Origin of the sequence: Nocardioides zeicaulis, assembly GCF_042432345.1 — a bacterium.
Classification (GTDB): domain Bacteria; phylum Actinomycetota; class Actinomycetes; order Propionibacteriales; family Nocardioidaceae; genus Nocardioides; species Nocardioides zeicaulis.
Window position 1 is genome coordinate 2,834,060 of the sequence record NZ_JBHLXH010000001.1, and the last position, 55,360, is coordinate 2,889,419.

55 protein-coding genes and 1 pseudogene (1 of these 56 only partly in view) are annotated in these 55,360 nt (G+C 72.5%); 35 read left to right on the forward strand and 21 right to left on the reverse strand.

Going from position 1 to position 55,360, the window contains the following annotated elements:
• The 7 genes from ACFFJG_RS13895 to ACFFJG_RS13925 form a co-directional block, all read left to right on the forward strand.
• Nucleotides 1-781 (forward strand): XdhC family protein (locus ACFFJG_RS13895; RefSeq protein WP_378519316.1); only part of this gene is annotated, 781 nt, incomplete at its 5' end.
• 96 nt (nucleotides 782-877) lie between these two features.
• Nucleotides 878-2,101, forward strand: coding sequence for a transcriptional regulator (locus tag ACFFJG_RS13900; protein WP_378519317.1), 1,224 nt, complete (start codon nucleotides 878-880; stop codon nucleotides 2,099-2,101).
• 115 nt (nucleotides 2,102-2,216) lie between these two features.
• Nucleotides 2,217-3,278 carry a ScyD/ScyE family protein gene (locus tag ACFFJG_RS13905; RefSeq protein ID WP_378519318.1) on the forward strand — a complete coding sequence of 354 codons (1,062 nt, stop codon included), beginning with the start codon at nucleotides 2,217-2,219 and terminating at the stop codon, nucleotides 3,276-3,278.
• Between the two features lie 149 nt (nucleotides 3,279-3,427).
• Nucleotides 3,428-3,901, forward strand: a complete 474-nt coding sequence (locus tag ACFFJG_RS13910; RefSeq protein ID WP_378519319.1) for a (2Fe-2S)-binding protein — start codon at nucleotides 3,428-3,430, stop codon at nucleotides 3,899-3,901.
• Nucleotides 3,898-6,366: a xanthine dehydrogenase family protein molybdopterin-binding subunit gene (locus tag ACFFJG_RS13915; RefSeq protein WP_378519320.1), complete on the forward strand. Its 2,469-nt coding sequence runs from the start codon at nucleotides 3,898-3,900 to the stop codon at nucleotides 6,364-6,366. The genes ACFFJG_RS13910 and ACFFJG_RS13915 overlap by 4 nt, the downstream gene beginning before the upstream one ends.
• Entirely contained in the window at nucleotides 6,363-7,211 is an 849-nt protein-coding gene (locus ACFFJG_RS13920) for an FAD binding domain-containing protein (protein ID WP_378519321.1), read from the forward strand. The genes ACFFJG_RS13915 and ACFFJG_RS13920 overlap by 4 nt, the downstream gene beginning before the upstream one ends.
• A 2-nt stretch (nucleotides 7,212-7,213) precedes the next feature.
• On the forward strand, nucleotides 7,214-7,948 hold the full coding sequence (locus ACFFJG_RS13925; protein WP_378519322.1) for an SRPBCC family protein: 735 nt from the start codon (nucleotides 7,214-7,216) through the stop codon (nucleotides 7,946-7,948).
• A 15-nt stretch (nucleotides 7,949-7,963) separates the two neighbouring features.
• Here ACFFJG_RS13925 and ACFFJG_RS13930 read toward each other — a convergent pair whose 3' ends face one another.
• Nucleotides 7,964-8,587, reverse strand: a complete 624-nt coding sequence (locus ACFFJG_RS13930; protein WP_378519323.1) for an alpha-ketoglutarate-dependent dioxygenase AlkB — start codon at nucleotides 8,585-8,587, stop codon at nucleotides 7,964-7,966.
• Between the two features lie 118 nt (nucleotides 8,588-8,705).
• Here ACFFJG_RS13930 and ACFFJG_RS13935 point away from each other — a divergent pair, with 118 nt between their 5' ends.
• Nucleotides 8,706-9,428, forward strand: coding sequence for a GntR family transcriptional regulator (locus ACFFJG_RS13935; RefSeq protein ID WP_378519324.1), 723 nt, complete (start codon nucleotides 8,706-8,708; stop codon nucleotides 9,426-9,428).
• 42 nt (nucleotides 9,429-9,470) lie between these two features.
• Here the strand turns inward: ACFFJG_RS13935 and ACFFJG_RS13940 are convergent, their stop codons facing one another.
• Entirely contained in the window at nucleotides 9,471-10,076 is a 606-nt protein-coding gene (locus ACFFJG_RS13940) for an HD domain-containing protein (protein WP_378519325.1), read from the reverse strand.
• The gene (locus ACFFJG_RS13945) at nucleotides 10,073-10,936 is read right to left on the reverse strand and encodes an oxygenase MpaB family protein (RefSeq protein ID WP_378519326.1); all 864 of its coding nucleotides are present in this window, start codon (nucleotides 10,934-10,936) and stop codon (nucleotides 10,073-10,075) included. Before ACFFJG_RS13945 ends, ACFFJG_RS13940 begins: the two co-directional genes overlap by 4 nt.
• Before the next feature lie 93 nt (nucleotides 10,937-11,029).
• Here ACFFJG_RS13945 and ACFFJG_RS13950 point away from each other — a divergent pair, with 93 nt between their 5' ends.
• Both ACFFJG_RS13950 and ACFFJG_RS13955 read left to right on the forward strand, forming a co-directional pair.
• Nucleotides 11,030-11,491 carry a MerR family transcriptional regulator gene (locus ACFFJG_RS13950; RefSeq protein WP_378519327.1) on the forward strand — a complete coding sequence of 154 codons (462 nt, stop codon included), beginning with the start codon at nucleotides 11,030-11,032 and terminating at the stop codon, nucleotides 11,489-11,491.
• 55 nt (nucleotides 11,492-11,546) lie between these two features.
• Nucleotides 11,547-12,588: pseudogene (locus tag ACFFJG_RS13955) on the forward strand (NAD(P)-dependent alcohol dehydrogenase).
• 138 nt (nucleotides 12,589-12,726) lie between these two features.
• Here the strand turns inward: ACFFJG_RS13955 and ACFFJG_RS13960 are convergent.
• The 3 genes from ACFFJG_RS13960 to ACFFJG_RS13970 are packed head-to-tail and all read right to left on the reverse strand — an operon-like array spanning nucleotide 12,727 to nucleotide 17,238.
• The gene (locus ACFFJG_RS13960; protein ID WP_378519328.1) at nucleotides 12,727-14,373 is read right to left on the reverse strand and encodes a DNA repair helicase XPB; all 1,647 of its coding nucleotides are present in this window, start codon (nucleotides 14,371-14,373) and stop codon (nucleotides 12,727-12,729) included.
• On the reverse strand, nucleotides 14,370-14,936 hold the full coding sequence (locus tag ACFFJG_RS13965) for a CGNR zinc finger domain-containing protein (protein ID WP_378519329.1): 567 nt from the start codon (nucleotides 14,934-14,936) through the stop codon (nucleotides 14,370-14,372). Before ACFFJG_RS13965 ends, ACFFJG_RS13960 begins: the two co-directional genes overlap by 4 nt.
• 34 nt (nucleotides 14,937-14,970) lie before the next feature.
• Nucleotides 14,971-17,238, reverse strand: coding sequence for a helicase-associated domain-containing protein (locus ACFFJG_RS13970; protein WP_378519330.1), 2,268 nt, complete (start codon nucleotides 17,236-17,238; stop codon nucleotides 14,971-14,973).
• Nucleotides 17,239-17,310: 72 nt separating this feature from the next.
• On the opposite strand from ACFFJG_RS13970, the gene ACFFJG_RS13975 reads away from it, so the two are divergent.
• Genes ACFFJG_RS13975 through ACFFJG_RS13985 form a run of 3 tightly spaced genes read left to right on the forward strand, consistent with a single transcriptional unit; the run spans nucleotide 17,311 to nucleotide 20,500 of the window.
• Nucleotides 17,311-18,126 (forward strand): PP2C family protein-serine/threonine phosphatase, encoded by an 816-nt coding sequence (locus ACFFJG_RS13975; protein WP_378519331.1) that lies wholly within the window; start codon nucleotides 17,311-17,313, stop codon nucleotides 18,124-18,126.
• Nucleotides 18,123-19,256 carry an FHA domain-containing protein gene (locus ACFFJG_RS13980; protein ID WP_378519332.1) on the forward strand — a complete coding sequence of 378 codons (1,134 nt, stop codon included), beginning with the start codon at nucleotides 18,123-18,125 and terminating at the stop codon, nucleotides 19,254-19,256. Before ACFFJG_RS13975 ends, ACFFJG_RS13980 begins: the two co-directional genes overlap by 4 nt.
• An 11-nt stretch (nucleotides 19,257-19,267) precedes the next feature.
• On the forward strand, nucleotides 19,268-20,500 hold the full coding sequence (locus ACFFJG_RS13985; RefSeq protein WP_378519333.1) for an RDD family protein: 1,233 nt from the start codon (nucleotides 19,268-19,270) through the stop codon (nucleotides 20,498-20,500).
• A 9-nt stretch (nucleotides 20,501-20,509) separates the two neighbouring features.
• Here the strand turns inward: ACFFJG_RS13985 and ACFFJG_RS13990 are convergent, their stop codons facing one another.
• Entirely contained in the window at nucleotides 20,510-22,627 is a 2,118-nt protein-coding gene (locus ACFFJG_RS13990; RefSeq protein WP_378519334.1) for a S8 family serine peptidase, read from the reverse strand.
• 221 nt (nucleotides 22,628-22,848) lie between these two features.
• Between ACFFJG_RS13990 and ACFFJG_RS13995 the strand changes: the two genes are divergently transcribed.
• Complete coding sequence (locus tag ACFFJG_RS13995; protein WP_378519335.1) at nucleotides 22,849-23,241, forward strand: cold-shock protein; 393 nt, start codon at nucleotides 22,849-22,851, stop codon at nucleotides 23,239-23,241.
• Nucleotides 23,242-23,260: 19 nt separating this feature from the next.
• On the opposite strand, the gene ACFFJG_RS14000 is transcribed toward ACFFJG_RS13995, so the two are convergent.
• Nucleotides 23,261-24,715: an MFS transporter gene (locus tag ACFFJG_RS14000; RefSeq protein ID WP_378519336.1), complete on the reverse strand. Its 1,455-nt coding sequence runs from the start codon at nucleotides 24,713-24,715 to the stop codon at nucleotides 23,261-23,263.
• A gap of 97 nt (nucleotides 24,716-24,812) precedes the next feature.
• Between ACFFJG_RS14000 and ACFFJG_RS14005 the strand changes: the two genes are divergently transcribed.
• Complete coding sequence (locus tag ACFFJG_RS14005) at nucleotides 24,813-25,607, forward strand: DUF3027 domain-containing protein (protein ID WP_378519337.1); 795 nt, start codon at nucleotides 24,813-24,815, stop codon at nucleotides 25,605-25,607.
• Between the two features lie 6 nt (nucleotides 25,608-25,613).
• On the opposite strand, the gene ACFFJG_RS14010 is transcribed toward ACFFJG_RS14005, so the two are convergent.
• Nucleotides 25,614-26,213 carry a class I SAM-dependent methyltransferase gene (locus tag ACFFJG_RS14010; protein WP_378519338.1) on the reverse strand — a complete coding sequence of 200 codons (600 nt, stop codon included), beginning with the start codon at nucleotides 26,211-26,213 and terminating at the stop codon, nucleotides 25,614-25,616.
• The gene (locus ACFFJG_RS14015) at nucleotides 26,210-26,497 is read right to left on the reverse strand and encodes a DUF2530 domain-containing protein (RefSeq protein WP_378519339.1); all 288 of its coding nucleotides are present in this window, start codon (nucleotides 26,495-26,497) and stop codon (nucleotides 26,210-26,212) included. The genes ACFFJG_RS14010 and ACFFJG_RS14015 overlap by 4 nt, the downstream gene beginning before the upstream one ends.
• A 69-nt stretch (nucleotides 26,498-26,566) precedes the next feature.
• Between ACFFJG_RS14015 and ACFFJG_RS14020 the strand changes: the two genes are divergently transcribed.
• From ACFFJG_RS14020 to ACFFJG_RS14055, 8 genes are all read left to right on the forward strand, one after another.
• Entirely contained in the window at nucleotides 26,567-28,054 is a 1,488-nt protein-coding gene (locus tag ACFFJG_RS14020; RefSeq protein WP_378519340.1) for an NCS2 family permease, read from the forward strand.
• 132 nt (nucleotides 28,055-28,186) lie between these two features.
• A complete protein-coding gene (locus ACFFJG_RS14025; RefSeq protein ID WP_378519341.1) occupies nucleotides 28,187-28,630 on the forward strand; it encodes a MarR family winged helix-turn-helix transcriptional regulator in 444 nt (147 codons plus the stop codon).
• 86 nt (nucleotides 28,631-28,716) lie between these two features.
• Nucleotides 28,717-29,934 (forward strand): MFS transporter, encoded by a 1,218-nt coding sequence (locus tag ACFFJG_RS14030; protein WP_378519342.1) that lies wholly within the window; start codon nucleotides 28,717-28,719, stop codon nucleotides 29,932-29,934.
• 189 nt (nucleotides 29,935-30,123) lie between these two features.
• Entirely contained in the window at nucleotides 30,124-30,495 is a 372-nt protein-coding gene (gene rpsL, locus ACFFJG_RS14035; RefSeq protein ID WP_056906817.1) for a 30S ribosomal protein S12, read from the forward strand.
• Complete coding sequence (rpsG, locus tag ACFFJG_RS14040; RefSeq protein WP_090969237.1) at nucleotides 30,495-30,965, forward strand: 30S ribosomal protein S7; 471 nt, start codon at nucleotides 30,495-30,497, stop codon at nucleotides 30,963-30,965. Before rpsL ends, rpsG begins: the two co-directional genes overlap by 1 nt.
• Nucleotides 30,966-31,039: 74 nt before the next feature.
• Entirely contained in the window at nucleotides 31,040-33,157 is a 2,118-nt protein-coding gene (fusA, locus tag ACFFJG_RS14045) for an elongation factor G (RefSeq protein WP_378519343.1), read from the forward strand.
• A 93-nt stretch (nucleotides 33,158-33,250) separates the two neighbouring features.
• Nucleotides 33,251-34,444 carry an elongation factor Tu gene (gene tuf / locus ACFFJG_RS14050; protein ID WP_121141621.1) on the forward strand — a complete coding sequence of 398 codons (1,194 nt, stop codon included), beginning with the start codon at nucleotides 33,251-33,253 and terminating at the stop codon, nucleotides 34,442-34,444.
• Nucleotides 34,445-34,543: 99 nt separating this feature from the next.
• A complete protein-coding gene (locus ACFFJG_RS14055; protein ID WP_378519344.1) occupies nucleotides 34,544-35,125 on the forward strand; it encodes a mismatch-specific DNA-glycosylase in 582 nt (193 codons plus the stop codon).
• Between the two features lie 22 nt (nucleotides 35,126-35,147).
• Here ACFFJG_RS14055 and ACFFJG_RS14060 read toward each other — a convergent pair whose 3' ends face one another.
• The 10 genes from ACFFJG_RS14060 to ACFFJG_RS14105 are packed head-to-tail and all read right to left on the reverse strand — an operon-like array spanning nucleotide 35,148 to nucleotide 46,708.
• The gene (locus ACFFJG_RS14060; RefSeq protein WP_378519345.1) at nucleotides 35,148-35,576 is read right to left on the reverse strand and encodes a hypothetical protein; all 429 of its coding nucleotides are present in this window, start codon (nucleotides 35,574-35,576) and stop codon (nucleotides 35,148-35,150) included.
• 44 nt (nucleotides 35,577-35,620) lie between these two features.
• Entirely contained in the window at nucleotides 35,621-36,994 is a 1,374-nt protein-coding gene (locus tag ACFFJG_RS14065; protein ID WP_378519346.1) for a transaminase, read from the reverse strand.
• Nucleotides 36,991-38,448 (reverse strand): NAD-dependent succinate-semialdehyde dehydrogenase, encoded by a 1,458-nt coding sequence (locus ACFFJG_RS14070; protein WP_378519347.1) that lies wholly within the window; start codon nucleotides 38,446-38,448, stop codon nucleotides 36,991-36,993. The genes ACFFJG_RS14065 and ACFFJG_RS14070 overlap by 4 nt, the downstream gene beginning before the upstream one ends.
• Nucleotides 38,448-39,800 (reverse strand): 4-aminobutyrate--2-oxoglutarate transaminase, encoded by a 1,353-nt coding sequence (gene gabT / locus ACFFJG_RS14075; protein WP_378519348.1) that lies wholly within the window; start codon nucleotides 39,798-39,800, stop codon nucleotides 38,448-38,450. Before gabT ends, ACFFJG_RS14070 begins: the two co-directional genes overlap by 1 nt.
• Nucleotides 39,797-41,083 (reverse strand): saccharopine dehydrogenase family protein, encoded by a 1,287-nt coding sequence (locus ACFFJG_RS14080; RefSeq protein WP_378519349.1) that lies wholly within the window; start codon nucleotides 41,081-41,083, stop codon nucleotides 39,797-39,799. Before ACFFJG_RS14080 ends, gabT begins: the two co-directional genes overlap by 4 nt.
• A 7-nt stretch (nucleotides 41,084-41,090) precedes the next feature.
• Entirely contained in the window at nucleotides 41,091-41,948 is an 858-nt protein-coding gene (locus tag ACFFJG_RS14085) for an ABC transporter permease (protein ID WP_378519350.1), read from the reverse strand.
• A gap of 1 nt (nucleotide 41,949) precedes the next feature.
• Entirely contained in the window at nucleotides 41,950-42,870 is a 921-nt protein-coding gene (locus ACFFJG_RS14090; RefSeq protein ID WP_378519351.1) for an ABC transporter permease, read from the reverse strand.
• Nucleotides 42,867-43,964 carry an ABC transporter ATP-binding protein gene (locus tag ACFFJG_RS14095; RefSeq protein ID WP_378519352.1) on the reverse strand — a complete coding sequence of 366 codons (1,098 nt, stop codon included), beginning with the start codon at nucleotides 43,962-43,964 and terminating at the stop codon, nucleotides 42,867-42,869. The genes ACFFJG_RS14090 and ACFFJG_RS14095 overlap by 4 nt, the downstream gene beginning before the upstream one ends.
• Before the next feature lies 1 nt (nucleotide 43,965).
• Nucleotides 43,966-45,222 (reverse strand): ABC transporter substrate-binding protein, encoded by a 1,257-nt coding sequence (locus tag ACFFJG_RS14100; RefSeq protein WP_378519353.1) that lies wholly within the window; start codon nucleotides 45,220-45,222, stop codon nucleotides 43,966-43,968.
• Between the two features lie 40 nt (nucleotides 45,223-45,262).
• Nucleotides 45,263-46,708 carry a gamma-aminobutyraldehyde dehydrogenase gene (locus tag ACFFJG_RS14105; RefSeq protein WP_378519354.1) on the reverse strand — a complete coding sequence of 482 codons (1,446 nt, stop codon included), beginning with the start codon at nucleotides 46,706-46,708 and terminating at the stop codon, nucleotides 45,263-45,265.
• Between the two features lie 207 nt (nucleotides 46,709-46,915).
• Between ACFFJG_RS14105 and ACFFJG_RS14110 the strand changes: the two genes are divergently transcribed.
• From ACFFJG_RS14110 to trmB, 3 genes are read left to right on the forward strand one after another with little or no spacing between them, the layout of a single operon-like run.
• Nucleotides 46,916-47,374 carry an Lrp/AsnC family transcriptional regulator gene (locus tag ACFFJG_RS14110; protein ID WP_378519355.1) on the forward strand — a complete coding sequence of 153 codons (459 nt, stop codon included), beginning with the start codon at nucleotides 46,916-46,918 and terminating at the stop codon, nucleotides 47,372-47,374.
• Complete coding sequence (locus ACFFJG_RS14115) at nucleotides 47,371-48,762, forward strand: aspartate aminotransferase family protein (RefSeq protein ID WP_378519356.1); 1,392 nt, start codon at nucleotides 47,371-47,373, stop codon at nucleotides 48,760-48,762. Before ACFFJG_RS14110 ends, ACFFJG_RS14115 begins: the two co-directional genes overlap by 4 nt.
• 50 nt (nucleotides 48,763-48,812) lie before the next feature.
• The gene (trmB, locus tag ACFFJG_RS14120) at nucleotides 48,813-49,538 is read left to right on the forward strand and encodes a tRNA (guanine(46)-N(7))-methyltransferase TrmB (protein WP_378519357.1); all 726 of its coding nucleotides are present in this window, start codon (nucleotides 48,813-48,815) and stop codon (nucleotides 49,536-49,538) included.
• A 4-nt stretch (nucleotides 49,539-49,542) separates the two neighbouring features.
• Here trmB and ACFFJG_RS14125 read toward each other — a convergent pair whose 3' ends face one another.
• Entirely contained in the window at nucleotides 49,543-50,259 is a 717-nt protein-coding gene (locus ACFFJG_RS14125; RefSeq protein ID WP_378519358.1) for a tetratricopeptide repeat protein, read from the reverse strand.
• 51 nt (nucleotides 50,260-50,310) lie between these two features.
• Here ACFFJG_RS14125 and ACFFJG_RS14130 point away from each other — a divergent pair, with 51 nt between their 5' ends.
• From ACFFJG_RS14130 to rpsC, 9 genes are all read left to right on the forward strand, one after another.
• Nucleotides 50,311-51,180, forward strand: a complete 870-nt coding sequence (locus ACFFJG_RS14130) for an alpha/beta hydrolase family protein (RefSeq protein WP_378519359.1) — start codon at nucleotides 50,311-50,313, stop codon at nucleotides 51,178-51,180.
• A gap of 377 nt (nucleotides 51,181-51,557) precedes the next feature.
• Complete coding sequence (gene rpsJ / locus ACFFJG_RS14135) at nucleotides 51,558-51,866, forward strand: 30S ribosomal protein S10 (protein ID WP_008360994.1); 309 nt, start codon at nucleotides 51,558-51,560, stop codon at nucleotides 51,864-51,866.
• Between the two features lie 8 nt (nucleotides 51,867-51,874).
• The gene (gene rplC, locus ACFFJG_RS14140; protein WP_378519360.1) at nucleotides 51,875-52,537 is read left to right on the forward strand and encodes a 50S ribosomal protein L3; all 663 of its coding nucleotides are present in this window, start codon (nucleotides 51,875-51,877) and stop codon (nucleotides 52,535-52,537) included.
• Nucleotides 52,538-52,539: 2 nt separating this feature from the next.
• Complete coding sequence (gene rplD / locus ACFFJG_RS14145; RefSeq protein ID WP_378519361.1) at nucleotides 52,540-53,391, forward strand: 50S ribosomal protein L4, sunset domain variant; 852 nt, start codon at nucleotides 52,540-52,542, stop codon at nucleotides 53,389-53,391.
• Entirely contained in the window at nucleotides 53,388-53,693 is a 306-nt protein-coding gene (gene rplW, locus ACFFJG_RS14150; RefSeq protein WP_129453375.1) for a 50S ribosomal protein L23, read from the forward strand. Before rplD ends, rplW begins: the two co-directional genes overlap by 4 nt.
• 25 nt (nucleotides 53,694-53,718) lie before the next feature.
• A complete protein-coding gene (gene rplB / locus ACFFJG_RS14155) occupies nucleotides 53,719-54,555 on the forward strand; it encodes a 50S ribosomal protein L2 (RefSeq protein ID WP_378519362.1) in 837 nt (278 codons plus the stop codon).
• 5 nt (nucleotides 54,556-54,560) lie between these two features.
• Nucleotides 54,561-54,842 carry a 30S ribosomal protein S19 gene (gene rpsS, locus ACFFJG_RS14160; protein ID WP_056906592.1) on the forward strand — a complete coding sequence of 94 codons (282 nt, stop codon included), beginning with the start codon at nucleotides 54,561-54,563 and terminating at the stop codon, nucleotides 54,840-54,842.
• On the forward strand, nucleotides 54,839-55,273 hold the full coding sequence (rplV, locus tag ACFFJG_RS14165) for a 50S ribosomal protein L22 (protein WP_378519363.1): 435 nt from the start codon (nucleotides 54,839-54,841) through the stop codon (nucleotides 55,271-55,273). The genes rpsS and rplV overlap by 4 nt, the downstream gene beginning before the upstream one ends.
• A protein-coding gene (rpsC, locus tag ACFFJG_RS14170) for a 30S ribosomal protein S3 (RefSeq protein WP_121141583.1) crosses the window boundary here: on the forward strand, nucleotides 55,273-55,360 show its 5' portion. Its footprint extends 716 nt past the window's final position; 88 of the gene's 804 nt are visible here — the first part of the coding sequence; its start codon is at nucleotides 55,273-55,275; its stop codon lies off the right edge, out of view. Before rplV ends, rpsC begins: the two co-directional genes overlap by 1 nt.

The following is a 55,360-nucleotide window of genomic DNA, read 5'->3' on the forward strand; positions in this document are numbered from 1 at the left end:
GGCCGGCCGGCCGGTGGCGCTGGCCACCGTGATCGAGCACCCCGACCCCGCGTGGCGGGGCCGCCGGATGGTCGTGCGGCCCGACGCGCCCGCCCAGGGCAGCATCGGCAGCCCGCGTGCCGACGCGGCGGTCCACGACGACGCGCTCGGCCTGCTCGCCGCGGGCACCAACGCCACGCTCACCTACGGGCCCGACGGCGAGCGCCGGGGCGAGGGGATGCGCGTGTTCGTGTGGGGGTTCGCCCCGAAGCCCCGGATGCTGGTGTTCGGCGCGATCGACTTCGCCGCGGCAGTGGCCAAGGTCGGCTCGTTCCTCGGCTACCACGTCACGGTGTGCGACGCCCGGCCCGTCTTCGCCACCACCTCGCGCTTCCCCGGCGCCGACGAGGTCGTCGTCGACTGGCCCCACCGCTACCTCGCCGCCGAGGTCGAGGCGGGCCGCGTCGACCGCCGAACGGTGCTGGCCGTGCTGACCCACGACCCCAAGTTCGACGTGCCCCTGCTCGAGGTCGCGCTGCGGCTGCCCGACGACGTACGTCCGGCCTTCATCGGCGCGATGGGCTCGCGTCGCACCCACGACGAGCGGATGGACCGGCTCGTCGAGGCCGGCCTGTCCGACGACGAGCTGGCCCTGCTGTCCTCCCCGATCGGGCTCGACCTGGGGGCCCGCACGCCCGAGGAGACGGCCGTGTCGATCGCGGCCGAGATCGTCGCGCGCCAGTGGGGCGGGTCGGGCGAGCGGCTGGCCCGCACGTCGGGCCGGATCCACCACGACGACTGACCTCGGCACCGGACCAGTCCGCGCGCCCGGCGGCGGCGTCCGCCCTGTTGCGAGCGTCACACGCGGGCTAGGTTGGCCGCGACCACAGGAGCTGCCATGCCGAGCGAGGACCTGCACACCAGACGCGTCGACGCCGTGCGCGCGTGGACCCGGTTCGTCTCCGACGGCGACGACGGGGCCGACGCGGTGCGTCCGGAGATCCTGCGCAGCTGGCAGCTCTCCGGCGTCGTCTCGCCGACCGTGACGGAGGCGCCCCTCGACGACGAGGGCGACACGGCCGAGTTCTGGAACGCCTCCCCGTTGCAGACCGCCGTCGCGCGGGTGCAGGACGAGCTGCGCCGCACCGCCGAGGACGGCGACCTCGTCATCGCGATCACCGACGAGAAGACCCGCATCCTGTGGACCTACGGGGGTCGGGTGATGCGCCGCAAGGCCGAGACGGTCAACTTCGTGCCGGGCGGGCGCTGGGACGAGAGGAGCGTCGGCACCAACGCGCTCGCCATCGCCGGGCGCACCGCCAGCCCGTCGATGGTCTTCAGCGCCGAGCACTACGCCGAGGTCGTGCACAACTGGGTGTGCTGGGCCGCACCCGTCTTCGACCCGGTCACCGGTCGCTCGCTCGGCGTGATCGACCTGTCGACCACCTGGGACCGCACCCACCCCATCGGCCTCGCGACCGCCCGGGTCATGGCCCGGCTGATCGAGGGTGCGCTGCCGTCCGACCGACGCTCGGGCACCGCCGCCGAGGCGCCGTCGGAGGAGCCCGGCCTGACCCTGAGCCTGCTCGGCACGGCGGAGGTCTGGCTCGACGGCCAGCGCCTGCTGCTCAACCGCCGCCAGACCGAGATCCTCGCGCTGCTCGCGCTGCACCCCGGCGGGCTGTCGGTCGAGCACCTCCACGCGCTCCTCTACGGCGACGCGGCCGTCACGACGTCGACGCTCAAGGCGGAGGTGTCCCACCTGCGGGCCGCGCTCGCCGGCCAGCTCTCGTCGCGGCCCTACCGGCTCACGATGCCGGTCTCGACCGATGTGGAGGAGGTGCAGCGGCTGCTGCGTCGCGGCGACGTGCGGGCGGCCGTGCGGGCCTACGGCGGCGACCTCCTCCCCGGCACCGACTCCCCGGCGCTGGTCCAGATGGGCGACTACCTCGCCGTCAGCGTCCGCGAGGCGCTGCTGGCCGATCCCGACCCCGACGCGGTGCTGCGCTACAGCGACCTCGCCCCCTACGACACCGCGGTCGTCGAGGCGTGCCTGGCCGCGCTGCCCGTGCACCACCCGGTCGCCCCGCTGCTCAAGGGCAAGCTGGCCAGCGCGCGCTGACCGGCGCCACAAAGAGGGGAAATCCGTGGCCGCTCTGGCGCCCGTGCACCGGTCGGCGGATGCTCGGATGGCCGGTCGTGCCGGGGAGGGCGCGACCACGTCTCGAGGAGTACGCATGGTCATGTCACGTTCCGCGGCGGCCGCAGTGGCCGCCTCCCTGCTCGCCGGGGGCCTGCTCGCCCCTGCCCCGTCCGGGGCCGTCACCGCTCCGGACCCGACCACGGTGGCGAAGAAGCTCGTCTCGCCGCTCAGCATGGCCGTCGCCGCCGACGGCACGGCCTACGTCAGCCAGAACTTCGCCGGCCTGCTCACCGCCGTCCCGCCCGGCGGGAAGCCCAAGGTCGTCTTCGCCGCTCCGAAGAAGACCGAGGTCGGAGCCGTCTCGGTGGGCGGCGGCCTCGTCCGCTTCGCCACCACGGCGAAGAAGGACGCCCGGCTGTGGTCGATGCGTCCCGGCGGCAGCCCGGTGGAGGTCGCCGACCTCTGGAAGTACGAGCGCACGGTCAACCCCGACGCCGACCAGGCCTACGGGTTCACCGACCTCGACGCCGCCTGCCTCGCGCAGGTGCCGGCCGAGGTGCCCGCCTCCTACACCGGGATCACCGACTCGCACCCCTACGGCACCGCGGTGCGCCGCGGCACCACCTACGTCGCCGACGCGGCGGCCAACGCGATCCTCGCGGTCAGCCCGCGCGGCAAGGTCTCGACCGTCGCGGTGCTGCCGCCCGTGTCGGTGGTGATCACCGCCGAGGCCGCGGCCGCCAACCAGCTGCCCGCCTGCACCGTCGGGCACGCCTACGCCTTCGAGCCGGTGCCGACCGACGTCGAGGTGGCCAAGGGCGGCTGGCTCTACGTCAGCATGCTGCCCGGCGGCCCCGAGGACGGGAGCGCCGGCGCCAACGGCATGGTGGTGAAGGTCAAGGCCCGCACCGGCAAGGTGCGCACGGTGGCCACCGGGCTCGCCGGCGCCACGGGCGTGGCGGTGGCGCGCAACGGTGACGTCTACGTCGCCCAGCTGTTCGGCGGCCAGGTGTCGCGGGTCCGCCACGGCAGCACCACGGCCAAGCCGTGGGCGATGGTCAAGATGCCGGCCGCGGTCGAGTGGGTCGGGGGCCACGTCCTCGTCTCGGCCAACGTGCTCGCCGACACCCCGAAGGGCATGGTGCTGGCCTACTGAGCAGGGGAGGCACGCGGCGGTGCGCACCGGGGGGACAGGGCCCCTCGCGCACCGCCGCAGTGCTGTCCAGACCTCCAACCAACGACCAACCAGCGCAACCTACCGTCGGCGTCGAGTGACCCACCTCACACACGCCTTGGAGGCGCCTGATGACGAAGATCCACCTCACCGTCGACGGGGCCGCGGTCTCCGACGACGTCGAGCCGCGCATGCTGCTGGTCCAGTACCTGCGCGAGAAGCTCGGCAAGACCGGCACCGTGATCGGCTGCGACACCTCCAACTGCGGGGCGTGCACCGTGCACCTCGACGGCACCAGCGTGAAGTCGTGCAACGTGCTGGCCGTGCAGGCCGACGGCCGGACGGTGACCACGATCGAGGGTCTGGCCGACACCGCCGAGGGCGACCTCCACCCCGTGCAGGAGGCCTTCCGCGAGTGCCACGGCCTGCAGTGCGGGTTCTGCACGCCCGGGATGATCATGCAGGCCGTCGACCTGCTGGGGGAGAACCCCGACCCGACCGAGGAGGAGGTGCGGCTCGGCATGGAGGGCAACCTCTGCCGCTGCACCGGCTACCACAACATCGTCAAGAGCGTCCTCCACGCCGCCGAAGGAGCCAAGGCATGACTGCCACGCAGGACCGCCCCGCCGCCGAGATCGGCAAGGACCGCCGGCGCAAGGAGGACCAGCGGCTGATCACCGGCCGCACCCGCTGGACCGACAACATCGTGCTGCCGGGCATGCTGCACCTCGCCATGGTGCGCAGCCCGTTCGCGCACGCCACCATCACCTCCATCGACGTCGAGGAGGCGAAGGCCTCGCCCAACGTCGTGGCCGTCCTCAGCGGCAAGGACTTCGGCGAGGAGCTGGGGGCGTGCATCAACGCCTGGCCGATCACCCCCGACCAGAAGACGCCCGCGCACTCGCCGATGCCCGCCGACCGTGTCGCGTTCGCCGGCGAGGTCGTCGCGGTGGTGGTCGCCCGCAGCGCTGCCGAGGCCCGCGACGCCGCCGAGCTCGTCGACGTCGAGTACGAGGAGCAGCCGGCCGTCATCGGGATCAAGAAGGCGCTCGAGGACACCGTGCTCGCCCACCCCGACCTCGGCACCAACAAGTCGGCGCTGTGGGTCTTCGACTCCGCCGAGGCCGGCACCGGGAGCGACGTGGAGGCCGCCATCGAGCAGGCCCGCTCCGACGGCATCGTCATCGAGCGGGAGTACCGCCAGCAGCGCCTCATCCCGGCGTTCATGGAGCCGCGCAGCGTCGTGGTCGACCCCACCGGTGAGCAGATCACCATGTGGTCGGCCACCCAGATCCCGCACATCCTGCGCTTCGCGCTGGCCGCGACCACCGGCGTGCCCGAGTCGAAGATCCGGGTGATCGCTCCCGACGTCGGCGGCGGGTTCGGCGGCAAGCTGCAGACCACGCCCGAGGAGTGGATCGCCTGGGCCGTGGCTCGCCGCCTGGGCAAGCCGGTCAAGTACACCGAGACGCGCAGCGAGAGCCTGCTCGCGGCCCACCACGGCCGCGACCAGGTGCAGACGCTCACCCTGTCGGCCGACAAGGACGGCAGGGTCACCGGCTTCAAGGTGCACCTCGACGCCGACCTCGGCGCCTACATCGCGATCGTCGGCGGCGGGGTTCCGGTGCTCGGCGCGTTCATGTTCAACGCCATCTACAAGTTCCCGGCGTACCGCTTCGAGTGCCAGACGGTGCTGACCAACACCACCTTCACCGACGCCTACCGCGGGGCCGGTCGACCCGAGGCGACCTACGCCATCGAGCGGATGATGGACGAGCTCGCCGCCGAGGTCGGGGTCGACCCGCTCGAGATCCGCGAGCGCAACTGGATCACCCACGAGGAGTTCCCGTTCACGACCGTCGCCGGCCTGGAGTACGACACGGGCAACTACGAGGCGGCGACCGCCAAGGCCAAGGAGTCCTTCGGCTACGACGCCCTGCGCGCCGAGCAGCGGGAGCGCCGCGAGCGCGGCGACCGGGTGCAGCTCGGCATCGGCGTCTCGACCTTCACCGAGATGTGCGGCCTGGCGCCCAGCCGGGTCCTGGGCAGCCTCGACTACGGCGCCGGCGGGTGGGAGCACGCGGGCGTGCGGATGACCCCGCTCGGCAAGGTCGAGGTCGTCACCGGCGCCAGCGCCCACGGCCAGGGCCACGAGACGGCGTTCAGCCAGATCGTCGCCGACCGGCTCGGGGTCCCCTTCGAGGACGTCGAGGTGCTCCACGGCGACACGCAGGTCGCGCCGAAGGGCCTGGACACCTACGGCTCGCGCTCGCTCGTCGTGGGCGGGGAGGCGCTCGTCCGGGCCGTCGACAAGGTCATCGACAAGGCCAAGGTGCTCGCCGCGCACCTGCTGGAGGCCAGCGAGGACGACCTCGAGTACGCCGACGGGAAGTTCAACGTCCGCGGCACCGACCAGGGCGTGGCGATCCAGGAGCTCGCGACCGCGACGTTCGCCGGGCACAACTACCCCGAGGGCATGGAGCTCAACCTCGACGCGGACGCCACCTACGACCCGGTGAACTTCAACTACCCGCACGGCACGCACCTCTGCGCGATGGAGGTCGACACCGAGACGGGGCAGGTGAAGATGCGCAAGTACACCTGCTGCGACGACATCGGCACGATCATCAACCCGCTGATCGTCGCCGGACAGGTCCACGGCGGCCTCGTGCAGGGCATCGCGCAGGCGCTCTGGGAGGAGGCGGTGCACGACGAGTCCGGCACGCTCGTCAGCGGCTCGTTCGTCGACTACCTGCTGCCGACGGCGGCCGACACCATCTCCTTCGACGTCGTGCACACCGACGACCCGAGCATCTGCACCACCAACACGCTGGGCACCAAGGGCGTCGGGGAGGCCGGCACGATCGCCTCGACCCCGGCCGTGGTGAACGCGGTGGTCGACGCCGTGCGCCACCTCGGCGTCACCGACATCCAGATGCCGTGCACGCCCGAGCGCGTGTGGCGTGCCATCCACGCGGGGGAGCAGGACGCCCCGACGCCCGAGGCGGCGATGCCCCACTTCGACGAGTCCGAGCCCGGACCCGACAGCACGGAAGGAGCCCAGGCATGATCCCGGCACCGTTCGACTACCTCGCCCCGAGCTCGGTCGAGGAGGCGCTCGCCGCCCTCGGTGAGCACGGCGACGACGCGAAGATCCTCGCCGGCGGCCAGAGCCTGCTGCCCGTGCTGCGGATGCGGCTCAACGCCCCGGAGGTGGTGATCGACCTCGGCCGCATCTCCTCGTTGCGCGGCATCCGCGAGGAGGGCGACGCCATCGTCATCGGCGCGATGACCACCCACCACGAGGTGCGCGACCACGCGCTGGTCAAGGAGCACGCGCTGCTGCTGTCGAAGGCGGCCGCCGAGGTCGCCGACGCCCAGATCCGGCACCGGGGCACCTTCGGCGGGGCCCTGGCCCACGCCGACCCGGCCGGCGACCTGGGCGCTCCCGCGCTCGCGCTCGGCGCCGAGTTCGTCATCGCCGGTCCGGGCGGCACCCGGACGGTCGGTGCCGACGACTTCTTCGTCGACCTCTTCGAGACTGCCATCGGCGAGGACGAGATCCTCACCGAGGTGCGGATCCCCAAGCACACCGGCTGGGGCGCCCACTACGAGAAGTTCGTCCGGGTGGCCCACCAGTGGCCCATCGTGGCCGTCGCCGCGACGGTGAGGGGGTCGATCGACGAGGCCCGGATCGGGCTGACCAACATGGGCAGCACCCCGTTGCGGGCGCGTGCGACCGAGGCCGCGCTGGCCGGTGCCACCGCGACCGAGGACGGCGTACGGGAGGCGGCGCAGCAGGCGGCCGAGGGCACCAACCCGCCCTCCGACCTCAACGGTGCGGCCGACTACCGCCAGCACCTGGCGCGGGTGCTCACCGGCCGCGCGGTGCTCAAGGCAGCGGGGGTGGCGTAGGCGTGGAGCTGTCCCACCGCTTCACCGTCCCGGTCGGCGTCGAGGAGACGTGGGCCCACTTCAACGACATCGCGTCGGTCGCCGAGTGCTTCCCAGGCGCGCAGGTGAACGAGGCCGACGCCGAGTCGTTCGCCGGCTCGGTGAAGGTCAAGCTCGGGCCGATCGCGCTGCAGTACAACGGCAGCGGCACCTTCGTGGAGAAGGACGCCGAGGCGCACCGCTTCGTCGTCGACGCCAAGGGCAAGGACAAGCGCGGCAACGGCACGGCGGGGGCCAGGGTCACGGTCTCGATGAGCGGGTCGCAGACCTCCACCGACGTCTCCGTCGAGACCGACCTCGCCATCACCGGCAAGCCCGCGCAGTTCGGGCGCGGGGTGATGCAGGACGTCTCCGACAAGCTGCTGGGCCAGTTCGTCACCTGCCTCGAGCAGCGCCTGACGGCCCCGGCCGAGCCGGACACCGACGACCAGCAGGAGCTCGACGCCGTGGCGGCCGGCGCCTCGGCCGGCGTGGACGAGCCCTCGGCGGTGGCGGACGACGCCCCACCCCCGCCCGCCCAGCCGCCCCCGCCGCCGCGACCGGCCCCGCCGAAGCCCACGTCTCCCCCGCCCGCTCCGCCCGCGGAGGCGCTCGACCTCGGCAGCGCGGTGCTGCCGGTGCTGGCGCGGTCGTACTGGAAGCAGGCCGTGGCTGCCGTCGTCGGGCTCGCGCTCGTGCGCCGGCTGCTCAGGAGGTGAGGAGGCGGGTCGGGCTCAGAAGACGTGGCGCGGCCGGAACTGCACGGAGACCCGCGGCCCGGCGTGCGCGACCTTCGGCACGGCGTGCTCCCACGTGCGCTGGCACGACCCGCCCATCACCACGAGGTCGCCGTGGCCCATCGTCACCGCGATCGACGACCCCCCGCCGCGTGGGCGCAGCAGCAGCCGGCGGGGGTCGCCGACGCTGACGATGGCGACCATGGTGTCCTCGCTCCGCCCCCGGCCGATGGTGTCGCCGTGCCAGGCGACCGAGTCGCGACCGTCGCGGTAGTAGCAGCAGCCGGCGCTGACGAACGGCTCGCCGAGCTCGGGGAGGTAGTGGGCGCTCAGCCGGTCGCGGGCCTGGCCCAGGACCGGGTGGGGGAGCGGGTCGCCGTCGAGGTAGGTGTGGACCAGGCGCGGCACGTCGACCACGGAGTCGTACATCTCGCGGCGCTCCGAGCGCCACGGGACGTCGGAGACCAGCGCGGCGAGGACGGCGTCGGGCTCGGGCAGCCAGCTGCGCTGGACGTCGACCCAGGCGCCCAGCGTGAGGGTGCGACGCTCGGGCGCGAGGTCCACCGGCGCGACGGCGACGTCGGCGAAGAGGGAGCCCTGGAAGTCCGGCTGCGTGGCCATGCGGCCATCCTACGGCATCGGTCGAACGCCTGTTCGACTCTCAAGACAACCTCAATGGTTTCCCCCAGCATTCGTCAATTGAGTGACGTCCGTCCTCCGGGTGCCTAGCCTGTGAGGCATGGATCCGGTGGACCTCGTCGTCCCGCGTCAGCGGGCGTTGAAGCACGTCCAGGTCCGCGAGCACGTCCGCGGTCTCATCGAAGCCCAGCCCCCCGGCTCCGCCGCGCCGTCCGAGCGGGAGCTGGTCGCCCGCTTCGGCGTGGCCCGGATGACGGTCAGGCAGGCGCTCGACGCCCTGGTCGCGGAAGGGCTGCTCGAGCGCATCCCCGGCCGCGGCACCTTCGTCGCCCAGCCGCCCAAGACCTCGGGCCGGCTGACCTCGTTCACCGAGGAGATGCGGCGTCGCGGCATGCTGCCGGAGTCGCAGACGCTCCTGGCCCGCGTGGAGCAGGCCGGCCCCGGCGTCGCCCGCGCGCTCGACATCTCGCCCGGCGACCCGGTGCTGCACTGGCGGCGGCTGCGGCGCGCCGACCAGGACATCGTGTGCGTCGAGGACGCCTACCTCAACGAGGTGCTCCTGCCGGGCTTCCTCCAGCACGGCACGCCCACCAGCCTCTACGAGGCCCTCGCCGCCCGCGGGCTGCGCCCGACCGGTGTCGAGGACTCGATCAGCGCCGACCGCGCCAGCGCGGAGGAGGCCACGATCCTCGAGATCGCCGAGGGTGACCCGGTCCTGCGCCACGCCCGTCGCGCGGTCTCCGACGGGCGCATCGTCGAGGTCTCCCGCAGCTGCTACCGCCACGACCGCTTCACCTTCTACCTCCAGCTCGCCGACCGCTGACCCCGCGCCGCTCGCCGGCGGCGCAGGCTCAGTCGGGCAGGCTCAGTCCCGCAGCCGGGCGAGCTCGCGAGCGAGGTTCGCGCGCGCCCGTTCCTCCCAGAGCTCGCGGGCACGCCCGGTGCGGAACAGCCGCGTCCGGGCGATGAGGTCCTCGAGCACGGCGCGGCGCCCGGCCCTGAAGTCGTCGTCGCCGACGTGCGCGAAGTCGGCCCGGACCCCGGCGACGTAGGCGTCGTAGCGCTCGGGTGGCGCGGCGAGGATCGCGAGGTCGGCGTCGCTGAGTGCACCACCGTGCGTGTCGTCGTCGTCGGGTCGGTGCTCGACCGTCATCCGCACCAGGCGGGCGACCTCGGTCGCGAGCGGCCCGGTGAGGGCGCGCTCGGCCCACCGGGCGGACCTCTCCTCGTCGTCGGGGGCGCCGTCGTAGACCGCGTCGTGGAACCACGCGGCCACGGCCACCGGCGTCCGGTCGAGCGGCACGCCCGCGTCGGCCAGCTCGTCGAGCCGGTCGAGCACCTCGGTGAGGTGGAGGAGGTCGTGGTAGCCGGGACGGTCCCAGGCGACGAGCAGCTCGTCGCGCAGGTCGAGCCGGTCCGGCAGGGGCCACCGCGCGGCCAGCGCGGCGACGAGCGCCGGCCCGGAGCTCACCCGCGCTGCTCCTGCAGCTCCCGGGCCTCCTCGTGGCCCGACGCCATCGCCCAGCGGATGGTGCGGGTGGCCGCGGCACCGAGGACCCGGTTGGTGACCGGAGGCACCGGCGGCAGCCGCAGCTCGCGGCGCGCCTGCGTCGGCAGCAGCCCGATGGCCGCCGTGGCGAGCGAGAGGTACCCGGGCCGCGCGGCCACGGGCAGGTCGGGGTGCAGCAGCAGGAAGCGGATCGCCTCGCGCGCGGCCGACGTGCCCCGCAGCTCGGGACCGTAGGCGGCGATCATCCGGCGCAGCTCGTCCTCGCTCTGCGGCGGGTCGACGACGCCGAGGTGGCCCGCGGCGACCCCGGCCTGCGCGACGTACTCGTCACGCTCGGGGCCGATGAGCGGACGGTGGCCGTAGCGGTCGTGGGCGACCAGGAAGCTGTCGATCTCCGCGACGTGGACCCAGCCGAGCAGGTGCGGGTCGTTCGCGGCGTACGGCGTGCCGTCGGGCATCGTGCCGGTGACCGACTCGTGCGCTCGCTGCACGGCCCGGATCACGGCGAGCGCGTCCTGCTCGGCGCCGAACGTGGTCATCGCGATGTAGGTCGAGACCTGCGCCAGGCGCCCCCACATGTCGCCGCGGTAGCCGGAGTGGTCGGCCACCCCCTGCATCGCCGCGGGGTGCAGCGACTGCAGCATGAGCGCTCGGATCCCGCCGACGAACATCGAGGCGTCGCCGTGCACCCGCGCGATCGGCGAGTCGGGGGCGAACCACCGGGGGCCGGGCGTGCCGTGCACCCGCTCGCGGGCCTTCTGCCCGTCGGGGCCCGCCACCTTGCGGAACAGCTCGGTGCCGAGTCGCTCGCGGAGGGTCACGCCGTCGAGCGTAGCGAGCAGGACCAACGGCACGCGCCGCGTCGACCTCGGCCCTTTGACTTCGAGTACTCGAAGTTCCTAGCGTCGTACGACGTGACCACGCACGTCGAGCCCCGCAGCTACACGATCCGGGAGACCGCGGCCCTGACCGGGCTCCCGGCCAGCACGCTGCGCTACTACGAGCAGGTCGGGGTGATCTCCCCGATCAGCCGGGGTGCCAGCAGCGGCCACCGCGTCTACGCCGAGGGCGACCTCGACCAGCTGATGTCGGTGTCCTGCCTGGCCGCCACCGGCATGGGGCTCGACGACATGCGCCACTACATGGCCAACGCCCGCCGCGGCGCCGAGGCCGCGGCCGAGCAGCGCGAGCTGCTCGAGCAGCAGCGGCGGCACCTGGCGACCGAGGCGGAGCGGCTCGTCCTCCGACAGCGCTACGTCGAGCTGAAGATCACGTACTGGCAGGCCGTCGAGGACGGCGACACCGCGCGCAGCGAGGACATCTCCTCGCAGGCGCGCTCGCTCGCCGAGGAGCTGCGTGCGGTCACCGACCACTGAGACGGACCTCGGTCCGGACCCCGAAGAAGCACCTCCCAACCGAAGGAGATCCACCATGCGCGTGAACGCCTACGCCGCCCCCGCCGCCGGCAAGCCGCTCGAGCCGACCACGATCGAGCGCCGCGAGGTCGGTGCGAACGACGTGCTGATCGACATCGAGTACGCCGGCATCTGCCACTCCGACATCCACACCGTCAACGGCGACTGGGGCCCGCAGCCCTTCCCGGTCGTGCCGGGCCACGAGATCGTCGGCACCGTCACCGAGGTCGGCGCCGACGTCACCCGCCACCGGGTCGGTGACCGCGTCGGCGTCGGCTGCATGGTCGGCTCGTGCGGTGCGTGCGACAACTGCCGCAACGGCGACGAGCAGTACTGCCGCCAGGGAATGATCGGCACCTACGCCGCCACCGACCCGTGACGGCACCACCACCCAGGGCGGCTACTCCCAGAAGGTCGTCGTCGACGCCGACTACGTCCTCTCGGTCCCTGAGGGGCTGGACCCGGCGGCGGCCACCCCGCTGCTGTGCGCGGGCATCACGACCTACTCCCCGCTCAAGCACTGGAAGGCCGGCCCGGGCACGAAGGTCGCGGTCGTCGGCCTTGGCGGTCTCGGCCACATGGCCGTCAAGATCGCGCACGCCATGGGCGCCGAGGTCACCGTGCTCTCGCAGTCGTTGAAGAAGCAGGAGGACGGCCTCCGCCTCGGTGCCGACCACTACCACGCGACCAGCGACCCCGACACGTTCGAGGCGCTCGCGAGCTCGTTCGACCTGATCATCAACACCGTCAGCGCCAAGATCGACGTCAGCGCCCACCTCGGCCTCCTCGCCGTCAACGGCGCCATGGTCAACGTCGGCGCCCCGCCGGAGCCGCTCGACGTCAACGTCTTCTCGCTGCTCACCAACCGCCGCACCTTCGCCGGCTCCATGATCGGCGGCATCGCCGAGACCCAGGAGATGCTCGACTTCTGCGCCGAGCACGGCATCGTCAGCGAGATCGAGCTGATCCCCGCCGACCAGGTCAACGAGGCCTACGAGCGCGTGCTCGCCTCCGACGTGCGCTACCGCTTCGTGATCGACGCCAGCACGCTGGCCTGACACCCGCCGTCTGCCGTCCCTGCTCCACCATGGGATGTCGTCGGATGCGCACTTCCCTCACGCCGTTGCGTGGGGGAAGTGCCGCACTTCCGGACATCCCATGGTGAAGCAACAGCAACACGGCGTACGCCGTCGCGGTCAGGCGTCGGCGGGCAGGTCCCCTGCGTCGACGATGCGGTAGGCGTAGCCCTGCTCGGCGAGGAAGCGCTGGCGGTTCTGGGCGAAGTCGGCGTCGACGGTGTCGCGCGAGACCACGGTGTAGAAGTGCGCGCTGCGCCCCTCCGTCTTCGGCCGCAGCAGCCGGCCCAGGCGCTGTGCCTCCTCCTGCCGCGAGCCGAACGAGCCGCTGACCTGGATGGCCACCTCGGCCGAGGGCAGGTCGATGGAGAAGTTCGCGACCTTGCTGACCACGAGCAGCCCGATCTCGCCGGAGCGGAAGGCGTCGAAGAGGCGCTGGCGCTCCTTGACCGGCGTCTCGCCCTTGATGACCGGGGCGTCGAGCATCGCCGCGAGCTCGTCGAGCTGGTCGATGTACTGGCCGATCACGAGGGTCGGCTGGCCGGCGTGCTGGTCCACCAGCCGGCGGACCACGTCGAGCTTCGCGTGGGTGCAGGAGGCGAGGCGGTAGCGGGTGTCGGGGTCGGCGGTGGCGTAGGCGAGCCGCTCGCCGTCGGGCAGGGTGACCCGCACCTCGACGCAGTCGGCGGGAGCGATGTAGCCCTGCGCCTCGATGTCCTTCCACGGCGCGTCGAAGCGCTTCGGCCCGATGAGCGAGAAGACCTCGCCCTCGCGACCGTCCTCGCGCACGAGCGTCGCGGTCAGCCCGAGTCGGCGCCGCGCCTGGAGGTCGGCGGTCATCCGGAAGATCGGTGCGGGCAGGAGGTGCACCTCGTCGTAGACGATGAGGCCCCAGTCGCGCGCGTCCAGCAGCTCGAGGTGGGGGTAGACGCCCTTCCGCTTCGTCGTCAGGACCTGGTACGTAGCGATGGTGACCGGCCGCACCTCCTTGACCGACCCGGAGTACTCGCCGATCTCGTCGGGGGTCAGCGAGGTGCGCGCGACCAGCTCGTCCTTCCACTGCCGGGCGCTGACCGTGTTGGTCACCAGGATCAGCGTGGTCGCACCGGCGTGGGCCATCGAGGCGGCGCCGACGATCGTCTTGCCGGCACCGCACGGCAGCACCACCACGCCCGAGCCGCCGTCCCAGAAGGACTGGGCGGCGTCGCGCTGGTAGGGGCGCAGCGTCCAGCCGTCCTCCGCGAGGTCGATCGCGTGGGCCTCGCCGTCGACGTAGCCGGCGTGGTCCTCCGCCGGCCAGCCGAGCTTGAGCAGCGCCTGCTTGAGGTTGCCGCGCTCGCTGGGGTGCACCGTGACGGTGTCGGGGTCGATCCGGTCGCCGATCATCCCGGCGACCTTCTTCGCCCGCAGCACCTCCTCGAGCACCGGGCGGTCGACCGACGACAGCACCAGGCCGTGGACGGGGTGCTTCTCCAGCCGCAGCCGGCCGTAGCGGCCCATCGTCTCGGCGACGTCGACGAGCAGCGCGTGCGGGACGGCGTACCGGCTCCACGTCAGCAGGGCGTCGACCACCTGCTCGGCGTCGTGGCCCGCGGCGCGGGCGTTCCAGAGCCCGAGCGGGGTCAGCCGGTAGGTGTGGATGTGCTCGGGGGAGCGCTCGAGCTCGGCGAAGGGCGCGATCGCCTTGCGGGCCTCGGCGGCCGAGGGGTGGTCGACCTCGAGCAGCAGCGTCTTGTCCGACTGGACGATGAGGGGGCCGTCGTTCACTGCGCTGCCGCCGCCGCGGCCGGTGCCCCGCCCTCGGGCTGCTCGCGCACGGCCTTCTGCCGGGCCCGGAACGCCGCGACGTTGGCGCGCGAGGAGCAGCGGTCGGAGCAGTAGCGGCGCGACTGGTTGGGGGAGGTGTCGACGAAGACGTGGTCGCAGCGCGGCTCCGAGCAGGTGCCGAGGCGGGTCGCGCCGAGGTCGCACACGAGCGTGGCCAGACCCATCAGCGCCTCGCCGATCAGCAGCTCGGCCACGGACGCCGACCGGTTCGCCACGTGCATGTGGAGGTGGTCGGGGTCGTGGTCGGAGATCATCGGGGTGACCGGGTGCTGGGCCAGCAGGTCGTTGAGCGAGCCCACGACCAGGCGCACGTCGCCGTCGTCGGAGGCCTCGAAGACCGGGCGCAGCTCGGCGCGGAAGGCCTGCAGCGCGGCGACGTCGCCGTCGACCACCGAGCGGTGCAGCCAGGAGCGGTCCGCGAGGTGCTCGCACAGCGCCGACCGGTCGGTCAGCTCGGCGTTGACGAGCGCCGCGGAGCGCTCGGCGTAGCGGAGGAAGTCCATCCCTCCAGTCTACGGAGGGGCGCACGCGCGGGCCTCACGCGCGGCGCACGCCCGTGATGCGGTGGACGGCGAACTCGCGCACGTCGTCGGAGCGGTGGTCGAACGCCGCCAGCCGGCCACCGTCGAGCCGCTGCGGGTCGACCACCCGCTCGCCGGTGGCGCCGTGGTTGTCGACGTAGCCGATCACCACCGTGCTGCCGGACTCGATCGCCTCGCGCAGGGCGGCGAGCGCGCCCGAGGGCGTGGTCGTCGCGGTCGTGGGCGGACGCGAGGACTCGGCCCGGTCGCCGGCGCGGATGGCGGTGGCGACCGCCTGCACCTGGGCCGCCTGCCGGGCCTCGACGGCTCCGGCCGGACGCCGACCACGGCGCGACCTCGCGCGCTGGAGGTCGGGCCGGCTGACCCGGACCGTGCCGTCCGCGGCCTCCACGACCGGGGCGGCGCCGAGCTCGCGCAGCCTCGGCAGCAGCACGTCGAGCGGGGAGGTCGCGATGGCCACCGTCGGTGCCAGCAGCCGCAGGCCGAGCGTGCGGGCCCGGGGGTCGTGGACGAGAGCGGCCAGCGCCGCCTCGTCGTCGGCGCGCAGGAACGCCTCGGCGTGCCCGACGCGGACGCTGCCGAAGGTGCGCGCCACGTCGTCGACGAGGAACTCCAGCGGCTGGGGGACCGGGGTCTGGGAGACCGAGCCGAGGAAGTCGCGCACCTCCAGCGCCGACCAGCCGGCGTCGAAGCCGCGGCGCAGGGATCCGGCGGAGAAGCGGTAGACCGTCGCGCCGCCCCGCGACTCGACGTCGGCCAGCAGGTGCAACCGGCGGGCCACCTCCGTCTCGAGCGGGCCGGGGGCGACGGCCGTCAGGTCGGCCTGGAGCAGGACGTGGTCGACCAGCCGCGGCAGGTGCGGGTCGATGGCGGCGGCTGCACCCGGCAGGTCGCCCGCGGCGACCAGGCGCCCGCTCGGCGGCAGGCCACCGGCGCCGCCGACGCCGAGCACGGCGGCCTCGTCGAGGGCCGCGGTGACCAGGTCGGTGAAGACGGTCGGTCGTCGCGGGCGCAGCCACTCCACGCGGCGCACCAGCGACGACGTGCCGGTGCCGGCGGCGAGCACCTCGCCCTCCGCGGTGTCCGCCCACACCCGCAGCGCCAGCCGCCGGGCCTCCTCGGCCAGCCCGCTGGAGAGCTCGGGGGCGAGCGCGTTCCACGCCTTGCCCGCCGGGTCGCGGCCACCGACCATGGACGGCACCCGGCTGCTCGACAGCCAGCCGCCCACCAGCCGCGCCCAGCGCTCGGACATCGGCCGCCCGGACCACACGTCGAACTCGTCGGTCGGCAGCCAGGCGGGCGAGCCGTCGGGCTCGGTGCCCTCGGCGACCAGCCCGGACGCGAGCGCGACCTCCACCACGAGCGCGGCCCCGGCCTCGTCGACGTGCAGGTCGCGCGCGACCGCCTTGAGGTCGCGGACCGCCAGCCCGCCGCTGCGCAGCACGCCGGGCGGGTGCACCCCCCACTGGTCGAGGAGCAGCTCCACGCGTCGTACGACGTCGAAGGCGGCGCCGGCCGCCGACCGCGCGACCAGCCCGGGGTCGCGGGTCGCGGTCGCGAGCGGGGGCACGTCGTCGACGGGCTCGGTGGTGGTGCGACCGCCGCGGAGCACCAGGCCCACCTCGCCCGGCAGCACGACCGTCGTGCCGTCGCGGGGCACCAGCAGGCGCCGGCTGATGAGCTCCTCGGCCGGGGAGGCCGCCTCGGCGGGCGAGACCGTGCGACGGGCCGCGCCGGTCGTGCCCTCGCCGCCGTGGGCGTCGACGTGGCGCAGCAGGGCCAGCGCGGCCGGGCTGAGCTCGCCGACCAGCGCGGCGACCTCCTCGGGCTCGGGTGGCTCCGGGCTGGAGGGCCGCAGGCCGCTGGTCGGGCCCGGCGCGCCGCGCATCGCGTCGGCCACGCCCGTCAGCGCGCGCACCCCGCCGGGCGCCTCCCAGGCCAGGGCCAGGTCGAGGAGGTGGTCGAGCGCCGCACCCGCGCGGGCCGGGTCGGCGTGGACCGAGCGGAGAAGTCGCTCGCGGGTGGTTTGACCCGCCACCACGAGGGCATCAAGCACCGAGAGCTCGAGTCGGTCCAGGCCGTCGAGGGCGCGGTGGATCGACGAGCGCGTGGCGGCCCGGGAGGCCAGCTGCGACGAATCCTGAGGGGCGGGCGTGGCGAGATCCGGACGGGCCCTGAGCAGCGCGACGAGGCGCTCGTCGGGCCAGCCGCGGAGCTGGTCGGCGAGGGTGCGTGCGGGTGTCGCCCGACGTGGACTGGACATCCCTTCTACGCTACTCGCCTGGTCGGCACCCCCGCCGACCATCTGGGCACGGGGCAGCGAAGAGGGCCGGGAATGAAGAACGTCGACCTCCACCACGGGGCGTCGAGCGACGTGGGCCTGGTCCGCAAGGTCAACGAGGACTCCTACCTGGTCGCCCCGCCGGTGTTCGTCGTCGCCGACGGGATGGGCGGCCACTCCGGCGGCGACGTGGCCAGCCAGATGGTCGTGGAGGAGTTCCAGCAGCTCGCGGCGGCCTACGACCCGCAGCGCGGCGCCGAGCAGGTCGCCGACACCCTGGCCCGCGCGCAGGCCCGCATCGTCGAGTACGGCGAGGCGCACCGCGCCGTCCAGCCCGGCTGGCACGCCGGCACGACCGCGGTCGTCGCGGTCCTCGTGGAGGACAACGGCGTCACCAAGTGGCTCCTGGCCAACCTCGGCGACTCCCGCATCTACCGCATCACCGACGGGCGCCTGGAGCAGGTCAGCGTCGACCACTCCGTCGTCCAGGAGCTCATCGACGCCGGTGAGATCACTGCCGAGGAGGCGGCCGTCCACCCCGAGCGGCACGTGATCACCCGTGCGCTCGGCAGCCCCGAGGGCATCCACCCCGACTTCTTCCTGCTTCCCCTCGGCTCCGTCGAGCGCCTGCTGCTGTGCAGCGACGGCGTCACCGGGATGATCGACGACGCGATGATCGAGGAGATCCTCGAGACCGTCGACGACCCGCGCGACGCGGCCGACCGGCTGGTGCGCGCGGCGGTCGCGGCCGGGGGTCGCGACAACGCGACGGCGGTCGTGGTCGATGTGGTGGGATTGGTGAAGGACGCCACCTACGACTCGCAGCGCCAGCTGCAGAGTCTCGAATCCAAGCTGGGGGGACGACAGTGAGCGCAGAGACCGGCTTCGGCGCCAGGTTCGCGACGGGGGAGTGGTACGCCGTGGTCGGCGACCGGGTCACCGTCCTCCTGCCGGTGAGCCAGCGCTCGCGGGTCGCCGCGCTGTGGGAGCTCGCCGACGGCGGGGCCGACGCGGACACGCTGCTCGACGCCCTCCTCGCGGGCGGGCTGTCCTCCCTCGACCACTTCGCCCTCGTGGCGCAGTCCGGCGAGACCACCCGGGTCATCGTGCGCGGTGCGCCCTCGGCCCGCGTCTCCTCCGCGGCCGGCGACGAGGTGCTCAGCGCCGCGCCCGGCACCACCTGGAACGAGCAGGTCCTGACCGGCGAGGTGTCGGTGCACCTCGCGCTGGCCGGCGACGGCCCGGTCGAGCACGCGCTGACCCCGGGCCTGTCCCGCGTCTCCGCCGTCGAGCTCGGTCCGGCGCGCACGTCGCCCCCCGCCCCGTCCGCCGACACGCCCACCGCGGCCGCACCCGTCGCGACCGCCCCCTCGGTCTCGCCGGTCGAGGTTCCGGCCGAGCCCGTCGAGCCGGAGCCCGTCTCCCCGGTCGCCGACGCGCCGGAGCCCGTCGCGACCCCCGAGCCCGAGGTCCCCGCCGCGCCGATGAGCTTCGGCGAGCCCGGCGACGACCCCACGCCCACCGGCGAGACCCCGGTCGTCGACGACGCCTGGGACCGGGACGGCCAGACCGTCGCCGGGCCGCCCACGCCCGACTTCGAGCGCCCGCCGGTGCCCGGCCAGGAGGTCGCGCCCGAGGTGCTCGCCAGCCCCGTCGCCACCCTCGTGTTCTCCACGGGCGACGTCGTGGGCGTCGACCGCACGGTGCTCGTCGGCCGCGCGCCCGAGGCGCGCCGGTTCGCCTCCCACGACCAGCCGCACGTGGTCACCGTCGCCAGCCCCCACCAGGAGATCTCCTCCACCCACCTCGAGATCCGCCCGGGCGCCGGTGCCGACCACGGCTCGGCCATCGCGACCGACCTCGGGTCCACCAACGGCACGGTCCTGGCGCAGCCGGGCCTCGACGCCGAGGAGCTCACCCCCGGCATCGCCGTCAGCCTGGTCCCGGGCGCCGTCCTCGACCTCGGCGACGGCGTCACCATCCAGGTGACCAACCCCTGACGAGCACGTCGATGAGCCAGCACACGATGCCCCCGCACCAGCAGCGCGCACCCCACCCGCCCCAGGCCGTCACCTACCCCGTCGCGGCGCTCGAGCGCCGCTTCACCGCCTTCGCCGTCGACCGCCTGCTCGCGTGGAGCGTGCTGGTGGTCGTCGGCGTCGTCACCGTCCTGGCGTTCAGCGACGACCCCTGGACCGTCGTCGCCGCGGTGGCCGGGGCGACGGTCGTGCTGTGGCTCGTGCTCGCGGTGGTGCTCGGCGTCAGCGGCACCTCGCCCGGCAAGGCGATGTGCGGCCTGCGCGTGGTGCACCACGGCACCGGCACCCCGATCGGGGTCGGTCCGGCACTGCTCCGCTCGCTGGTGCTCGGCGCCGCCGGGCTGCCCACGTTCGGGCTCGGCGTGGCGACCCTCGCGTGGACCGCCGTGGAGGACCGCGGCCGCCAGCGACGCGGGTGGCACGACCACCTCACGCGCACCGTCGTCGTCGACGTGCGCCCGGTCGAGGAGGTCGCCGACGTCTCCGTCGACGACGGCCCGCGCCACATCGTCAACCTCACCGCGATGCGCCTGGTCCCCGCGCCGCCGGTCGAGGCGGTCCGCACGCCCGAGCGCTCCGAGCAGTCCGTGCGCCGCCAGTCGCTCCCGCCCGAGGTGCTCGCGGCGCCTCCCGCTGCTGCCGCGGCGCCCGCAGCACAGGCACCAGCCCCCGTGCCCACCCGGCACGCGGCCCCGCCCGTCGCTCCGCCCGTCCAGCAGCCCCCGGTCCAGCAGCCCCCGTACCGGGCCCAGCCGCCGGTCCAGCAGCAACCGCCGGTCCAGCGGCCGCCGGTCCAGCAGCCGGGCGTCACCCAGCAGCGCCGGCCCGTCGAGCCCCCGCCCGAGCCGCCGCGCCACGCGGCCGCGCCCACGGCCCGCTGGCGCGCGCACTTCGACAACGGCGAGAGCTTCGTCATCGCCGGGCTCGCCCTCGTCGGGCGCCGTCCGGAGGCGCGGGCGGGCGAGCAGGTCGCCCACCTGGTCCCGCTCACCTCCGCGGACATGTCGGTCTCCAAGACCCACGCGCAGTTCGGGCCGGCCACCGACGGCACCATCGTCGTGATGGACCGCGGGTCCACCAACGGGACGGTCCTGGTCCGCAAGGGCGTCTCTCGCCAGCTCGCCCCCGGCAAGCCGGCCGCCCTCCTCGACGGCGACCGGGTCGTGTTCGGCGACCGGGAGATGACCCTCAGCCGCGAGGCCTGACCAGCGGGCTCAGCGCACCAGCGCGACCGGGACCCGCGTCACGCCGCCGCGCGCGCCGAGCCAGACCAGCTCGCCGTCGTCGAGGCGCCCGGGGGAGCGGGGGCCGGTCACCGTGACGGTGAAGTCGGCCGACTGCCCCGGCGCGAGGCGTACGGCCAGGGGCTGCACCGTGACGCGGTGGGAGGCGAACCCGCGGGCGGTCACCGAGAAGTACTCGGCGCGGTCCGAGACGTTGGTGACGGTGCGGACGGCCGTGGTCTGGCGCGAGGTCAGCAGCAGGGAGGGGATGTTGAGCGAGGCGAGGTCGTGCTGCCGCAGCGCACGGCGCCACGCGGCCACCGGGACGTCGAAGCCGAGGTGCGCGGTCGGCGGGCGCCCGGTGAGGGCGCCGGCCCCGCGGGCCAGGGCCGAGGAGGCGCGCACCGGGACGGCCGAGGTCGTCAGCAGCGAGCGCACCACCGCGGCCGGCAGGTCGCGCTCACCGAGGACGAGGGCGGCCAGGCCGCTGGTGCGCGCGGTGGCGGCGGAGCTGCCGCTGAACACGCCCCACGAGCGGCCGGTGGACGCGGGCAGCGCACCCAGGACGGCGTCACCGTCGGCGACGGCGTCGGGCTTGAGGACCGGGCCGCGCGGGTCGCCGGAGGCGCTCCACGGTGCCGTACGGCGCGCGCCGGGCCCGGCCGCCACCCGGCCGAGCCGCACCCGGGCGTCGGGGTGCCGGGCCACCCAGCGGGTCAGTCGGCGCCCGTCGGCCACCGTGAGGTGGACGGTCGGCACGGAGTGGAGGTCGGCCGTCACCGAGCCCGGGTGGCGGTTGACGAGCACCATGGCGCGACCGCCGGCACGGGCGACGGTCTCGGACTTGTCGATGCGGCCGACGCCGCCGCGCACGCACACGACCACGCGGTCGGCGACGCGGCGAGGGTCGAGGGCCCCCGGCCGGCACTGGGCCGCTGCCCGCACCGACGCGGCGTCCCCGGCCGCGTCGCGGGCGAGCACCGCGCGCCCGCGCGCGGCGTCGGGGCGGCCGCCGCCGGTGAACGACGGGCCCCCGACGACCGTGACGCGGCCACGGGCCGTCCGGCCGACGGTCGTGCCGACCGTCGTCACCCACGGGGCGGCGTGGGAGGCGAAGGCGGACCGGGAGGAGGCCCCGGCGGCCCCGACCACCACGACCACCGCCTCGGCCGCGCCGAGCAGGGCGCGCTGGAGGGTGTCGACGCCCTCGCCGCCGGCGACCGCGAGGTTGAGCACGTCGACGCCGTCGGAGACCGCGGCGTCGACGGCGAAGACGACGTCGGTGGTCGAGCAGCCGTCGTCGGCCGGGTCGGGGGCGCCCCAGCAGGCCTTGTAGGCCGCGAGCCGCGCCTGGGGCGCGACCCCGCCGAACCGCCCGGCGTCGCGGCGGTCGACGCGCACGCTGACCCCGGCGTTGCCGGCCGCCACCGACGCCACCTGGGTGCCGTGGCCGAGGTCGTCGAGGGCCGACAGCGTCTCCGACGACCGGATCCGGTCGGCGCCGAAGCCGTCGACGAACCACCGCGCGCCCACGACCTTGCGCGTGCACGCGTCGGCACCCCAGTCCTCGCCCTCCACGCAGTCGCCCGCGAACCGATCGGGCGTGGCGCCGAGGCCCGGTACGTCGGCCAGCGCGGGGGAGTCGGGCGCGATGCCGGAGTCGACGACGCCGATCACGACGCCGGCGCCGCCGCGCAGCCGTGGCGACGTGGCTGCCGCCCGCACCGCGGGGAGACCGGTGCGCGCCGCGAGCGGGCGGACCTCGTCGGTCTCGATGACCGCGATGCCGGGCTGCTGCTCCAGCGCGGCGAGCTGGTCGTCGTCCAGGTGCGCGGCGAAGCCGTTGAGGGCCGTGGTCCAGCGGTAGACCGGCTCCCCGACGCCGACCGCGGCGAGCACGCGGTCCTGGCGGGCGAGGAGCTCGTCGGTGGTGCGGGTGCCGGCGGACGTGCCGGGGCCCTGCAGGGTGACCAGCGTCAGCGGGTCGGCGCGTTCGGGCGTGCCGGCGGGGGAGGGCTCGTCACCGACCGCGGGGGCGCCGGCGGCGAGGGCGAGCGCGAGGGCGAGCACGCCGCCGACGACGGTCCGTCCACCCGGTCGTCCCTGCACGGTGCCCACCCTCTCCTGGTCGGGGCCGCGCCGTCGGCGGGCCCGTTCGGTCCTGCGAGTGCACCATCGTCCCAGCAGTCCCACCCGTGATCAAAGGCGCGGGGCCACAACCCGTTGGTGACGGCGCGGGGGCGCCGCCTATCCTGTGCCCGCCCGTGGTCGCACGGGGCCGGCGCCCGTCGCCGGCGAGCCTGACTGACATGAGCTGAGTGGAGCGTCCTGTGCCCAGTGGCAAGGTGAAGTGGTTCGACGCCGAGAAGGGCTTCGGCTTCCTGTCCCAGGAGGACGGCCCGGACGTCTACGTCCACGCCGACGCCCTGCCCGAGGGCGCCGCGCTCAAGGCCGGCACCCGCGTCGAGTTCGGCATCGCGCAGGGTCGCCGGGGCGACCAGGCCCTCCAGGTCCGCGTCATCGACGCCCCCGCGTCCGTCGCACGCAACCAGCGCAACGCCCAGCGCAAGCAGCCCGAGGCGATGGTCACCATCGTGGAGGACCTGATCCGGATGCTCGACGGCGTCGAGGAGACCTACCGCCGCGGCCGTCACCCCGAGCGCGCGGCCGCGCGCGGCACGGCGAAGGTCCTGCGCGCCCTCGCCGACGAGCTCGAGCTCTGACGGCGCTGCCGCCGCGGCCTCAGGCCGCGCCGGTGCGGCTGCGCCGGGTGGACCGGGTGGACCGGCCGAGGAGGACGAACGTCGCCCACGCGCCGAGCACCCCGGCCGCGACGCCGAGGCCCAGGCGGGGCATGAGCGGCATCGCGATGCCGACGAAGCCGCCGATCACCCACGCCAGCTGCAGGGTGGTGTCGGAGCGGGCGAAGGCGCTGGCCTGCACCCGGCTGGGGATGTCGCGCTGGATCGTCGAGTCGAGCGAGAGCTTGGCGAGCGACTGCGCGAGGCCGGCGGTGAGGCCCAGGAGCACCAGCGGCACGACGCCGTAGAACAGCGCCGCCAGGGCCGCGACGGCGCAGTCGGCCAGCAGCGCGAGGACGACGGTCACCGAGGGGCTGAGCCGGCGCAGCAGCGAGCCGATCGTGATGCCGAGGGTGTTGCCGAGGCCGGCGCCGCCGATGACGAGGCCGAGCAGCACCTCGGGCCGCCAGTCGCCGATGGGGTTCTCGCGCAGGAGGAAGGCCATGAACATGGTGAGGAACCCCGAGAGCCAGCGCGGGCCGCAGTTGGCGCGCAGCGCGAACGCCACTGCCGTCGGGATCGGGGTGCGTGCCCTCCGCCCCGGGCGTGCCTCACCGGCCTCGCCGGCCAGCACCATCTCGCCCTCGCCGTGGCTCGCGTCGACCTGCTCGGGCAGCCGGATGGCCCAGATCGTCGCGAGCACGAAGACCACGAAGGCGTAGCGCAACGACCACTCCGGCCCGAAGGTCGAGGCGAGCCCGGCGATCGGGGCGGAGACGCCCGCGCCGACGACGCCGGCGAGCGAGACCCGCGCGTTGGCCTTCACGAGCGTGAGGTCGCGGGGCAGGAGGCGGGGGACCGCGGCGGCGCGCGTGACGCCGTAGGCCTTGGAGGCCACCAGCACGCCGAGGGCGGCCGGGAACAGCCAGGCCGACTCGGTGACGACCGCCGTGGCCAGCACCCAGCACAGGAAGCCGCGGATCGCCATCGTCGAGCCGACCGCCCAGCGGCGGCCGTGGCTGAAGCGGTCGAGGAACGGGCCGATCAGCGGTGCGACGACCGCGAACGGCAGCATCGTCAGGCCGAGGAAGAGCGCGACCTGGCCCCGCGCCTCGCCGGTCGGCACCTGGAAGAACAGCGTGCCGGCGAGCGAGATCGCGACCGCCGCGTCGCCGGCGGCGTTGAAGGCGTGCAGCTCGATCAGCCGTGAGAGGCCCGAGTCGCCGGCCCCCTCGGCGCGCGCCGCACGGCGGGCCTGGGCGACGGCGAACTGGCCGGCCGAGCCGGCGCCCCGGCCGGCGACACGCGCGCCGCGACCGGCGGCACGGGCCCCGCGGGCCGCACCCGCGAGCGAGCGGCGTACGGCACCGGGCCGTGCCGGTGGGGCCTGCGGTGCCGGTCCGGGGTCGAACGCCTCCTGCGGTCCCGCAGCGGGGTCGGGGCGCTCGGAGGTCACGGCACCATCTTGGCGCACGCGCCCGACAGCCCGGCCGAGGACACCGCCCGGTGCTCCCGACGGGACAGGAGGCGGGACCGTTTGCGATGATGCGCAGGTGATCGCTCTCCCCACCCGTGCCGGCAAGCCGGACTCCGCACTCGCCAAGGCCGTCGACCTGGCGCGCAGCACCGTGCTGGAGGTCGCCGAGCCCGACGAGGTCGGCGAGCACCTCGGCGCCGACGCCGAGGGCGAGCGCCTGGTCACCCACCGCTTCGCGTGCGCGCGCAGCGGCTACCCCGGCTGGTACTGGTCGGTCACCCTCACCCGTGCCAAGCGCGGCAAGGACGTCACCGTCAACGAGGTCGTCCTGCTCCCCGGCGAGGACGCCATCGTCGCCCCCGCCTGGGTGCCCTACAAGGAGCGCCTCCAGCCCGGCGACCTCTCGCCCGGCGACCTGCTCCCGGTCGAGGACGAGGACCCGCGCCTGGTGCCCACCTATCTCGTCGGCGACGACCCGCTCGACCCGCCGACGGACGCCGACGCCCGCGCCCAGGTGCGCCGCGTCGCCGAGGACCTCGGCCTCGGCCGGGTCCGCACCCTGAGCCGCGAGGGCATCGACATGGCCGCCGAGCGCTGGTACGCCGGCGACGGCGGGCCCGACTCGCCGCTGGCCAGGAGCGCCCCGCAGTCGTGCACCTCGTGCGGTTTCCTGATGCGGATCAACGGCTCGCTCTCGGAGTCGTTCGGCGTCTGCGCCAACGGCAACGCCAACGACGACGGCCGCGTGGTCAGCCTCGACCACGGCTGCGGCGCCCACTCCGAGGTCAAGCTGGCTCGCAAGCAGCAGCCGCTGCCGCTGCCCGACCACGTCCACGACACGCTCTCCGAGGACGACCTCGAGATCGTGTAGGTCCGGTCAGGCGCGGACGAGCACCCACACGGCGTACTCGTCGTCCGCCTCGTGCAGCTCGTAGCTGCCGAAGCGGTGCACCACCCGCAGGCCCGCGGCCTCGGCGTCGGCGACGAACTCCTCGGCGGGGTAGGACCGGCTGCCGGCCTTGACCGGGGTGAGGTGGAAGCCGACGGCCGCACGGCCCTCGGGGGCGAGCAGGTCGCGCACCCGCTCGAGGACCGCTCGCTCGGTGCCCTCGCCGAGGTAGACCATGACGTTGCCGACCAGGGCGACGAGGTCGAAGGTGCCGACCTCGGCCGGGTCGAGGGCCAGCGCCTGGTGCGGCAGCACCTCCAGCCCCGGGTACGTCGCCAGCGACTGGCCGCGCAGGTCGGGGTCGGGCTCGGTGGCGACCACGTCGTGGCCCCTCGCCTGCAGTGCCGCAGCCACCCGGCCCATGCCGGAGCCGACGTCGAGGACCCGCGAGCCCCGCGCGAGCATCGCGTCGAGGAACCTCGCCTCGCCGTCGACGTCGAGCCCGCGGGCGACCCGGTCGGCGAAGGTCTCGCCGTAGCCGCGGTTGCGCTCACCCGCGAGCTCCCAGCGGGTCGGGGGCAGCGTCATCGGGTCCCGCGCTGCGCGGCGCGCTCCTTGCGGCGGCGCCGGCAGTACTCCAGCCCGCACAGCCCCAGGCCGAAGCCGGCCAGGCAGGTCCACAGCCACCAGGTGCGGCCGTTGTCCTGCAGGGTGCCCCAGAAGGGCAGGAGCGCGAGGAAGCCGACCAGCCAGAGCGCGGTGCCGACCTCGGTGGTGCGCACGCCGTCGACGTCGAGCGGCTCGACCTGCGCCACGATGTAGGTGCGGTTGCCGATCTCGTGCGTCGTCGGCTGCTCGTCGCCCAGGTCCACGGCTCCACGCTACACACCCCGCGGACGGCGAAACACGCCCGTCACACGGGTCTGCGAGGATGACGTCCCGTGACCGACCAGACGCAGACCGCTCCCCGGCGCCCGAGGGCCTCGGGCCTCGACGGCTTCTTCGACATCACCGCCCGCGGCTCGACGATCGGTCGCGAGGTCCGCGGCGGCATCGTCACGTTCCTGACGATGGCCTACATCATCGTGCTCAACCCGCTGATCCTCGGCTTCGTCCCCGACTCCACGGGCGCCTTCCTCGGCGGGGGAGCCGAGCCGGGCTCGGGGATCCCGGCGATCGCCGCCGGCACCGCCCTCGTGGCGGGCGTGCTGACGATCTTCATGGGCGGCTACGCCAACTTCCCGCTCGCGCTGGCGACCGGGCTCGGCCTCAACGCCTTCGTCGCCAACACCATCGCCCGCCAGACCACCTGGGACGCGGCGATGGGGCTGGTCGTCCTCGAGGGCGTCCTGATCCTCGTCCTGGTGCTCACCGGCTTCCGGCGCGCGGTCTTCCACGCGGTGCCGCAGCAGCTCAAGGTGGCGATCTCGGTCGGGATCGGCCTGTTCATCGCGCTCATCGGCTTCGTCGACGCCCGCGTCGTCACGCGCATCCCCGACGCCTTCTCCACCACCGTCCCGGTCCAGCTCGGCAGCGACGGGCACCTCGCCGGCTGGCCGGTCCTCGTGTTCTGCATCGGCCTGGCGCTGGTGCTGGCGCTGTGGGTGCGCAAGGTGCACGGCGCGATCCTCATCTCCATCGTGGCCACCACCGTCGTGGCCGTCGTCGTCGAGGCGATCGGCGACCTCGGCAGCTCGTCGGCCGACAACCCCACCGGCTGGTCGCTCAGCGTGCCGCGGCTCAGCGACGGTGTCGTGGGCCTTCCCTCGTTCGACACCCTCGGCGAGGTCGACCTGTTCGGCGCGTTCAGCAGCGCCGGCACCGGTGCGCTCGCGGCGCTGCTCCTCGTCTTCTCGCTGCTGCTCGCCGACTTCTTCGACACGATGGGCACGATGACCGCGATCGGCGCGGAGGCCGGGCTCAACGACGAGGAGGGCATCCCGCCGCACTCGCAGCGGATCCTCGTCGTCGACTCGGTCGCCGCGATCGCGGGTGGCGCCGCCGGCGTCTCGTCCAACACCTCCTACATCGAGAGCGCGTCCGGCGTCGGCGAGGGCGCCCGCACCGGCCTGGCCTCGGTGGTCACGGGGCTGCTGTTCCTGCTCGCGACCTTCTTCACCCCGCTCGTGTCGGCGATCCCGTCCGAGGCCGCCGTCCCCGCCCTGGTGCTGGTCGGCTTCCTGATGATGCAGCAGGTCAGCGAGATCGACTGGCGCGACGTCGAGATCGCGATCCCCGCGTTCCTGGCCATCGTGCTGATGCCCTACACGTACTCGATCTCGGTCGGCATCGGTGCCGGCTTCGTGGCCTACGCCTTCATCAAGGTCGTCGTCGGCAAGGCCCGCGAGGTCCACCCCCTGATGTGGGTCGTCGCCGCCCTCTTCGTCGTCTACTTCGCCTACACGCCGATCAGCTCCTGGCTCTCCTGACCCCCCTCGCGGCCGCTGCCGCGTTCCGTCCCGACGAAGTCCCCGCACATGCGGGGACTTCGTCTCGTTGTGGGCGTTGCATGGCGCCGGACGCCGGAATAGTTAGCAGAGGTAATGAGTTATGCTAACGACATGCCGACCGCCGACCTCCGCACCGACGCCGGGCTCGCCTCCGAGCTCCGGGCCGGTGTCATGCGCCTGCGCCGCCGCCTGGCGAGCGAGCGCCACCCCGACAACGACCTGAGCATCGGGCAGATGGTCGTGCTCGGGCTGCTGGTGCGCCTGGGCGACCAGACCGTCGGCGAGCTCGCCCGCGCCGAGCGCGTGCAGCCGCCGTCGATGACCCGCACGGTCAACTGCCTGCAGGAGGACGGCTACGTCGAGCGCCGCCCGCACGAGACCGACGGCCGGCAGGTCGTCGTCTCGATCACCGAGTCCGGCCGCGCCGCCGTGCTGGCCGATCGCCAGCGACGCGACGCGTGGCTCTCCCAGCAGCTCGCGGGGCTCACCGCCGCCGAGCGCGCCACCCTTCGCGAGGCCGCCCCGATCCTCGTCCGCCTCGCCCTGACCGACTGACCGACCCCGACCGAGGAGTCCCCACGAGCCCCACCTTCCGCTCCCTCGCCAACCCGAACTACCGCCGCTACGCCGCCGGCGGCGTGGTGTCGAACACCGGTACCTGGATGCAGCGCGTCGCCCAGGACTGGCTGGTCCTCGAGCTTGCCGCCGGCTCCGGCGCGACGGCGCTCGGCATCACCACGGGCCTGCAGTTCCTGCCGGTCCTCCTGCTCACCCCGATGGCCGGCCTGGTCGCCGACCGGATGCCCAAGCAGCGGCTGCTCCAGCTCACCAACGTCGGCATGGCCCTGCCCGCCGCCGTCCTCGGCGTGCTCGCCGTCACCGGCACCGCCGAGGTCTGGCACGTGTGGGTGCTCGCCATGCTGCTCGGCGCCGCGTCGGCCTTCGACGGCCCCGCGCGCCAGTCGTTCGTCTCCGAGCTCGTCGAGCCCGCCGACCTCACCAACGCCGTCGGCCTCAACTCCGCCAGCTTCAACGCCGCCCGCCTCGTCGGTCCCGGCCTCGCCGGGCTGCTGATCGCCGCGTTCGGCGGGGGAGCGGTCGCCACCGGGTGGGTGATCCTGCTCAACGCGGTGTCGTACGCCGCCCCGATCTGGTCGCTGCGCCACCTCGACGCCAGCCGCATCGACGCCGCCGCCCCGGCCGACCGCGGCCCGGGCGCGATCCGCGAGGGCGTGGCCTACGTCCGCGCCCGGCCCGACCTGCTGCTCGTGCTCGGCATGGTGTTCTTCGCCGGCACCTTCGGCCTCAACTTCCAGATCACCTCCGCGCTCATGGCCACCGAGGTGTTCGGCAAGGGCCCCGAGGAGTTCGGCCTGCTCGGCACGTTCCTGGCGATCGGCTCCCTCACCGGCTCGCTGCTCGCCGCCCGCCGCTCCCAGGTCCGCCACCGCCTCGTCGTCGGCTCGGCGCTCGCCTTCGGCACCAGCGTGGTGCTCGCCGGCCTGATGCCCACCTACCTCGCCTTCGCGGTGCTGGCGCCGGTCACCGGCCTCACCGCGCTGACCTTCATCACCAGCGCCAACACCTACATGCAGCTGCACGTCGACGCCGGCGTGCGCGGGCGCGTGATGGCGCTCTACCTGATGATCTTCATGGGCGGCACGCCCGTCGGCGCCCCGATCATCGGCTGGATCGGCGAGGAGTACGGCGCCCGCTGGACGCTGCTCGGCGGCGGCCTCATCACCATCGCCGGAGTAGCATTGTCCGCAGTGCTCTACCTCCGGCTCGAGAAGGCCCGCCGCGCGCGGGCCCAGGAGCCGGCCGAGGGGCACCTGGAAGCCGCACCTGCGGCATTTTGACCCTGTCGGAGGGCCCGAGTAGCCTCATTCCTTGTGTCTGGCACGTCCAGACCCATGTGCATGCGCGGAAGCCGCAGCCCTCGCCGGCCGCGCACCTCGCACCGCACGAGGCACGTCGCTCCAACGCACGACCCCGAGCCCGGCACGTCGCCGGGCCGTGACGAGAGAACAGAGAGAGGGAACCACCCGGTGCCCACCATCAACCAGCTGGTCCGCAAGGGCCGCCAGGACAAGGTGTCGAAGAACAAGACGCCTGCCCTGAAGGGATCCCCGCAGCGCCGTGGCGTCTGCACCCGCGTCTACACGACCACCCCGAAGAAGCCGAACTCCGCCCTCCGCAAGGTCGCCCGCGTGCGCCTGAGCAGCGGCGTCGAGGTCACCGCCTACATCCCGGGTGTCGGTCACAACCTGCAGGAGCACTCGATCGTGCTCGTCCGCGGCGGCCGTGTGAAGGACCTTCCCGGTGTCCGCTACAAGATCATCCGCGGCTCGCTCGACACCCAGGGTGTCAAGAACCGCAAGCAGGCCCGCAGCCGCTACGGCGCGAAGAAGGAGAAGTAATGCCTCGCAAGGGTCCCGCTCCCAAGCGCCCCCTCGTCGTCGACCCGGTCTACGGCTCGCAGCTGGTCACCCAGCTCGTCAGCAAGGTCCTCCAGGACGGCAAGAAGGCCGTCGCGCAGCGCATCGTCTACACCGCCCTCGAGGGCTGCCGCGAGAAGACCGGCACCGACCCGGTCGTCACGCTCAAGCGCGCGATGGACAACGTGAAGCCGGCCATCGAGGTCAAGTCCCGCCGCGTCGGCGGCGCGACCTACCAGGTCCCGGTCGAGGTCAAGGCCAACCGCTCCACCACGCTCGCCCTGCGCTGGCTCGTGGGCTACGCCCAGGACCGCCGCGAGAAGACCATGTCCGAGCGTCTGATGAACGAGATCCTCGACGCCAGCAACGGCCTGGGTGCCGCTGTGAAGAAGCGCGAGGACACCCACAAGATGGCCGAGTCCAACAAGGCCTTCGCCCACTACCGCTGGTGATCGGTGCGGGGCTCCGCTGACGGAGCCCCGCCCCCACCTACCCCACCAACTCTTACGAGGGACTGAGACTTTCAGTGGCTGTCGACATCACCACCGACCTCAACAAGGTCCGCAACATCGGCATCATGGCGCACATCGATGCCGGCAAGACCACCACCACCGAGCGCATCCTGTTCTACACCGGCATCACCTACAAGATCGGTGAGGTCCACGAGGGTGGCGCCACGATGGACTGGATGGAGCAGGAGCAGGAGCGCGGCATCACCATCACGTCCGCCGCGACGACCTGCTGGTGGAAGGACCACCAGATCAACATCATCGACACCCCCGGCCACGTGGACTTCACCGCCGAGGTCGAGCGCTCGCTGCGCGTCCTCGACGGCGCCGTCGCGGTGTTCGACGGTGTCGCCGGCGTCGAGCCGCAGACCATGACCGTGTGGCGCCAGGCCAACAAGTACTCGGTCCCCCGCATGTGCTTCGTCAACAAGCTCGACCGCACCGGCGCGGACTTCTTCCGCTGCGTCGACATGATGGTCGAGCGCCTCAACTCCACCCCGCTCGTGCTCCAGCTGCCGATCGGCGCGGAGTCCGACTTCCTCGGTGTCGTCGACCTGGTCGGCATGCGTGCCCTGACCTGGCGCGGCGAGACCAAGATGGGTGAGGACTACGACGTCGAGGAGATCCCCGCGGACCTGGCCGACAAGGCCGCCGAGTACCGCGAGAAGTTCATCGAGACGCTCGCCGAGGCCGACGACGACATCATGGAGAAGTACCTCGAGGAGGGCGACGAGAACTTCACCGTCGCCGAGCTCGAGGCCGCCATCCGTCGCGCCACCCTGGCCGACAAGCTCAACCCGGTCCTGTGCGGCACCGCGTTCAAGAACAAGGGCGTGCAGCCCCTGCTCGACGCCGTCGTGAAGTACCTGCCCTCGCCGCTCGACATCGACGCGATCATCGGTCACTCGCCGCGCGACGAGGACGAGCAGATCTCCCGCAAGCCCTCCGACGACGAGCCGTTCTCCGGCCTGGCCTACAAGATCGCCAGCGACCCGCACCTCGGCAAGCTGATCTACGTCCGCGTCTACTCGGGCAAGCTCGAGGCCGGCTCGACCGTGGTCAACTCGGTCAACGGCCGCAAGGAGCGGATCGGCAAGGTCTACCAGATGCACGCCAACAAGCGTGAGGAGATCGCGTCGGTCGGCGCCGGCCAGATCGTGGCCGTGATGGGCCTCAAGGACACCAAGACCGGTCACACCCTGTGCGACCCCAACCACCAGGTCGTCCTCGAGTCGATGACGTTCCCGGCCCCGGTGATCGAGGTCGCGATCGAGCCCAAGACCAAGGGTGACCAGGAGAAGCTCGGCACCGCGATCCAGCGCCTGTCCGACGAGGACCCGACCTTCACGGTCAAGGCGGACGAGGAGACCGGCCAGACGATCATCGCCGGCATGGGCGAGCTCCACCTCGAGATCCTGGTCGACCGCATGAAGCGCGAGTTCCGCGTCGAGGCCACCGTCGGCAAGCCGCAGGTCGCCTACCGCGAGACCGTCCGCAACACGGTCGAGAAGCACTCGTACACCCACAAGAAGCAGACCGGTGGTTCGGGTCAGTTCGCGAAGGTCGTCATCTCGCTCGGCCCGAACATCGACCCCGAGACCGGCGCCGGCGCGGGCTACGAGTTCGTCAACAACGTCACCGGTGGTCGCGTGCCGAAGGAGTACATCCCCTCGGTCGACCAGGGTGGCCAGGAGGCCATGGAGTTCGGCGTGCTCGCCGGCTACCCGATGGTCGACGTGAAGTTCTCGCTCGAGGACGGCGCCTACCACGACGTCGACTCGTCCGAGCTCGCGTTCAAGATCGCCGGCAACCAGGCCTTCAAGGAGGCCGCCCGCAAGGCGAAGCCGGTCCTGCTCGAGCCCATGTTCGCCGTGGAGGTGACCACGCCGGAGAGCTTCCTCGGCACGGTCATCGGCGACATCAACTCGCGCCGCGGCCAGATCCAGGCGCAGGAGGAGCGTCACGGCGACATGGTCGTCAGCGCCCTCGTGCCGCTGTCCGAGATGTTCGGGTACGTTGGCGACCTGAGGTCCAAGACCTCCGGCCAGGCGTCGTACTCGATGGAGTTCGACTCGTACGCCGAGGTTCCCTCGAACATCGCCGAGGAGATCGTCAAGAAGGTCCGCGGCGAGTAGTCGCCCCGGGCCCCCGGGCCCGGACCAGCAGGCCTGCACCACCCCGTTTCACACCCATGAGTTCAAGATCAAACCCAACCAGGAGGAGCCCCAGTGGCTAAGGCGAAGTTCGAGCGGACCAAGCCGCACGTCAACATCGGCACCATCGGTCACATCGACCACGGCAAGACGACGCTGACCGCGGCGATCACCAAGGTGCTGCACGACAAGCACCCGGACCTCAACGAGGCTTCGGCGTTCGACCAGATCGACAAGGCTCCCGAGGAGCGCCAGCGCGGCATCACCATCTCGATCGCGCACGTCGAGTACCAGACCGAGACGCGCCACTACGCGCACGTCGACTGCCCGGGTCACGCCGACTACATCAAGAACATGATCACCGGCGCGGCGCAGATGGACGGTGCCATCCTGGTGGTTGCCGCCACCGACGGCCCGATGCCGCAGACCCGCGAGCACGTGCTGCTCGCCCGCCAGGTCGGCGTGCCCGCCCTGGTCGTCGCGCTCAACAAGTGCGACATGGTCGACGACGAGGAGCTCATCGAGCTCGTCGAGATGGAGGTGCGCGAGCTCCTCTCCGAGTACGAGTTCCCGGGCGACGACATCCCCGTCGTGCGCGTGGCGGCCTTCCCGGCCCTCAACGGCGACGCCAAGTGGGGCGACTCGATCGCCGAGCTCATGCAGGCCGTGGACGACTACATCCCGACCCCCGAGCGTGAGACCGACAAGCCCTTCCTCATGCCCGTCGAGGACGTCTTCACGATCACCGGTCGTGGCACCGTCATCACCGGTCGCATCGAGCGCGGCATCGTCAAGGTCAACGAGGAGGTCGAGATCATCGGCATCCGCGAGGGCTCGATGAAGTCCACCGTCACCGGTGTCGAGATGTTCCGCAAGCTCCTCGACGAGGGCCAGGCGGGCGAGAACGTCGGTCTGCTCCTCCGTGGCACCAAGCGCGAGGACGTGGAGCGCGGCATGGTCGTGATCAAGCCGGGCACGACCACCCCGCACACCAACTTCGAGGCCTCGGTCTACATCCTCTCGAAGGACGAGGGCGGCCGTCACACGCCGTTCTTCAACAACTACCGCCCGCAGTTCTACTTCCGTACGACTGACGTGACCGGTGTTGTGACCCTTCCCGAGGGCACCGAGATGGTCATGCCGGGTGACAACACCGAGATGTCGGTCGAGCTCATCCAGCCCATCGCGATGGACGAGGGCCTGCGCTTCGCCATCCGCGAGGGTGGCCGCACCGTCGGCGCCGGCCGCGTCGTCAAGATCACCAAGTGATCTGAGCGCCTGAGGGCGCACCTGCACCACACCGAGACCCCGTCTCCCACCAGGGAGGCGGGGTCTCGTGCGTCCCCACCCGGCAGGCACGATGGGCCCATGGGATTCACCAGGGCCGAGCTCGAGGCCTTCCGCGACACCGAGGTCCCCGACCTGCTCCCCGAGCCCGGCGTCCCGCTGCGGCTGCTGTTCGTCGGGATCAACCCCGGCCTGTGGACCGCGGCGGTCCAGACCCACTTCGCCCGGCCGGGCAACCGGTTCTGGCCGGCCCTGCTCCGCGCCGGCGTCATCGACCGGCAGGTGGATCCCTCGGCCGGCATGACCGAGGAGGACCGCGACGCGCTGCGCAGCCGGGGGATCGGCATCACCAACGTCGTCGCCCGCGCCACCGCCCGCGCCGACGAGCTCACCACCGAGGAGCTCCGCGCCGGGGGCGAGCGGCTGCGCCGGCTCGTCGAGGAGCGGGAGCCCGACGTGGTGGCGGTCGCCGGCATCACCGCCTACCGCACCGCGTTCGGTGAGCGCCGTGCCGCGACCGGCGAGCAGCCCGTGCGCTGGGGCGTCTCGCGCGTGTTCGTCGTGCCGAACCCGTCGGGGCTCAACGCCCACGACACCGTGGCCTCCCTCGCCGAGGCGTACGCCGGCGCAGCCCGCGCGGCGGGCCTCCTCGGCGGCGCCTGAGCACCCCGGCCCGCCCGCCCGCTCAGGCGGCGAGCGGCGGCAGCATGCCGTGGCGGCGCAGCACGACCTCGACGCGGTCGCGCTCGTGGTCGAGCTCGGCGCCCGGGCCCAGCACCTCGAGCAGGTGGGTCTCACCGGCCATGTCGGCCGCCTCGGCCAGGACGCGGTCGTAGGCCAGCCGGCAGCCCTCGTACTTCGCGAAGCGCATCCCTCCCCGGTGGAACGAGGTGTGCAGCCGGCGCAGGTCCGCCCCGACCTGCTCGATGGGCCGGCGCAGCGGCACCACGTCGGCCACCGGGTGCGGACGCGACCGACGCACCCGCGCCACGAGCGCGACCGCGAGCCGCACCGAGCGCCACCGGGCCAGGTCGCCGGAGCAGGCCGCGAGCACCGCGGGGAGGACGGTGCCCGCGAGCACCGCCAGCACCACGACCTGGAGCCAGCGCGCCATCGCTCCACGGTACGCCCGCGACGCGTGGGCGTCACCGGGCCCGGTCACCCGACGAGCGCCTGCACCGCGCCGCGGAACACCGAGGTGTGCGCGTCCACGTCGGCCTGGGTGTGGAAGGGCGAGAACAGCGACATGTTGTGGAACGGGGCCAGCAGCACGCCGCGGTTGACGGTCCAGAGGTGGAAGAAGGCGTCGAGCTCCTCGTCGACGGCGGCGGCCGCCTCGGCCCCGGCGCGCGGGGGAGGGCAGAACCAGTACTCCGCCCGGCAGCCGAGGCGCTGCACGTGCCACGGCAGGCGGTGCTCGTCGATGACCTCCTGGATGCCGGCGGTGAACGCCTCAGCGAGCGGGATCGCGACGTCGAAGTCCTCCTGCCGCAGGGCGCTCGACAGCGTCGCCCGCACGGCGGCCATGGCCAGCGCCGAGCCGGACAGCGTCCCGCCGACCCCGGCGACGTCGATGTCGTGGCCGAGCATCGGGCCCTCGAGACGCGCGGCGACCTCGTCGCTCATGCCGTAGGCGGCGACCGGGATGCCGCCACCGATGGGCTTGCCGATGACCACCATGTCGGGGTCGAGGTCCCACGCGGCCGTGGCGCCCCCGGGTCCGGCGCAGATGGTGTGGGTCTCGTCGTTGACCAGGAGCACGCCGTGGCGGCGGGTGACCTCGCGGACGCCCTCGAGGTAGCCCGGGTCGGGCAGCACGATGCCGATGTTGGTCAGCGCCGGCTCCATGAGCAGGCACGCGACGTCGCCCTCGGCCAGACGCCGGTCGAGGGCGTCGAGGTCGTTGAACGGCACCACGGCGGTGGTGACGGCGACGTCGACCTGCGGTCCGAGCGCGCCGGGGCGCGGCACCACGCGGTCGCCGGCCCGACCGTGCTCGAGGACGCCGAGCGTCTCGTCGACCGTGCCGTGGTAGCACCAGTCCATCACCGCGATGCGGGGCCGCCCGGTGAGGTGGCGGGCGAAGCGCAGCACGAAGCGGTTGGCGTCGGTGGCGGTCATCGCCATCTGCCAGCGCGGCAGCCCGAACCTCCGGCTGAGCTCGCCGGCCACCCAGGCGGCGTCGGTCGAGGGCAGCATCGTGGTGATGCCGCGCTCGGTGCGCTCGCGCACCGCCTCGGCGACGGCCGGCAGGCAGTGGCCGGTCATCGAGCCGGTGTCGCCGAGGCAGAGGTCGACGTAGTCGAGGCCGTCGACGTCGGTGAACCGGCCGCCGCCGGCGGACTCCACGAACAGCGGGAACGACCCGGGCCAGCGGGTCATCCACGGCATCGGGACGCCGGCCAGGAGGTGCTGGCCGGCCTCGCCGGCGAGGCGCGCGGACGTGGGGTGGAGCTCGACGAAGCGCTGCTCCTCCGCGGCGTGCAGCGTCGCGAGCCGCGCCCGGTCGACGGCCGCGGCCGGGTCGGTCACAGGGCGCTCCCGACGTACTTCGTCTCCAGGTACTCCTCGATCCCCTCGAAGCCGCCCTCGCGGCCGAAGCCGGAGTGCTTCACCCCGCCGAAGGGGGCTGCCGGGTTGGACACGATGCCGGTGTTGACCCCGACCATGCCGAACTCGAGCGCCTCGCTGACCCGCAGGACCCGCGCGTGGTCGCGGGTGAACACGTAGGCCACCAGCCCGTACTCGGTGTCGTTGGCGCGCGCGAGGGCCTCGTCCTCGTCGGTGAAGGTGGTGACGGGGGCGACCGGGCCGAAGATCTCCTCGCGGAGCAGCCGCGCCGAGGGCGGTACGTCGACCAGCACGGTCGGCGGGTAGAAGTGGCCCGGGCCCTCGGGAACCTCGCCGCCGACGAGGGCGCGGGCACCGGACGACACCGCGTCGTGGACCAGCACGTGGACCCCGGTGCGCGCCTTGTCGGTGATCAGCGGCCCGACGTCGACCCCGTCCCGGGTGCCGTCGCCGACGGTGAGGGCACCCATGCGCTCGGCGAGGCGGGAGGAGAACTCCTCGGCCACGGAGGCGTGCACCAGGAACCGGTTGGCCGACGTGCAGGCCTCGCCGATGTTGCGCATCTTGGCCAGCATGGCGCCGTCGACGGCCGCGTCGAGGTCGGCGTCGTCGAAGACCAGGAACGGGGCGTTGCCGCCGAGCTCCATCGACACCCGCAGGAGCTGGTCGGAGGCCTGGGCGACCAGCGTCCTGCCCACGGCGGTCGACCCGGTGAAGGTGAGCTTGCGCAGCCGCGGGTCGCGGATGATCGGCTCGCACACCCCGCCGGAGTCGGTCGTGGTGAGGACGTTGAGCACGCCGGCGGGCAGGCCGACCTCCTCGAGCAGCGCCGCGAGCGCCAGCATGGTCAGCGGCGTCTCCGCGGCCGGCTTGACCACCATCGTGCAGCCCGCCGCGATGGCGGGGCCGATCTTGCGGGTGCCCATGGCGAGCGGGAAGTTCCAGGGCGTGATCATCAGCGTGGGGCCGACGGGTGCCTTCATCGTGATGAGCCGGCTGCCACCGGCCGGGGCCTCGGAGTAGCGGCCGTGCACGCGCACCGCCTCCTCGGAGAACCACCGGAAGAACTCCGCCCCGTAGGTCACCTCGCCGCGGGCCTCGGCCAGCGTCTTGCCCATCTCGAGCGTCATCAGCCGCGCGAAGTCGTCGGCCCGCTCGGTGAGCAGCTCGAAGGCGCTGCGCAGGACCTCGGCCCGCGTGCGCGGCTCGGTCGCACGCCACGCGCGCTGGGCCTCCGCGGCCGCCGCCAGCGCACGCTCGCCGTCGGCGGGCGTGGCGTCGGCGACGCTCGCCAGCACCTCCTCGTCGGCGGGGTTGAGCACCTCGAAGGTGGCGCCGCCGCTCGCGCCGACCCACTCGCCCCCGATCAGCAGCTGGCGGGGGACGGACTCGAGCAGGGACTCGTTGCTGGTCATCACTCCACCTTGCCACTGACCGCGGCGTCGAACGCGGCCTCGAAGACGTCGAGCCCCTCGGCCAGGAGGTCGTCGCCGATGGCGAGCGGGGGCAGGAACCGGAACACGTTGCCGAAGGTGCCGCACGTGAGGGTCACCAGGCCCTGCGAGGAGCAGGCCCGGTGCACCGCGCCCGCCAGCGCGGCGTCGGGCGTGCGGCCGGCGCCGTCGGAGACCAGCTCGATCGCGAGCATCGCGCCGCGGCCGCGGACGTCGCCGACGCGGTCGGGGTGCCGGGCGGCGAGCGCCTCGAGACGGGGCAGGAACGTCTTCTCGATCTCGCGCGCGCGGGCCGGGAGGTCCTCGGCCTCCATCGTCTCGATGGCGGCCAGCGCCGCCACGCACGCCACGGGGTTGCCGCCGTAGGTGCCGCCCAGGCCGCCGACGTGCACGGAGTCCATCACCTCGGCCCGGCCGGTGACGGCGGCGAGGGGCAGGCCGCCGGCCATGCCCTTGGCGGTGGTCATGAGGTCGGGCACCACGCCCTCGTGGTCGCAGGCGAACCAGTCGCCGGTGCGGGCGAAGCCGGTCTGCACCTCGTCGGCGATCAGCAGGATGCCGTGCTCGCGGCACCAGTCCGCGACCCGTCGCAGCCAGCCGGGGGGAGGCACGATGAAGCCGCCCTCGCCCTGGATCGGCTCGATCAGCACGGCGGCGGTGTTGTCCTCGCCGACCTGGGCGTGGACGGTGGCGACGAAGGCGTCGAACGCCTCCTCCGCGCACGCCTCGGGACCGCCGGGCCAGCGGTAGGGGTAGGCCATGGGCGCGCGGTAGACCTCGCCGGCGAACGGGCCGAAGCGGTGCTTGTAGGGCATGTTCTTCGCGGTCAGCGCCATCGTCAGGTTCGTGCGCCCGTGGTAGGCGTGGTCGAAGACGACGATGGCGTCGCGACCGGTGTGGTGGCGCGCGACCTTGACCGCGTTCTCCACCGCCTCGGCGCCGGAGTTGAACAGCGCCGAGCGCTTCTCGTGATCGCCGGGCGTGAGCTGCGCGAGCTTCTCGCAGACCGCGACGTACTCCTCGTAGGGCGTCACCATGAAGCAGGTGTGGGTGAAGTCGGCGACCTGCCGCTGCACCGCCTCGACCACCCGGGGCGCCGCGTTGCCGACCGTGGTGACCGCGATGCCCGAGCCGAAGTCGATGAGCTGGTTGCCGTCGACGTCGCGGAGCACGCCGCCGCCTGCCTGCTCGACGTAGACCGGCAGCGTCGTGCCGACGCCGGCCGAGACCGCGGCGACCTTGCGCGCCTGGAGCTCGCGCGAGCGCGGGCCGGGGATCTCGGTGGCCAGGATGCGTTCCTGCGACAGCGTCATGGTGTGCGTTCCTCCATTCCCCACGGGGATCCGTACCCCTCGGGCTTCGGTGCGGCGAGCAGGTCGAGGAACGGCTTCGGGGGAAGCGCCTCGGGGCCGAGCACGCCCGTGCCCGACCAGGTGCCGTCGGCGAGCAGCTCGAGCGCGACGACGGGGTTGATCGCGGTCTGCCAGACCACGCACTGCGCGCCGTAGTCGCGCATCGAGTCGGCGTTGTCGACCACGTGGTAGAGGTACGTCGCGCGGGGCGCGCCGTCCTTGCCGGTGCCGGTGACGAACAGCCCGGCGCAGGTCTTGCCCTCCATCCGGGGGCCGATGGTGGCCGGGTCGGGCAGGCACGCAGCGACCACGTCGCGCGGCGAGACCTCGACGCCCTTGACCGTCACGGGCTCCGTGGAGTCGAGGCCCAGGGTGTGCAGCGTGCGGAGGATCGAGATCATCTCCTCGCCCAGGCCGTACTTGAAGGTGACGCGGTCGGCGTCGATCCACCGCGGCATGAGGAGCACCTCCTCGTGCTCGACGTGGACGCACTCGACCGGCCCGATGCCCTCGGGGAAGTCGAAGACCTCGGGCTCGGAGAAGGGCGGCAGGGTGAAGAACCCCTGCTCGACGTCGCCCCCGGCGCGCTCGCGCTCCCACACCACCGGCGGGTTGAGGCACTCCTCGATGATGGTCCACATCGAGAAGCCGGGCGCGAACACCTCGTTGCCGTCGTCGTCGCGGATCACCAGGTTGGCGCCGTCGCGGGTGCCGAGCTCGTCGATGTGGTCGAAGAGCTCGTCGGCGGCGTAGCGGGCGAGGACGTCGGAGAGCCCGGGCTCGACGCCGATGCCGAGCAGGGCGAGCCGGCCGGCCTGCTCCCACTCGTGCGCCCGCGCGAGCTGCTCGTCGCCGAGCTTGACGCCGACCTTCTCGTAGGGCGCGTCGGGGTGGCGCACCGACAGGCTCATGGCCATGTCGAGGTAGTCGGCGCCGGCGTCGAACGCCCCGGTGAAGATCGGCATCACGAAGCGCGGGTCGACAGCGTTGAAGACGTGCGTCGCCCCGACCTCGCGGGCCAGCGCCGCCACTGCGTCGGCGTCGGAGGCGTCGACCTGGGCGGCGGAGAAGCGGCCGTCGTCCGTACGACGCTCCCGCGCCGCGGCGACGGTGCGCTCGGCACGGGCGAGGTCGTAGTCGGCGACGACCCAGGCCTCGAAGTAGTCGCGCTCGACGGCGATCCGCGCCGCGGCGTCGCCGACGCCGCCCGCTCCCACCATCAGCACGCGCATGGGTCGGTCCATCAGGGGTTCACTCCTTGGTCCTGGACGCCCGGAACGAGCTGACGACCTGCGCGCCGACGACGAGCAGGACCGCGATCACGAACATCGAGAAGCCGATGACGTTCGCCTCGGCCGGGATGCCACGTCGCGACGCGACGTAGACGAACTTGGGGAAGGTGTTCTCGTTGCCGGAGACGAAGTTGGTGATGATGAAGTCGTCGAAGGACAGCGAGAACGCGAGCATCGCCGCGCCGAGGATGCCGGGCAGGATCAGCGGGAAGGTGACCTTCCAGAACGTCTCCATCGGGCCGGCGTAGAGGTCCTGCGCCGCCTCCTCGATGCGCGGGTCGAGCGACTGGATGCGGGCCTTCACCGTCACCACCACGAAGCTCAGGCAGAACATGATGTGGGCGAAGACGATGGTCCAGAAGCCGAGGCTGAGGCCGATGCGGGTGAATCCCTGCACGAAGATCGTGAGCAGCGCGGCGCCCATGACGATCTCGGGCGTGGCCATCGGCACGAAGATCAGCACGTTGCTGGCGGCCTTGCCGCGGAAGCGGTAGCGCACCATCGCCAGGGCCATCAGCGTGCCGAGGACGGTCGCGACGAACGTGGCGATCGCGCCGACCTGCAGCGAGACCACCAGCGACTCGCAGGCCCCGGCGACGCGGCAGGGGTCCTGCCAGTGCTTCCACGTGAAGCCCTGCCACACGATGTTGGTCTTGCCGTGGTCGTTGAAGGAGAAGGCGAAGGTGTAGGCCACCGGCAGGAACAGGTACAGCAGCACCAGCACCGCCGACAGCATCACCAAGTGGCTGGCCAGCCAGAGCTGGACGCGCTTGGCCGCCGAGGGCCGGTACGCCGGGGACGTCGCGGTCGTGGTCATCTCACACCAGCTCCTCGGTGCCGAACCTGCGGACGTAGAGGAAGACCATCACCAAGATGGCGGCCATCAGCGTGAAGGACAGCGCAGCCGCCACGGGGTAGCCCCCGGGGATCGCGAGGAACTGGTCGTTGATGACGTTGCCGACCATCTTGCCGCGCTGGGGACCGAGCAGCTCCATGTTGACGAAGTCGCCGGCCGCCGGGATGAACGTGAGCAGCGTGCCGGCCAGGACGCCGGGCATCGACATCGGCAGGGTGACGGTGCGGAACGTCGTGAGGCCGTTGGCGTAGAGGTCGCCGCCCGCCTCGATCACGCGCGGGTCGGCCCGCTCCAGCGAGGCGTAGATCGGCAGGACCATGAAGGGCAGGAAGTTGTAGGTCAGGCCGGCCACGACCGCGAGCGGGGTGTTGATGATGTGCCCGCCGGGCAGCAGGTGGAGGAAGTCCAGGCTGCGCACCACCCAGCCCTCGTCGGCCAGGATCTGCGACCACGCGAACGTGCGCAGGATGAAGGAGGTGAAGAACGGTGCGACGACGCAGATCATCATCAGGTTGCGCCACCGGCCGGCCTTGAACGCCATCGCGTAGGCGAGCGGGTAGGCGACCACGAAGGCGAGGAACGTCGCGAGCCCGGCGTAGACGAAGGAGCGCGCGAAGTGCGGCGCGTAGTCGGTGAGGGCGCTGGCGTAGTTGTGGAAGTTCAGGTCGCGGTAGTAGTAGCCCGGGAAGCCGGGGAACCGGCTCTGCAGGCTCACCGAGGCCAGCTGCACCAGCGGCAGGATGAAGAACACCCCGAGCCACAGCGCGCCGGGCAGCAGCAGGAGGTACGCCGTCCAGCTGCGCTTCTCGGTCTCGGGTGCGGGCGGGGACGGGTGGACCGCGGGGTCGCCGGCGACCTGCGAGACCTGCGAGAGCGAGCTCATGACGCGTCCGGCACGCCGAAGGCGTGACTCGGGTTCCAGGTCAGCCACACCTCGTCGCCCGGCCTGAGGTCGATCGGCTCGACGTCGAGGTTCTGCTCGTAGCAGCTCCACGTCGCGCCGCTCGGCATGTCGACGAGGTAGCTGGTCGCGACGCCGAGGAACGACACGTCGCGGACCACGCCCTTGACGTCGTTGCCGACCCCCTCGGGCTGCTTGCGCGACACCGTCACCTTCTCGGGCCGCACGCCGAAGAGCACCCTGCCCTCGTGCACCTGCGAGCGCGACTTCGGGATCTGCACCTTCGTGCCGAGGACGTCGGCGACGACCCGGTCGCCGTCGGTGCCCTCGATGACGCCCTCGCCGATGTTGGCCTGGCCCAGGAAGTTGGCCACGAAGCGGGTGCGGGGGAGGTCGTAGAGCGCGGCCGGGGCGCCCATCTGCTCGATCCGGCCCTTGTTCATCACCGCGACCGTGTCGGCCATGGTCATGGCCTCCTCCTGGTCGTGGGTGACGTGGATGAAGGTGAGCCCGACCTCGGTCTGGATCCGCTTGAGCTCCACCTGCATCTCGCGGCGCAGCTTGAGGTCGAGCGCGCCCAGCGGCTCGTCGAGAAGCAGCACCTCGGGGTGGTTGACCAGGGCCCGGGCGAGCGCCACGCGCTGCTGCTGGCCGCCGGAGAGCTGGGCCGGCTTGCGGGTGGCGAACTGGGTCATCTGCACCAGCTCGAGCGCCTCGCCGGCCCGCTGGTCGGCGTCCTTGTCCTTGCGCCGCTTCGGACCGAACGCGACGTTGTCGCGGATCGTCAGGTGCGGGAACAGCGCGTAGGACTGGAACACGGTGTTGACCGGGCGCTCGTAGGGGCGCGAGCCGGTCAGGTCGGTGTCGCCGATGCGCACCCGCCCGACGGTCGGCTGCTCGAGGCCGGCCACCATGCGCAAGGTCGTCGTCTTCCCGCAGCCCGACGGGCCGAGGAGGGCGAAGAACGAGCCGCGCGGCACGGTCAGGTCGATGTCGTCGACGGCCGTGAAGTCGCCGAACGACTTGGTGACGCCCTCGAGGTGGAGGTCGCCGCGCGCCTCCCGGAATCCCGCCATGTCAGTTCCCCATCACCTTCGTGGACCACAGGTCGGCGTACTCGATCTCCTCGTCGGCGTCGAGCGCGCGGAACTGCTGGATGTTGGACTCCGAGATGAAGTCGGCGGTCGGGAAGATCCACGGGCTCTCGGCGAGCTCGGGGTCGATCTTCTCCATCTCCGCCTGCGCCCCGTCGACGGGACAGACGTAGTTGACCCACGCCGCGACCTGGGCCGCCACGGCCGGCTCGTAGTAGTAGTCCATGAGCTTCTGGGCGTTGCCGCGGTGGGTCGCGGTGATCGGCACCATGAGGTTGTCCGACCACAGCGTGCCGCCGGACTCGGGGATCGTGAACGTCCACGCCGGGTCCTCGGTGTCGGCTGCGAGCACGAAGATGTCGCCGCTCCACGTGATGCCGGCGACCGCGTTGCCGCTGGTGAGGTCCTCCATGTAGGAGTTGCCCTTCACCTTGCGGATGTAGCCCTCCTCGATCTTCTGCTCGATGAAGTCCAGCGCCTTCTCGAACTCCGCCTTGCCCCAATCGCTGGAGATGTCGACGCCCTGCGCCTGCATCACCAGGCCGGCGGTGTCGCGGAACTCCGAGAGCACCACGATGCGGCCCTTGAGGTCGTCGGCCCACAGGTCGTCGAGCGACTTGAGCTCGCGCCCCACCTTGTCGCGGTTGTAGCCGATGCCGGCGAAGCCGCTCTGCCAGGTGATGGAGTAGTTGCGGCCGGGGTCGAAGCTGACCTCCTTGAGCGGCTGCAGCAGGTGCGTGACGACGTTGGGCATCTCGATGAGCTCCAGCGGCTGGCACAGCTGGTCGCGGATCACGCGGCCGGCCATCCAGTCGGTGAAGGTGAAGATGTCGCGGTCGATGCTCTGGTCGGCGCGCAGCTGCGGGGCGACCTTGGCGTAGTAGGAGTCGTTGTCGTCGACGTCCTCGCTGTAGCTGACCTCGATCCCGGTCTTCTGCTCGAACGCGGTGAGCGTCGGCGAGCTGGTCTCCTTGCCGTTCATGTCGAGGTAGGCCGTCCAGTTGGCCCACTTCAGGACCTTCTCCTTCTCGGAGAGGTCCTGGGGCAGGTCGAGGCTGGTCAGCCCGCCCGCGCCCGACGGGGGCTTGGGCGGCGCGCACGCGCTGAGCGCGGCGCCGGCGCCGGTCGCCAGGCCCGTGCCGAGCAGAGCGCGCCGGCTCAGGCCGCCGGACGCCGCGCGGGTGAGGGCCGCGGCGGGCTCCGAGAGGTGGCGCCGCGAGCGGCGGGGGATGGGTGTCATCTGTGCAGGTCCTTCGCTCAGCCCCGAGTGGTGGGTTCGGTCAGCTCTCGATGTTGGCCATGACGTGCTTGATCCGCGTGTAGTCCTCGAAGCCGTACATCGACAGGTCCTTGCCGTAGCCGGACTTCTTGTAGCCCCCGTGCGGCATCTCGGCCACGAGCGGGATGTGGGTGTTGATCCACACGCAGCCGAAGTCGAGCGCCTTCGACATCCGCATCGCCCGGCCGAAGTCCTTGGTCCACACCGACGAGGCGAGGCCGTAGTCGACGCCGTTGGCCCACCGCACCGCCTCGGCCTCGTCGTCGAAGCGCTGCACGGTGATGACGGGGCCGAAGATCTCGTTCTGGATCGCCGCGTCGTCCTGGCGCAGGCCGGAGAGCACCGTGGGCTCGAGGTAGAAGCCGTCGCCGAGGTCGGTGCGCCGGTTGCCGCCCGCGGAGACCGTGGCGTGCGAGGGGAGGTCCTCGATGAAGCCGCTGACCCGCGCGAGCTGGTTCGCGTTGTTGACCGGTCCGAGGAGGGCGTCCTCGTCGTCGGGCAGCCCGACGGCCGCCTGGGTGCGGGCGTAGTCGGACAGCGCCGCCACGAAGTCGTCGTGGATGCCCGGGGCGACGAGCACGCGCGTGGCCGCGGTGCAGTCCTGCCCGGCGTTGAAGTAGCCGGCGATCGCGATGCCCTCGACGGCCGCCTCGAGGTCGGCGTCGTCGAACACCACGACCGGCGCCTTGCCGCCGAGCTCGAGGTGCACGCGCTTCAGGTTCGGTGCCGCGCTGGCGGCGACCTCGGCCCCTGCCCGCACCGAGCCGGTGATCGCGACCAGGCCGGGGATGCGGTGCTCGACGAGGAGGCGGCCGGTCTCCCGGTCGCCGGTGACGACGTTCAGGGTGCCGGCGGGCAGGAAGTCGGAGGCGATCTCGGCCAGGCGGAGCGTGCTCTCCGGCGTGGTGTCGCTGGGCTTGAGCACGACCGTGTTGCCTGCGGCCAGCGCCGGGCCGATCTTCCAGACCGCCATCAGCAGGGGGTAGTTCCACGGCGTGACCTGCCCGACCACGCCGATCGGCTCGCGCCGGATCCACGAGGTGTGGCCGGCCATGTACTCTCCCGCGGCCTTGCCCTCCAGGACGCGGGCCGCCCCGGCGAAGAACCGGAGCTGGTCGACCATCGGGGGGATCTCCTCGCTCGCGGTGAGCGCCTTGATCTTCCCGGTGTTCGCCGACTCGAGCGCGATCAGCTCCTCGGCGTGCTCCTCCACCGCGTCGGCGAGCTTGAGCAGCGCCTGCTGGCGCTCGCCGGGCGTCGTGCCGCCCCACTCGCCGAAGGCCCGGTCGGCCGCCTCGTAGGCGGCGTCGACGTCCTCGGCCCCGCTGACCGGGGCGTGCGCCACGACCTGCCCGGTGGACGGGTCGACCACCTCGGTCGTGTGGCCCGTCCGGGCCTCGACGTAGGTGCCTCCGATGAAGTTGCGCAGCGTGCGTGGGCTGGTCACGTGGGTCCTCCCGGTCGGGTGCGGTGAAGGGAGAGTAGGACGACCCGGCGGACAATCTCCATAGTTGAACCGAAAGAAACTGCGGGAATCGCGGATTAGTTGAGGCGAAATTGCGGAATCCGCGTCGAGGTACTTGCGATGAGACGCTCGGCACAGCACGATGTGCGGCATGAGCGAGCGCAGCAGCCGTCGAGCCTGGGGCCGACCGTGACCGACGCCGTCGTGCGCCTCGACGCCACCGCGAAGAAGATCATCGAGCTCCTCCAGGAGGACGGGCGGATCTCCTACGCCGCGATCGCGAAGGCCGTGGGCCTCTCCGAGGCCGCCGCCCGCGCCCGCGTCCAGAAGCTGCTCGACTCCGACATCATGCAGGTCGTCGCGGTCACCGACCCGACGCAGGTCGGCTTCACCCGCCAGGCCATGATCGGCATCCGCACGCAGGGTGACCCGATGGCGGTGGGTGACCGGCTCGCCCAGGTCGACGAGGTCGACTACGTCGTCACGACCGCTGGCAGCTTCGACCTCCTCGTCGAGGTGGTGTGCGAGGACGACCCGCACCTCCTCGAGGTCATGCGACAGGTCCGGGAGCTCGAGGGAGTGGTCTCCTCGGAGACCTTCGTCTACCTCAAGCTCAACAAGCAGCACTACAACTGGGGAACGCGATGAGCATCCAACCCTCCCTCGACGAGTCCTTCGACTACCAGGGCGCCGGCCGCGACCACCTGTGGTTGCACTTCACCCGCCACTCCACCTACGAGAAGGGCGGGGAGATCCCGCTCATCGTCAAGGGCGAGGGGCACAGGATCTGGGACGACCACGGTCGCGAGTACATCGACGGCCTGGCCGGCCTGTTCGTCGTCCAGGTCGGGCACGGCCGCGAGGAGCTGGCCGAGGCCGCGGCCCGCCAGGCCAAGGAGCTGGCCTTCTTCCCGCTGTGGTCCTTCGCCCACCCGCGCGCCATCGAGCTCGCCGACCGGATCGCCGCCATGGCGCCCGGCGACCTCAACCGGGTCTTCTTCACCACCGGCGGCGGCGAGGCCGTGGAGTCGGCCTGGAAGCTGGCCAAGCAGTACTTCAAGATGACCGGCAAGCCCAACAAGCACAAGGTGATCTCGCGCGCGGTGGCCTACCACGGCACGCCGCAGGGCGCCCTCTCCATCACCGGCATCCCGCCGCTGAAGGAGATGTTCGAGCCGCTGGTGCCCGGTGCGCACAAGGTGCCGAACACCAACTTCTACCGCCGGCCCGAGTTCATCGGCGACGACGAGAAGGCGTTCGGCCGCTGGGCCGCGGACCGCATCGCCGAGGCGATCGAGTTCGAGGGCCCCGACACGGTCGCCGCGGTGTTCCTCGAGCCCGTCCAGAACGCCGGCGGCTGCTTCCCGCCGCCGCCCGGGTACTTCGAGCGGGTCCGCGAGATCTGCGACGAGTACGACGTCCTGCTCGTCTCCGACGAGGTCATCTGCGCCTTCGGCCGGGTGGGGGAGATGTTCGGCGCGGCCGAGTTCGGCTACCAGCCCGACATCATCACCTGCGCCAAGGGCATGACCTCGGGCTACAGCCCGATCGGCGCGATGATCGCCAGCGACCGGCTCTTCGAGCCGTTCAAGTCCGGCACCGCCCTCTACGCCCACGGCTACACCTTCGGTGGGCACCCGGTCTCCTCGGCGGTCGCCATGGCCAACCTCGACATCTTCGAGCGCGAGGGCCTGGTCGACCACGTCCAGCAGAACGCCCCGAAGTTCCGCTCCACGCTGGAGAAGCTGCTCGACATCCCGATCGTCGGCGACGTCCGCGGACACGGGTACTTCTACGGCATCGAGCTGGTCAAGGACCGTGAGACCAAGGAGACCTTCGACGAGGAGGAGTCCGAGCGGCTCCTGCGCGGCTACCTCTCCAGCGCGCTCTACGAGGCGGGGCTCTACTGCCGCGCCGACGACCGCGGCGACCCGGTCATCCAGCTCGCCCCGCCGCTCATCATCGGCCAGACCGAGTTCGACGACATCGAGCAGCGTCTGCGCAGCGTGCTCACCGGGGCGCTCGAGCGCATGTAGCCCCGGCTCGCGATGTGCGTCGTCGTCGGGCAGCGGGGAGGATGTGCGCCGTGAACGACGTCGTACGCCCTGCCCGCCCGCACCTCAAGCTCACCGAGGACGGCCGGCGCATGCGCGAGGTGCTCACCTACTCCCGCCGCGGCAGCCGCTTCACGCCGCGGCAGGCCGAGGCGTGGGCGGCGCACCAGGCCGACTGGGTGATCCCCGACGAGGCCGTCGACCGCCCGGGGTTCGACCTCGCCGAGCACTTCGGCCGCGAGGCCCCCCTGATCGTCGAGATCGGCTCCGGCATCGGCGAGGCGACCGCGGTGCTCGCCGCCGCCCGGCCCGACCACAACGTCCTCGCGCTGGAGGTCTGGCGCCCGGGCGTGGCCGACTCGCTGTGGCGGGTCGCGGAGGCGGGCGCGGACAACGTGCGGTTCTGCTCGGTCGACGCCGTGTGGTCGCTCGAGCACCTGCTGGCGCCCGCCAGCCTCACCGAGCTGTGGACGTTCTTCCCCGACCCGTGGCGCAAGACCAAGCACCACAAGCGCCGGCTGGTGAACCCGGTCAACGCCGCCCTCGCCTCCTCGCGGCTGGTGCCAGGGGGAGCGTGGCGCCTGGCCACCGACTGGGCCGACTACGCCGAGCAGGTGCGCGAGGTCCTCGACGCCGAGCCGACCCTCGAGGGCGGGCCCGTCGAGCGCTGGGCCGAGCGCCCCGTCACCCGCTTCGAGCGCAAGGGCCGCGACGTCGGCCGCGACATCGTCGACTTCTGCTACCGCCGCACCACCTGACCGGTCAGGTCGGCGCGGTGAGCAGGGCGAGCTCCTCGTCGACGTAGGGGTCGTCCTCCCCGGCGGCGTCGAGCTCGGCCCTGAGCCCGAGCTGGAGGGCGAGCGCCTCGTCGGTGCGGCCCAGGTGGCGCAGGGACCAGGCGACCATCCAGCGGGCGACGCGCGTGCGCGCCGGGTCGCCGATCCGCTCGCGCGCAGCGAGGGCGTCCTGGAAGGCGACCAGGGCTGCCGCGTGGTCGGCGGCGTCGGCGTGGGTCATCCCGATGTTGTTGAGCAGGGAGGCGTCCCAGTCGCGCGCCGCCGCGTCGCTCGCCGCGCGCGCCCGTGCGAGCGCACGCCTGTGGGCCGCGAGCCGACGACCGGCCGGCACCACCAGCGCGACCATGTGCAGGGCGTCGACCTCCAGCCCCTCGAGCCCCGCCGCGCGAGCGGTCGTCGCCGCCGACTCGAAGCACGGCAGGGCCGCGGAGGGGTCGCCCGACGACCGGAGCAGCCGTCCTCTCTCGAGCGCCACGCGCACCCGACCCTCCTCGTCCACCGGCACGAGGTCGTCGAGCACGGCGAACCCCTCGGCGTACCTCTCCTGCAGCCCGAGCGCCCGGGCCACCTGGGTGAGCGCGTGGGTCGCGCCCGGTGGGTCCTCCGCGGCGGCGCGCTCGCGGAACCGGTGCTCGCTCGCAGCCGGGTCGTCGAAGTCCCAGAGGTCGCGGAGGCTCGTCACGTGCCCAGCGTAGGGATCGACCGGCCCGCGGTGTGCTCGTATCCTCGTGACGTGCGGGGACGCGGGGGAGGGTGGCTGCGCGGGACGACGGCGCTCGCCGCGTGCGTGCTGGTGGCGGGCTGCTCGTCCGGGGCGCAGGACGGCCCCGCGCCGGACCGTGGGCCCGCGACCACCACGGCCGCTGCCACGACCGCCCCCGACACCGCGACGGACCCCGTGGACCCCACGCAGGCGCTGCGCGAGCGGTGCCTGTCCGCGATCCCCGACGACGCCGACCTCGAGGCGCTGACCCTCCAGGGGCGCACCGGGGGAGTGCTCGAGGCTGCCCGCATCGGTCCGCCCACCCACGACACCGTCGCCGTGCTGCTGCCGCAGGTCGGGGGGCTGTGCGGGTGGGGCCGGTGGGCCTCGCAGGCCGCGGACCGCGTCGGGCTGACCTCGCTGCTGGTGAACCCGTGCGGCTACGGGGCCTCGGAGTGCCCGGCCGCCGCCGACGCCGACCGGCTCGACGAGGTGGAGCCCGCGGTGCGCCTGGCCCGCGAGCAGTACGGCGCCTCACGGGTCGTCCTGCTCGGCACGTCGATGGGCGGGTCCCTCACCGTCATGGCGGTCGCCGCGGGGGCGGACGTGGACGCCTGGGTCGACGTGTCCGGGCCCCCGTCGTGGGAGGGCGTGGACCTCACCGACCTGGCCGACGACCTCGCCGCGGACGGCGTGCCGGAAGGCCTCGTGGTGATGGCGCCGAGCGACGGCCGGGCGATCTTCGCCGCCGCGCGCAGGCTCGCCCGTGTCAGTGGCGTACCCTTCGTCGCGGGCCGCTCGGGCCACGGCTGGGACCTCCTGGTCGACCCGGTCGACGGCCACCTGACCCGCATCGGTCGTCGGCTCCTCGCCCTCGCGACGGGCCCCGGCCGCGGGTGAGACGCCCCTCACCGGGCGGTGACGGGTTCCGATTTGGCGTGGGTCGGCCACGTCTGCCAAGATGTTCCGGTTGCTCCGGCGGGTCGCCGGGGTGCGGCACACATCTTGACTCCTGAATCGCGTCTCCTTGATCGAGCCAGTCGTCTGCGTGCGCCGCACCGGGTCACGACAGTGATCGGAGACCCGACCAGATCCGACAACCGTCGGGTGCCACCCAGAGAAATACCGCTTCCCCCCGGGGACGTGTCACGAGCAAGATCCGCGACACGCCCGACCGCGGGGGTCGGGGGGTGGAGGAGAGACAGGCGGCGCCGGCCCACCGGGGCAGGGCGCTGAAGACCAGACCAGGCGTACGAGATCGAAGAGGACACGGACCTATGGCGGGACAGAAGATCCGCATCAGGCTCAAGGCCTATGACCACGAGGTGATCGACACCTCGGCGCGGAAGATCGTGGACACCGTCACCCGCACGGGTGCGAAGGTCGCCGGCCCTGTGCCGCTGCCGACCGAGAAGAACGTGTACTGCGTCATCCGTTCGCCCCACAAGTACAAGGACTCCCGCGAGCACTTCGAGATGCGCACCCACAAGCGCCTGATCGACATCATCGACCCGACGCCGAAGACCGTCGACTCGCTGATGCGCCTCGACCTGCCCGCCGGTGTCGACATCGAGATCAAGCTCTGAGGCGCGAGATGGCTACTTTCGAACGCAACGTGAAGGGGCTGCTGGGCACCAAGCTCGGCATGACCCAGCTCTGGGACGAGGACAACAAGGTCGTCCCCGTGACCGTGATCGCGGCGAGCACCAACGTCGTGACCCAGGTCCGCCAGCCCGAGGTGGACGGCTACAACGCCATCCAGGTCGGCTACGGCGAGATCGAGGCACGCAAGGTGAACTCGCCCGAGACGGGTCACTTCGCCAAGGCCGGGGTCACCCCCCGTCGCCACGTGGTCGAGATCCGCACCGCTGACGCCGCCGGCTACACCGTCGGCCAGGAGCTCGGTGTCGACACCTTCGCCGCCGGCGACGAGATCGACGTGACCGGCACCAGCAAGGGCAAGGGCTTCGCCGGAACCATGAAGCGTCACGGCTTCTCCGGTGTCTCCGCCTCCCACGGTGCCCACCGCAACCACCGCAAGCCCGGCTCCATCGGCGCCTGCGCCACGCCGGGTCGCGTGTTCAAGGGCACGCGCATGTCGGGCCGCATGGGCAACGACACGGTGACCACCCAGAACCTGACGGTGCACGCCGTCGACGCCGAGAAGGGCCTGATCCTCGTGAAGGGCGCCGTTCCCGGCCCCAAGAACGGCCTCGTGGTCCTCCGCTCGGCCGCCAAGAAGACGCAGGAGGCCTGAGCATGGCTGTCAAGACCGTCAAGGTCGACCTCCCCGCCGAGATCTTCGACGTCGAGGTCAACATCCCCCTGATCCACCAGGTCGTCGTGGCCCAGCAGGCTGCGGCCCGCCAGGGCACGCACTCGACCAAGCGTCGCGGCGAGGTCCGCGGCGGTGGCAAGAAGCCCTACAAGCAGAAGGGCACCGGTCGTGCCCGCCAGGGCTCGACCCGCGCGCCGCAGTTCGCCGGCGGTGGCATCGTGCACGGCCCCAAGCCGCGCGACTACGACCAGCGCACCCCCAAGAAGATGAAGGCCGCCGCCCTGCGCGGTGCCCTCTCCGACCGGGCCCGCAACGGTCGCGTGCACGTGGTCGACGGCCTGGTCTCGGGCGACAAGCCCTCCACCAAGGCCGCGCTCGCCTCGCTGGCGACGCTGACCGACCGCGTGGGCTACCTCGTGGTGCTCGAGCGCTCCGACGCGCTGACCTGGCTCTCGCTGCGCAACGCGCCCGAGGTCCACATCGTCGCCGTCGACCAGCTCAACACCTACGACGTGCTCGCCGCTGACGACATCGTGTTCACCAAGGGCGCGTACGACGTGTTCGTGGGCGGCACCTCCGCCCCGGCCGCCGCGTCCGCCGGGTCCACCGAGAGCGCCACCACCGAGGAGACGACCCTCCCGGCCGGTGCCAAGGCCCCGCTGAAGAGCGGCAAGAACCCGAAGGGCTACGACGTCCTCGGCACGACCTCCGGTGTCTACCTCGTCGAGGGCGACAACGGCTACGACGCCGCGGGCGGCGACTTCTGGTTCAAGTCCGTCGAGGACGCCGAGGCCGCCGGCCTCACCCGCGCCGAGAAGGAGAGCGACAAGTGAGCACCCTGCACAAGGACCACCGCGACGTCCTGATCGCGCCGGTCGTGTCGGAGAAGAGCTACGGCCTGCTCGACGCCAACAAGTACACCTTCATCGTCCACCCGGACGCCAACAAGACCGAGATCAAGATCGCGGTCGAGAAGGTCTTCGGCGTCAAGGTCACCTCGGTCAACACGATCAACCGCCAGGGCAAGACGCGTCGCACCCGCTACGGCATGGGCAAGCGTCCCAACACCAAGCGCGCGATCGTCAGCCTCGCCGAGGGTCACCGCATCGACATCTTCGGAGGTCCGGTCTCCTGACCGGGCTCGCTGAATAGGAACTGATATGGCTATCCGCAAGTACAAGCCGACCACGCCGGGCCGCCGCGGCTCGTCGGTGGCCGACTTCGTCGAGATCACCCGGTCCACGCCCGAGAAGTCGCTGACGCGCCCGCTGCCGAAGAACGGTGGCCGCAACAACCAGGGCCGCATCACCACCCGGCACAAGGGTGGCGGCCACAAGCGCGCCTACCGCATCATCGACTTCCGTCGCTACGACAAGGACGGCGTGCCGGCCAAGGTCGCTCACATCGAGTACGACCCCAACCGCACCGCCCGCATCGCGCTGCTGCACTACGCCGACGGCGAGAAGCGCTACATCGTGGCGCCGAAGGGCCTGACGCAGGGCACCGTGGTCGAGTCCGGCCCCAACGCCGACATCAAGCCCGGCAACAACCTGCCGCTGCGCAACATCCCGGTCGGCTCGACCATCCACTGCGTGGAGATGCGTCCGGGCGGCGGCGCGAAGATCGCCCGCTCGGCCGGCAACTCCGCCCAGCTGGTCGCCCGTGAGGGCAGCCGCGCCACGCTGCGCATGCCCTCGGGCGAGATGCGCTTCGTCGACGTGCGCTGCCGCGCGACGATCGGCGAGGTCGGCAACGCCGAGCAGTCCAACATCAACTGGGGCAAGGCCGGCCGCATGCGCTGGAAGGGCGTCCGCCCGACCGTGCGCGGTGTCGTCATGAACCCGGTGGACCACCCGCACGGTGGTGGTGAGGGCAAGACCTCCGGTGGTCGCCACCCGGTCTCCCCCTGGGGCAAGCCCGAGGGCCGTACGCGCAAGCGCAAGGCCAGCGACTCCCAGATCATCCGTCGTCGCAAGTCCGGCAAGGGTAGGAAGTAACCGACATGCCTCGTAGCCTCAAGAAGGGCCCGTTCGTGGACGGCCACCTGCAGAAGAAGGTGGACGCAGAGAACGAGAAGGGCTCGCACAACGTCATCAAGACCTGGTCGCGCCGGTCGATGATCGTGCCCGACATGATCGGTCACACCATCGCCGTGCACGACGGTCGCAAGCACGTCCCCGTGTTCGTGACCGACTCCATGGTCGGCCACAAGCTCGGGGAGTTCGCCCCGACCCGCACCTACCGCGGACACGTCAAGGAAGACCGGAAGGGACGCCGTCGATGAGCACCACCGAGCGCAGCCGCACCAGTGCGCGCCGCGAGTCGCTGCTCGGCGACCAGCCGGGCGCGTTCGCCAGCGCACGCTACGTGCGGATCACCCCGATGAAGGCCCGCCGTGTCGTCGACATGGTCCGCGGCCTCCCGGTCGACGAGGCCCTGACCCTGCTGCAGTTCGCGCCGCAGGCCGCCTCCGAGACCGTCTACAAGGTGCTGGAGAGCGCCGTCGCCAACGCGGAGACCACCGAGGGGCTCAACCGGGCCGACCTGGTGCTCACCGTCGCCATGGTGGACGAGGGTCCGACCATGAAGCGCTGGCGTCCGCGTGCCCAGGGCCGTGCCACCCGCATCAACAAGCGCACCAGCCACATCACCCTCGCGGTGCAGCCGGCCGGCGCGCTGAACACGCAGGCCAAGAAGAACGGAAAGGGTGCCTGATGGGCCAGAAGATCAACCCGAACGGCTTCCGCCTGGGCATCTCGACCGACCACAAGAGCCGTTGGTACGCCGACAAGCTCTACAAGT

Coding starts and splice junctions, on each gene's coding strand:
- ACFFJG_RS13900 (WP_378519317.1), top strand. CDS start 878: ATGCCGAGCGAGGACCTGCACACCAGACGCGTCGACGCCGTGCGCGCG.
- rplC (WP_378519360.1), top strand. CDS start 51,875: ATGGCTACTTTCGAACGCAACGTGAAGGGGCTGCTGGGCACCAAGCTC.
- rplV (WP_378519363.1), top strand. CDS start 54,839: ATGAGCACCACCGAGCGCAGCCGCACCAGTGCGCGCCGCGAGTCGCTG.
- ACFFJG_RS14085 (WP_378519350.1), bottom strand. CDS start 41,948: ATGACCACGACCGCGACGTCCCCGGCGTACCGGCCCTCGGCGGCCAAG.
- ACFFJG_RS13915 (WP_378519320.1), top strand. CDS start 3,898: ATGACTGCCACGCAGGACCGCCCCGCCGCCGAGATCGGCAAGGACCGC.
- ACFFJG_RS13910 (WP_378519319.1), top strand. CDS start 3,428: ATGACGAAGATCCACCTCACCGTCGACGGGGCCGCGGTCTCCGACGAC.
- ACFFJG_RS13920 (WP_378519321.1), top strand. CDS start 6,363: ATGATCCCGGCACCGTTCGACTACCTCGCCCCGAGCTCGGTCGAGGAG.
- gabT (WP_378519348.1), bottom strand. CDS start 39,800: ATGACGCTGTCGCAGGAACGCATCCTGGCCACCGAGATCCCCGGCCCG.
- ACFFJG_RS14060 (WP_378519345.1), bottom strand. CDS start 35,576: ATGGCGCGCTGGCTCCAGGTCGTGGTGCTGGCGGTGCTCGCGGGCACC.
- ACFFJG_RS14095 (WP_378519352.1), bottom strand. CDS start 43,964: ATGGCGGGATTCCGGGAGGCGCGCGGCGACCTCCACCTCGAGGGCGTC.
- ACFFJG_RS14090 (WP_378519351.1), bottom strand. CDS start 42,870: ATGAGCTCGCTCTCGCAGGTCTCGCAGGTCGCCGGCGACCCCGCGGTC.
- ACFFJG_RS13930 (WP_378519323.1), bottom strand. CDS start 8,587: ATGGCCACGCAGCCGGACTTCCAGGGCTCCCTCTTCGCCGACGTCGCC.
- ACFFJG_RS13965 (WP_378519329.1), bottom strand. CDS start 14,936: ATGGACTTCCTCCGCTACGCCGAGCGCTCCGCGGCGCTCGTCAACGCC.
- rplB (WP_378519362.1), top strand. CDS start 53,719: ATGGCTATCCGCAAGTACAAGCCGACCACGCCGGGCCGCCGCGGCTCG.
- rpsS (WP_056906592.1), top strand. CDS start 54,561: ATGCCTCGTAGCCTCAAGAAGGGCCCGTTCGTGGACGGCCACCTGCAG.
- rpsG (WP_090969237.1), top strand. CDS start 30,495: ATGCCTCGCAAGGGTCCCGCTCCCAAGCGCCCCCTCGTCGTCGACCCG.
- ACFFJG_RS14055 (WP_378519344.1), top strand. CDS start 34,544: ATGGGATTCACCAGGGCCGAGCTCGAGGCCTTCCGCGACACCGAGGTC.
- ACFFJG_RS14100 (WP_378519353.1), bottom strand. CDS start 45,222: ATGACACCCATCCCCCGCCGCTCGCGGCGCCACCTCTCGGAGCCCGCC.
- ACFFJG_RS14010 (WP_378519338.1), bottom strand. CDS start 26,213: ATGACGCTGCCCCCGACCCGCTGGGAGCTCGCGGGTGAGCGCAACCGC.
- ACFFJG_RS13985 (WP_378519333.1), top strand. CDS start 19,268: ATGAGCCAGCACACGATGCCCCCGCACCAGCAGCGCGCACCCCACCCG.
- rplD (WP_378519361.1), top strand. CDS start 52,540: ATGGCTGTCAAGACCGTCAAGGTCGACCTCCCCGCCGAGATCTTCGAC.
- ACFFJG_RS13970 (WP_378519330.1), bottom strand. CDS start 17,238: ATGTCCAGTCCACGTCGGGCGACACCCGCACGCACCCTCGCCGACCAG.
- ACFFJG_RS14115 (WP_378519356.1), top strand. CDS start 47,371: ATGAGCATCCAACCCTCCCTCGACGAGTCCTTCGACTACCAGGGCGCC.
- ACFFJG_RS14080 (WP_378519349.1), bottom strand. CDS start 41,083: ATGGACCGACCCATGCGCGTGCTGATGGTGGGAGCGGGCGGCGTCGGC.
- rpsJ (WP_008360994.1), top strand. CDS start 51,558: ATGGCGGGACAGAAGATCCGCATCAGGCTCAAGGCCTATGACCACGAG.
- ACFFJG_RS13975 (WP_378519331.1), top strand. CDS start 17,311: ATGAAGAACGTCGACCTCCACCACGGGGCGTCGAGCGACGTGGGCCTG.
- ACFFJG_RS13935 (WP_378519324.1), top strand. CDS start 8,706: ATGGATCCGGTGGACCTCGTCGTCCCGCGTCAGCGGGCGTTGAAGCAC.
- ACFFJG_RS14070 (WP_378519347.1), bottom strand. CDS start 38,448: ATGACCAGCAACGAGTCCCTGCTCGAGTCCGTCCCCCGCCAGCTGCTG.
- ACFFJG_RS13905 (WP_378519318.1), top strand. CDS start 2,217: ATGGTCATGTCACGTTCCGCGGCGGCCGCAGTGGCCGCCTCCCTGCTC.
- ACFFJG_RS14025 (WP_378519341.1), top strand. CDS start 28,187: ATGCCGACCGCCGACCTCCGCACCGACGCCGGGCTCGCCTCCGAGCTC.